General features: G+C 65.8%; 43 protein-coding genes and 1 pseudogene. 24 read left to right on the top strand and 20 right to left on the bottom strand.

Annotated elements, in window-relative coordinates; translation table 11 throughout:
* Nucleotides 1-116 precede the first annotated feature (116 nt).
* The 4 genes from ACFPU0_RS13595 to ACFPU0_RS13580 all read right to left on the bottom strand — a co-directional run bounded on the left by ACFPU0_RS13595 (nucleotide 117) and on the right by ACFPU0_RS13580 (nucleotide 4,693).
* Complete coding sequence (locus tag ACFPU0_RS13595) at nucleotides 117-1,022, bottom strand: NAD-dependent epimerase/dehydratase family protein (RefSeq protein ID WP_377693592.1); 906 nt, start codon at nucleotides 1,020-1,022, stop codon at nucleotides 117-119.
* A gap of 72 nt (nucleotides 1,023-1,094) precedes the next feature.
* Complete coding sequence (locus tag ACFPU0_RS13590) at nucleotides 1,095-1,973, bottom strand: SDR family NAD(P)-dependent oxidoreductase (RefSeq protein ID WP_377693591.1); 879 nt, start codon at nucleotides 1,971-1,973, stop codon at nucleotides 1,095-1,097.
* Nucleotides 1,974-2,010: 37 nt separating this feature from the next.
* Entirely contained in the window at nucleotides 2,011-2,847 is an 837-nt protein-coding gene (locus ACFPU0_RS13585; RefSeq protein ID WP_377693590.1) for an SDR family NAD(P)-dependent oxidoreductase, read from the bottom strand.
* A 103-nt stretch (nucleotides 2,848-2,950) separates the two neighbouring features.
* A complete protein-coding gene (locus tag ACFPU0_RS13580) occupies nucleotides 2,951-4,693 on the bottom strand; it encodes an FAD-binding protein (RefSeq protein ID WP_377693589.1) in 1,743 nt (580 codons plus the stop codon).
* A 258-nt stretch (nucleotides 4,694-4,951) separates the two neighbouring features.
* Here ACFPU0_RS13580 and ACFPU0_RS13575 point away from each other — a divergent pair, with 258 nt between their 5' ends.
* The 3 genes from ACFPU0_RS13575 to surE all read left to right on the top strand — a co-directional run bounded on the left by ACFPU0_RS13575 (nucleotide 4,952) and on the right by surE (nucleotide 9,121).
* The gene (locus tag ACFPU0_RS13575) at nucleotides 4,952-6,616 is read left to right on the top strand and encodes a DUF1302 domain-containing protein (RefSeq protein WP_377693588.1); all 1,665 of its coding nucleotides are present in this window, start codon (nucleotides 4,952-4,954) and stop codon (nucleotides 6,614-6,616) included.
* A 23-nt stretch (nucleotides 6,617-6,639) separates the two neighbouring features.
* Entirely contained in the window at nucleotides 6,640-8,016 is a 1,377-nt protein-coding gene (locus ACFPU0_RS13570; RefSeq protein ID WP_377693587.1) for a DUF1329 domain-containing protein, read from the top strand.
* A gap of 112 nt (nucleotides 8,017-8,128) precedes the next feature.
* Complete coding sequence (gene surE, locus ACFPU0_RS13565; protein ID WP_377693586.1) at nucleotides 8,129-9,121, top strand: 5'/3'-nucleotidase SurE; 993 nt, start codon at nucleotides 8,129-8,131, stop codon at nucleotides 9,119-9,121.
* Between the two features lie 588 nt (nucleotides 9,122-9,709).
* Here the strand turns inward: surE and ACFPU0_RS13560 are convergent.
* From ACFPU0_RS13560 to ACFPU0_RS13535, 6 genes are all read right to left on the bottom strand, one after another.
* Complete coding sequence (locus tag ACFPU0_RS13560; protein ID WP_377693585.1) at nucleotides 9,710-10,171, bottom strand: nuclear transport factor 2 family protein; 462 nt, start codon at nucleotides 10,169-10,171, stop codon at nucleotides 9,710-9,712.
* A 41-nt stretch (nucleotides 10,172-10,212) separates the two neighbouring features.
* Nucleotides 10,213-10,989 carry an SDR family NAD(P)-dependent oxidoreductase gene (locus tag ACFPU0_RS13555; RefSeq protein ID WP_377693584.1) on the bottom strand — a complete coding sequence of 259 codons (777 nt, stop codon included), beginning with the start codon at nucleotides 10,987-10,989 and terminating at the stop codon, nucleotides 10,213-10,215.
* A 91-nt stretch (nucleotides 10,990-11,080) separates the two neighbouring features.
* Nucleotides 11,081-12,292 (bottom strand): NADH:flavin oxidoreductase, encoded by a 1,212-nt coding sequence (locus ACFPU0_RS13550; RefSeq protein ID WP_377693583.1) that lies wholly within the window; start codon nucleotides 12,290-12,292, stop codon nucleotides 11,081-11,083.
* Complete coding sequence (ribB, locus tag ACFPU0_RS13545) at nucleotides 12,289-13,395, bottom strand: 3,4-dihydroxy-2-butanone-4-phosphate synthase (protein WP_377693582.1); 1,107 nt, start codon at nucleotides 13,393-13,395, stop codon at nucleotides 12,289-12,291. The genes ACFPU0_RS13550 and ribB overlap by 4 nt, the downstream gene beginning before the upstream one ends.
* Before the next feature lie 10 nt (nucleotides 13,396-13,405).
* Entirely contained in the window at nucleotides 13,406-14,332 is a 927-nt protein-coding gene (locus ACFPU0_RS13540) for an alpha/beta hydrolase (protein WP_377693581.1), read from the bottom strand.
* 11 nt (nucleotides 14,333-14,343) lie between these two features.
* Nucleotides 14,344-14,532: a hypothetical protein gene (locus tag ACFPU0_RS13535; protein WP_377693580.1), complete on the bottom strand. Its 189-nt coding sequence runs from the start codon at nucleotides 14,530-14,532 to the stop codon at nucleotides 14,344-14,346.
* 183 nt (nucleotides 14,533-14,715) lie between these two features.
* Here ACFPU0_RS13535 and ACFPU0_RS13530 point away from each other — a divergent pair, with 183 nt between their 5' ends.
* The 8 genes from ACFPU0_RS13530 (at nucleotide 14,716) to ACFPU0_RS13495 (ending at nucleotide 23,256) form a co-directional block, all read left to right on the top strand.
* Nucleotides 14,716-15,762, top strand: coding sequence for a Rieske 2Fe-2S domain-containing protein (locus tag ACFPU0_RS13530; protein WP_377693579.1), 1,047 nt, complete (start codon nucleotides 14,716-14,718; stop codon nucleotides 15,760-15,762).
* A 114-nt stretch (nucleotides 15,763-15,876) separates the two neighbouring features.
* Nucleotides 15,877-17,007: a helix-turn-helix transcriptional regulator gene (locus ACFPU0_RS13525; RefSeq protein ID WP_377693578.1), complete on the top strand. Its 1,131-nt coding sequence runs from the start codon at nucleotides 15,877-15,879 to the stop codon at nucleotides 17,005-17,007.
* Nucleotides 17,008-17,240: 233 nt separating this feature from the next.
* Nucleotides 17,241-17,786: an ADP compounds hydrolase NudE gene (gene nudE, locus ACFPU0_RS13520; RefSeq protein WP_377693577.1), complete on the top strand. Its 546-nt coding sequence runs from the start codon at nucleotides 17,241-17,243 to the stop codon at nucleotides 17,784-17,786.
* An 83-nt stretch (nucleotides 17,787-17,869) separates the two neighbouring features.
* Nucleotides 17,870-18,070 (top strand): hypothetical protein, encoded by a 201-nt coding sequence (locus tag ACFPU0_RS13515; RefSeq protein ID WP_377693576.1) that lies wholly within the window; start codon nucleotides 17,870-17,872, stop codon nucleotides 18,068-18,070.
* 139 nt (nucleotides 18,071-18,209) lie between these two features.
* Nucleotides 18,210-19,625, top strand: coding sequence for a cytochrome c oxidase accessory protein CcoG (ccoG, locus tag ACFPU0_RS13510; protein WP_377693575.1), 1,416 nt, complete (start codon nucleotides 18,210-18,212; stop codon nucleotides 19,623-19,625).
* An 81-nt stretch (nucleotides 19,626-19,706) separates the two neighbouring features.
* Nucleotides 19,707-21,128, top strand: coding sequence for a GntR family transcriptional regulator MpaR (gene mapR, locus ACFPU0_RS13505; RefSeq protein WP_377693617.1), 1,422 nt, complete (start codon nucleotides 19,707-19,709; stop codon nucleotides 21,126-21,128).
* A 303-nt stretch (nucleotides 21,129-21,431) separates the two neighbouring features.
* Nucleotides 21,432-21,629, top strand: coding sequence for a hypothetical protein (locus ACFPU0_RS13500; protein ID WP_069082487.1), 198 nt, complete (start codon nucleotides 21,432-21,434; stop codon nucleotides 21,627-21,629).
* A 154-nt stretch (nucleotides 21,630-21,783) separates the two neighbouring features.
* Nucleotides 21,784-23,256 (top strand): inorganic phosphate transporter, encoded by a 1,473-nt coding sequence (locus ACFPU0_RS13495; RefSeq protein ID WP_377693573.1) that lies wholly within the window; start codon nucleotides 21,784-21,786, stop codon nucleotides 23,254-23,256.
* 322 nt (nucleotides 23,257-23,578) lie between these two features.
* Here the strand turns inward: ACFPU0_RS13495 and ACFPU0_RS13490 are convergent, their stop codons facing one another.
* Complete coding sequence (locus ACFPU0_RS13490) at nucleotides 23,579-25,072, bottom strand: helicase HerA-like domain-containing protein (protein WP_377693572.1); 1,494 nt, start codon at nucleotides 25,070-25,072, stop codon at nucleotides 23,579-23,581.
* 126 nt (nucleotides 25,073-25,198) lie between these two features.
* On the opposite strand from ACFPU0_RS13490, the pseudogene ACFPU0_RS13485 reads away from it, so the two are divergent.
* Nucleotides 25,199-26,218 (top strand): annotated as a pseudogene (locus tag ACFPU0_RS13485) (cache domain-containing protein); the annotation flags it as partial.
* 93 nt (nucleotides 26,219-26,311) lie between these two features.
* A complete protein-coding gene (locus ACFPU0_RS13480; protein ID WP_377693615.1) occupies nucleotides 26,312-27,076 on the top strand; it encodes a methyl-accepting chemotaxis protein in 765 nt (254 codons plus the stop codon).
* A 168-nt stretch (nucleotides 27,077-27,244) separates the two neighbouring features.
* On the opposite strand, the gene ACFPU0_RS13475 is transcribed toward ACFPU0_RS13480, so the two are convergent.
* Genes ACFPU0_RS13475 through purU form a run of 3 tightly spaced genes read right to left on the bottom strand, consistent with a single transcriptional unit; the run spans nucleotide 27,245 to nucleotide 28,758 of the window.
* Complete coding sequence (locus ACFPU0_RS13475) at nucleotides 27,245-27,421, bottom strand: hypothetical protein (RefSeq protein WP_377693571.1); 177 nt, start codon at nucleotides 27,419-27,421, stop codon at nucleotides 27,245-27,247.
* Nucleotides 27,422-27,432: 11 nt separating this feature from the next.
* Nucleotides 27,433-27,858, bottom strand: coding sequence for a CBS domain-containing protein (locus tag ACFPU0_RS13470; RefSeq protein WP_377693570.1), 426 nt, complete (start codon nucleotides 27,856-27,858; stop codon nucleotides 27,433-27,435).
* Between the two features lie 48 nt (nucleotides 27,859-27,906).
* Complete coding sequence (gene purU / locus ACFPU0_RS13465; RefSeq protein ID WP_377693569.1) at nucleotides 27,907-28,758, bottom strand: formyltetrahydrofolate deformylase; 852 nt, start codon at nucleotides 28,756-28,758, stop codon at nucleotides 27,907-27,909.
* A gap of 325 nt (nucleotides 28,759-29,083) precedes the next feature.
* Between purU and mvaT the strand changes: the two genes are divergently transcribed.
* Nucleotides 29,084-29,464, top strand: a complete 381-nt coding sequence (mvaT, locus tag ACFPU0_RS13460) for a histone-like nucleoid-structuring protein MvaT (RefSeq protein WP_377693568.1) — start codon at nucleotides 29,084-29,086, stop codon at nucleotides 29,462-29,464.
* 85 nt (nucleotides 29,465-29,549) lie between these two features.
* Here mvaT and sbcB read toward each other — a convergent pair whose 3' ends face one another.
* Nucleotides 29,550-30,980, bottom strand: coding sequence for an exodeoxyribonuclease I (sbcB, locus tag ACFPU0_RS13455; RefSeq protein WP_377693567.1), 1,431 nt, complete (start codon nucleotides 30,978-30,980; stop codon nucleotides 29,550-29,552).
* 321 nt (nucleotides 30,981-31,301) lie between these two features.
* Between sbcB and ACFPU0_RS13450 the strand changes: the two genes are divergently transcribed.
* Genes ACFPU0_RS13450 through ACFPU0_RS13425 form a run of 6 tightly spaced genes read left to right on the top strand, consistent with a single transcriptional unit; the run spans nucleotide 31,302 to nucleotide 38,186 of the window.
* Nucleotides 31,302-32,036 (top strand): RDD family protein, encoded by a 735-nt coding sequence (locus ACFPU0_RS13450; protein WP_377693566.1) that lies wholly within the window; start codon nucleotides 31,302-31,304, stop codon nucleotides 32,034-32,036.
* Nucleotides 32,033-33,013: a stage II sporulation protein M gene (locus ACFPU0_RS13445; RefSeq protein WP_377693565.1), complete on the top strand. Its 981-nt coding sequence runs from the start codon at nucleotides 32,033-32,035 to the stop codon at nucleotides 33,011-33,013. Before ACFPU0_RS13450 ends, ACFPU0_RS13445 begins: the two co-directional genes overlap by 4 nt.
* Nucleotides 33,000-34,583: a DUF4129 domain-containing protein gene (locus ACFPU0_RS13440; protein WP_377693564.1), complete on the top strand. Its 1,584-nt coding sequence runs from the start codon at nucleotides 33,000-33,002 to the stop codon at nucleotides 34,581-34,583. The genes ACFPU0_RS13445 and ACFPU0_RS13440 overlap by 14 nt, the downstream gene beginning before the upstream one ends.
* Nucleotides 34,580-35,836, top strand: coding sequence for a DUF4350 domain-containing protein (locus ACFPU0_RS13435; RefSeq protein ID WP_377693563.1), 1,257 nt, complete (start codon nucleotides 34,580-34,582; stop codon nucleotides 35,834-35,836). Before ACFPU0_RS13440 ends, ACFPU0_RS13435 begins: the two co-directional genes overlap by 4 nt.
* On the top strand, nucleotides 35,833-36,858 hold the full coding sequence (locus ACFPU0_RS13430; RefSeq protein ID WP_377693561.1) for an AAA family ATPase: 1,026 nt from the start codon (nucleotides 35,833-35,835) through the stop codon (nucleotides 36,856-36,858). Before ACFPU0_RS13435 ends, ACFPU0_RS13430 begins: the two co-directional genes overlap by 4 nt.
* Nucleotides 36,855-38,186, top strand: a complete 1,332-nt coding sequence (locus ACFPU0_RS13425; RefSeq protein ID WP_377693560.1) for a DUF58 domain-containing protein — start codon at nucleotides 36,855-36,857, stop codon at nucleotides 38,184-38,186. Before ACFPU0_RS13430 ends, ACFPU0_RS13425 begins: the two co-directional genes overlap by 4 nt.
* Before the next feature lie 294 nt (nucleotides 38,187-38,480).
* Here the strand turns inward: ACFPU0_RS13425 and rhlB are convergent, their stop codons facing one another.
* The 4 genes from rhlB to ACFPU0_RS13405 form a co-directional block, all read right to left on the bottom strand.
* Entirely contained in the window at nucleotides 38,481-39,971 is a 1,491-nt protein-coding gene (gene rhlB / locus ACFPU0_RS13420; protein WP_377693559.1) for an ATP-dependent RNA helicase RhlB, read from the bottom strand.
* Between the two features lie 98 nt (nucleotides 39,972-40,069).
* Nucleotides 40,070-41,227, bottom strand: coding sequence for a dipeptidase (locus ACFPU0_RS13415; RefSeq protein WP_377693558.1), 1,158 nt, complete (start codon nucleotides 41,225-41,227; stop codon nucleotides 40,070-40,072).
* A gap of 783 nt (nucleotides 41,228-42,010) precedes the next feature.
* The gene (locus ACFPU0_RS13410) at nucleotides 42,011-42,949 is read right to left on the bottom strand and encodes a GGDEF domain-containing protein (RefSeq protein ID WP_377693557.1); all 939 of its coding nucleotides are present in this window, start codon (nucleotides 42,947-42,949) and stop codon (nucleotides 42,011-42,013) included.
* Between the two features lie 459 nt (nucleotides 42,950-43,408).
* Nucleotides 43,409-44,068 (bottom strand): alpha/beta hydrolase, encoded by a 660-nt coding sequence (locus ACFPU0_RS13405; protein ID WP_377693556.1) that lies wholly within the window; start codon nucleotides 44,066-44,068, stop codon nucleotides 43,409-43,411.
* A 478-nt stretch (nucleotides 44,069-44,546) separates the two neighbouring features.
* On the opposite strand from ACFPU0_RS13405, the gene ACFPU0_RS13400 reads away from it, so the two are divergent.
* The 4 genes from ACFPU0_RS13400 (at nucleotide 44,547) to ACFPU0_RS13385 (ending at nucleotide 48,751) form a co-directional block, all read left to right on the top strand.
* Entirely contained in the window at nucleotides 44,547-45,575 is a 1,029-nt protein-coding gene (locus ACFPU0_RS13400) for an amino acid ABC transporter substrate-binding protein (RefSeq protein ID WP_377693555.1), read from the top strand.
* A gap of 108 nt (nucleotides 45,576-45,683) precedes the next feature.
* Nucleotides 45,684-46,871, top strand: coding sequence for an amino acid ABC transporter permease (locus ACFPU0_RS13395; protein ID WP_377693554.1), 1,188 nt, complete (start codon nucleotides 45,684-45,686; stop codon nucleotides 46,869-46,871).
* A 10-nt stretch (nucleotides 46,872-46,881) separates the two neighbouring features.
* Nucleotides 46,882-47,979 carry an amino acid ABC transporter permease gene (locus ACFPU0_RS13390; RefSeq protein WP_377693553.1) on the top strand — a complete coding sequence of 366 codons (1,098 nt, stop codon included), beginning with the start codon at nucleotides 46,882-46,884 and terminating at the stop codon, nucleotides 47,977-47,979.
* Nucleotides 47,980-47,989: 10 nt separating this feature from the next.
* Entirely contained in the window at nucleotides 47,990-48,751 is a 762-nt protein-coding gene (locus ACFPU0_RS13385) for an amino acid ABC transporter ATP-binding protein (RefSeq protein WP_377693552.1), read from the top strand.
* 254 nt (nucleotides 48,752-49,005) lie between these two features.
* Here ACFPU0_RS13385 and ACFPU0_RS13380 read toward each other — a convergent pair whose 3' ends face one another.
* Entirely contained in the window at nucleotides 49,006-49,782 is a 777-nt protein-coding gene (locus ACFPU0_RS13380; RefSeq protein ID WP_377693551.1) for an ABC transporter substrate-binding protein, read from the bottom strand.
* Nucleotides 49,783-50,463 lie beyond the last annotated feature (681 nt).

Here is a 50,463-nt window from a genome sequence, read left to right as displayed (position 1 = left end):
CCCCGGCCCCTCTCCCGCAAGCGGGAGAGGGGTGACTAACGCCGGCACCTCCGCGCGACCCATGCGCCTCCCTGTAGGGGCGAATTCATTCGCCAAGCGGGCCGAAGGCCCGCCACTCAGCCGCGGTACTGCGCCACCACCTCGTTCACCGCACGCTGGATATCGTTGCGCACATAGCCCAGCAGCGCCGTCTCCACCGCATCCGGCTCGTAGCTCACGGTATTGCCACGCCCGGTGTAGAGGGCCATGTCCGGCAGCAGCGGGTGCTCCTGGTCCAGCGGCGGCACCTCGGCGTCGTTGCCGACGGCGCGCAGGAAGGCCTGGAAGTATTCCGCATAGCTGAGGTTCTCATCCCCCACCAGGTAGGCCGCGCCTGACTCACCATGCAGCAGCGCGCCGAGGATGGCCTGGGACAGCGAGCGGGTGGAGATGAAGTTGCTGCCACCGGCCGGACCAAAGAACGGCAACGGGGCGAACTTGCCCTCGGCGTAGCGGGTGTAGGCTTCGAACATCTCGACCTTGAGGCCGGGTACGGCGCCGACCACGAAGGGGGCGTTGACGCTGCACACGCGGAAATCCGGGCCGGAAAGCGCTCGTACCGCCTGGTCGGAGAGGTGCCGCGAACGCACGTAGGGAATGCTGTCGATCAGCTCCGGTGCCACCTGTGGATAAAAGCTGCCCACCAATACCGCCTGGCGGACACCCGCGCTGCGCGCCAGCTCGAAGAAGCGCGGAATCGCCTCGACGTTGGCGCGCTGCCAGTGGGCGTCCAGGTCGTCCCCCTGCGGGGCATGGCGGATATCGCTGCCGGCGGCGAACACCAGGGCATCGAAGCCGGCCAGGTCGTCACGGCTGAAGGTGCCGGCGACATAGTCGCCCTGCAGTTGCTTCAGCTGCGCCAGGGCGCTGCCGACGGCGGCCGGCTTGCGCCCGGCGATGGTCACGTCATGGCCGTGGTCCTTGAGGTAAAGCGCCGCGTGGCCGCCGATCAGGCCGGTCCCGCCGATCACGAGAATCTTCATCGCATCAATACTCCTGCTGGAGGCCGCGCCCGGCCCCCGGGTTCGAGTTTCCCGGCCAGGCCGGGGGTTCGGTCAGATGACCCGCGCGGGGTGCTGTGCGCGGGGCGCTCCGAGCATTTCGCGGTAGGACGGCGGCTGGCGGCCTTCGGCTTCGGTGATGCCGTAGCCCCGGGCCAGTTCGGCGGTGACCAGGGTCTGGCCGGACAGTGACTGGAGACTCGGGTCGTTCAGCAGTGCATGGATGACCCGGCCGTTGAACTCCGGGGTCTCCGCCATGGCGAGGAACTCCTCGTACTGGTCCGCACGCTCGGCGCCGGCGATGGCGGTGCGCTCGGTGCGCTGCGGGCCCAGCCACAGCGATACGGCGGCGACACCGGTGTTCTCCAGATCGATGGCCATATCGGCGGCGAACTTGTCCACGCCCGCCTTCTGCGCGCCGTAGGCCGGGCCGTGCATGTAGCAGCCCGCGCCGAAGGAGGAGACGAAGGTGATCAACCCGTGGCCGTTCTTCACCAGCAACGGCGCGGCGTGATAGCAGGCGACATAGGCCGAGCGCAGGCCGATGTCGAGTATGTCCACCATCTCCAGGGGCTTCTGCCAGAAGGGGCCTGGATCGATCAGGTTCTCGTGGATGAAGGTGGCGTTGTTCACCAGCAGGTCGAGACGCCCCTGCTCGCGCTCGACGCGGGCGAAGAGTTCGCGCACCTGCTCATCGTCGCGGTGGTCGCAGGGTACGGCGATGCCCTTGCCGCCGGCACGGGTCACCGCCTCGGCGGTTTCCGCGAGGCTGCCCGGCAGGGGTTGGCCGCGCAGCTGGCTGTTGCTCTGGGTGGCCGAGCGGCCGCTCAGGTAGACGGTCATGCCCGCCGCACCCAGGGCGATGGCGATGCCCTTGCCGACGCCACGGCTGGCGCCGGTCACCACGGCAACTGGAGAGTTGTTCGCGTTCATCTGGGATTCCTTGCTGCAGTCAGCGAATGCTGTGGGTTCAGAAGTTGAAACCGTTGCCGGTAATCACCGGGACATTGGTCCAGGTGCCTTTCGGATCGCGGTACCAGCCGGCCGCGGCCAGGGCACCGCCATCCACATGCAGGGTGGTGCCGGTGATCCAGCCGGACAGCGGGCTGGCGAGGAAGAGGGCTGCGCCGGCCATGTCTTCCGGCTGGCCGAAGCGGCCCAGGGGAATCCAGTTCGGCAGCTGCGCCCGGTGCTCGGGGGCGATCATCAGCGACATGGGCAGTTGTGGGGTTTCGGTGGATTCCGGGGCGATCTGGTTGACGCGGATGCCCACCGGCCCCAGTTCCAGCGCCAGGCTCTTGGTGAAACCGCTGATGGCGGCCTTGAACGCGGCATAGACGCTGCAGTTGGGGATGCCACGGAAGGCCTCGATGGACGACAGGCTGATGATGCTGCCGCCGGCGCCCTGGCGGCGCAGCAGCGGCAGCATCGCGCGGGTCACGCGGAAGATGTGCTGCAGGTTGACGGCGTAGAGCCGGTCGATGTCCTCGTCGCTGTAGCCATCGAAGGGCTTGGCGATCATCAGCGAGTCGCCGACGTTGTTGACCAGCACATCGAGGCCGCCGAAGCGTGCCTCGATCTGTTCGGCCAGCGAAGCCACCTGGGCCCCATCGGTGACATCGGCCTGGACCACCAGCGCCTCGGCACCCTGGCTGGCCAGCCGGTCGCACAGGGCGGCAGCACGCTCGCCATCCACCTCCGCGACCGCCAGCCGGGCGCCGGCGCGGGCGAAGGCTTCGACCACGGCGCGTCCGATGCCCACGCCACCACCGGTGACCAGGACGGTCTTGCCTGCGAAATCGATCATCTCGTCATCCTCTTGTTGTATGGCGCCCGATCCCTTCGTTGTAGGGGCGAATTCATTCGCCAAGGGCGGCGCAGCTGCCCCCTGTGGTCGTGCAGGGCAGGCCTTACGCCTGCTTGGCGAATGAATTCGCCCCTACAGTCTTTTCGCCCGCAGCATGGATGTGCTCCGCCGCGCGGAAGCCGAACACCATGGCCGGACCGATGGTGGAGCCGGCGCCGGGGTAGGTACGGCCCATCATCGAGGCGGCGCTGTTGCCGATGGCGTAGAGGCCGTCGATCGGCGTGCGGTCGTCCCGCAGTACGCAGGCATGCACGTCGGTGAGCAGGCCGCCCTTGGTGCCGATGTCGCCGGCATCGATCCTCACTGCGTAGAAAGGCGCTTTCAGCAGGGGCGCGAGGCAAGGGTTGGGCTGCACCGTCGGGTCGCCGTAGTAGCGGTCGAACAGCGAATCGCCCTTGTGGAAGTCCAGGTCCTTGCCTGCTTCGGCCATGGGGTTGAAACGCTCCAGGGTGCTCATCAGGCCGGCCGTGTCGACGCCGATCCTGCCGGCCAGTTCCTGCAGGCTGTCGGCCTTGTGGAAGTAGCTCAGCAGGTGCTTCGGCAGGCGGCTGTCGGGCATGGCATAGCCGGGGAGCAGCGCACCGCAGGGATACTTGCGGCGGAAATCGGCATCGAAGATCAGCCAGCACGGCACGCTGGTGGCGCCCTCGCGGTTGTTTTCGTACATGGCGTAGACGATGTCGGTATAGGGTGCCGCTTCGTTGACGAAGCGCTCACCGGCCGAGTTCACCATGATGCAGCCGGGCAAGGTGCGCTCGACGAACAGCGCGCGCTGCTTCTCCTCGCCCTCGACATGGGTGGTCGGCGCCCACCAGCTGTGCTCCATCAGCGCCGTGGCGGCGCCCAGCTGCTGGCCGGCGCGGATGGCGTCACCGGTGTTGTAAGGGGGGGTGGCACTCCAGTCGCTGCGCGAGGGTTGCGGGTGGTACTGCGCGCGCATCGTCTGGTTGCGCTCGAAGCCGCCAGCGCCCAGCACCACGCCACGGCGTGCCTGCAGGCGCCAGGGGCGGCCGTCGCGCACCAGTTCGGCGCCGACCACCCGGCCGTCTTCCTCGATCAGGCGCTCGAGCCGGCAGTTCAAAGTCAGCGGCACATTGCGGTCCTTCAGCGAGCAGCGCAGCGCCGCCACCAGGGCGTTGCCCAGGGTCAGGAAACGGTCGCGGCGAGAGCGCAGGCGCCAGCCCAGGTCGCGCCAGTAGCGCCAGAGCACCCGCATGGTCAGGCCGACCCAGCCGGGGCCGCGGCAGAGCAGCACCCTGGCCTCCTTCATGGTCATGGTCATGCGGCCCATCATCAGGGTGCCGGGGGACGGCTCGCGCAGGCGCTGGAAGTCCCCGCCCAGTTCGCGGGCATCGAAGGGCAACGGATCCATCGAGCGGAAACCGGGTTTGCCGCCGTCCACCTCCGGGTAGTAATCGGCATAGGCCGCCTGGGCCTCGAAGCGTACGCGGGAATGCTGTTCGAGATACTCGATCGCCCGGTGGCCATGTTCGACATAGGCCTCGATGCGGCCATCGTCGATTTCGCCGTGGGTGACGGCGCGGATGTAGCGGATGGCTTCTTCAGCCGAATCCTGGCCACCCACGGCAGCGATGCGGTGGTTGCAGGGAATCCAGATGCCGCCGCCGGATATGGCCGAGGTGCCGCCGAAGCGGTCGCTCTTCTCCACCACCCTGACCTGCAGTCCCAGGTCATGGGCACGCAGCGCGGCGGTCATCGCACCGGCTCCGGAACCCACCACCAGTACGTCGCAGCTGTCGTCCCACTGCGGGCTGTTCGCGCTCATCTGCCCTGCTCCTTTGTTGTTGTTCGAGGTACGGAATCAGCCCGGATTCTCAGCGCGCACCTGCCCAGCAACATCGTCCGATGGGACTACGCAACCCATGACCGAAAACCGCCTGCACGGCGAGCAGAAGACTCAACGATCCGCCTTCCCGGCACCCGACACCTCCCTTAGTCCTTTCAGACGATGCTCCCGCCTCGACTGCGACCACATAGTCACGTCGCCACACTCAACTCAACCCTGGGCCTGGCGGACCGAGCCATGCCCAGCAGTGCCGAGAGCAGCAACATGACAAAAACAACAAGACGCCCCACCCGCAGTCCCTTGCAGACCGCGATCCGCATTGCCGTGCTCGGCCTGGCGACCGGCTGCGCCGGCCAGAGCCAGGCACTGTCGTTCCAGCCCCAGGACGACCTCAAGATCGACTGGAACACCACCCTCACCTACGGCCTGGCCTGGCGAACCGAGTCCCGCGATCACGCGCTGTCCAACGGTTTCCCCAACCCGGCCATCGCCAACATCGACGATGGCAACAACGCCTTCGACAAGGGCAGCCTGATCAGCAACCGCGCGAGCTTCCTCACCGAAGCCAACTTCAACTGGAAGCAGGACTTCGGCCTGTTCGTGCGCGCCAGCGGCTTCTACGACGACGTCTACAACCGCAGCAACGACAACCGCACCGGCACCTCCAACTGCTTCGCCGGCGGCCAATGCTCGCAGGCCAACCACTTCCCCCACGACACCATCGACCAGCACGGCAAGGACCTGCGCCTGCTCGACCACTACGTCTATGGCGCCTGGGACCTGGGTGGCCACAACCTCAACCTGCGGGTGGGCGACCAGGTGGTGAGCTGGGGTGAGAGCCTGTTCATCGGCAACGGCATTTCCGGCGGCATGGCCCCGGTGGACGCCACCAAGGCCAATACTCCGGGCGTGGAACTCAAGGAGCTGTTCCTGCCGGTTGGCCAGGTGTTCGGCCAGATCGACCTGACCGATGCCCTGAGCCTGCAGGCCTACTACCAGTACGAGTGGAAGAAGACCGAGATCGACGGCGTCGGCAGTTTCTTCTCCGTCACCGACCAGATGGATGAAGGCGGTTTCACCGATGCCTTCGGCATCACCCGCCGCCTGCACGATGACAACCCCGGCGACAGCGGGCAGTACGGCCTGGCCCTGAACTACGTGGCCGAGTCGCTGAACAACACCGAGTTCGGCCTCTACTACCTGCGCTTCCACGACAAGGCACCGCAGCTGGACTTCCTGACCGACTGGAACACCGCCAACTACCGGGTGCGCTACTTCGACGACATCGACCTGTACGGCGCCAGCTTCTCCACCGTGCTCGGCGACACCAACGTCAGCGGCGAGATCAGCTATCGCGACGGCCAGCCGGTGCTGGTGGATACCGGCCTGGTGCCGCACCCGGTGCGCGCCGAAACCATGCAGGCGCAGGTGTCCTTCATCCACTCGTTCGGAACCCTGCCGATCGCCGACAACACCCTCCTGACCGGGGAAGTCGGCTACAACGAAGTGCTCGACAACGACCGCGCCGAGAGCTTCACCGCCTTCGTGCCAGACGGTGCTGGCGGCGTCTTCCCGCTGACAACCGCGAACACCGACGAGCTCTATTTCGACAAGAGCTCCTGGGGCTACACCCTCAACCTGTCGCTGGAATACCTGAACATCTTCAACGGCTGGGACCTCACCGTGCCGCTGATCTTCAGCCAGAACCTGGGCGGCGACTCCTCCCTGCCCGGCACCTTCGGCATGGGCGAAGGCGACCACCGCCTCGGCGTCGGCACCACCTGGCGCTACCTCAACAACCTGACCCTGGAGGCCCGCTACAACGCATTCCTCGGCGATGCCGGCGATACCCCCTTCGCTGACCGCGACAACGTCGGCATCAACGTCAAGTACAGCTTCTGATCCACTGCCGCAGGAGACTCAAGATGCAGCTTTACAACAAGACCCCGCTCCTGGCCGGCGTTCTCGCCGCCGCACTCGCCAGCACTCCGGCCCTGGCCAAGGTCAGTCCGGAAGAGGCAAAACGCCTGGGTAACGACCTCACCCCCATGGGGGCGGAAAAGGCCGGCAACGCCGACGGCAGCATTCCTGCCTGGAGCGGCAAATGGCTGGGGGCCCCGCCCCAGGTCAACTACGCGGGTTCGGGTACCGCCTATGGCGATCCCTATGCCGGCGAAAAGCCGCTGTTCGTCATCACCGCTGCCAACATGGCGCAGTACGCCGACAAGCTCTCGGAGGGCCAGAAGGCACTGTTCAAGCGCTATGGGAGCACCTTCAAGATCCCCGTCTATCCGACCCACCGTGACTTCCGCTACTCCGACCGGGTCCTGCAGCGCACCCTTGCCAACGCCACCAGCGCGGAGCTGGTCAGCGACGGCAATGGCGTGATCAATGCCATCGGCGCCTCGCCCTTCCCGATTCCGAAGAACGGCTATGAGCTGATGTGGAACCTCAACCTGCCGGCCCGTGCCTGGAAGGAAGACGCCATCTACACCATGGCCCTCACCCTGGCCAACGGGACCCGCTCGCTGGAGTCCATGGACTACAAGATCCTTTCGGTGTGGGACTCGCCCAAGGAGACCGTGGAAAGCTTCGGCGGGCAGCAGGCCTTCGCGCTGGTCCAGACCCTGGAACCGACCCGCAAGAAGGGCGAGATCATCCTCGCCCATACCTTCACCGACCCGATCAGCTCGCCGTCCCAGTCCTGGCAGTACCTGCCGGGCAACCGCCGCGTCCGTCGCGCGCCGACCGTGGCCTATGACACGCCCTTCGGCGCTGGCGGCTTCCGCGTGATGGACGAGGACCGCCTGTTCAACGGCGCACCGGACCGCTACGACTGGAAGCTGGTGGGCAAGCAGGAGATGTACATCCCCTACAACAACTACAAGCTCGACGACCCCAACCTGAAGCTCGACGACCTGCTGGCCACCAACGGCCACGTGAATCCCGAGCACATGCGCTACGAGCTGCATCGCGTGTGGGTACTGGAGGCCGATCTCAAGCCCGGCAAGCGCCACATCTACGGCAAGCGCGTGCTCTACATCGACGAGGACTCCTGGATCGCCGTGATGGCCGACAACTACGACGGCAAGGGCCAGCTCTGGCGCAGCAACATGCAGACCACGGCCTACGCCTACGACCTGCAAGGCTTCCAGGCCCGCGTGGCGGTCTTCCACGACCTGATCGCCGGTTCCTACCTGACCGACCGCCTGCTCAACGGCAAGCCGCCGGCCAAGCTCAACAGCAGCAGCTACGAGGCCGACTACTTCACCGTCGCCAACCTGCGCAAGTTGGGCAAGTAAGCCCCCGGATCGAGCGAGGCCCCCGGGCCTCGCTTTTTTGTGCCCCCGAAAACCGCCTTCGTTCAGCCAGCAGTCGACCCAAGGTTCCCTTCTCACCACAAAGGAAACGACCATGACGCACACGCTGTTGAAATCCGCCATAGGCCTGGCCGCCCTGTCCCTTTCGCTCCAGGCCAGCGCCCTGAACATCCTGCTCACCAACGATGACGGCTGCCGCGCGCCGGGCATCGATGCCGTCTACCAGGCCCTGGTCGCCGCCGGCCACCAGGTCACCCTGGTGGGCCCGCAGAACGACAGCAGCGGCATCGGCGCCGCCAGCGTGGTGGTGCCCGGCCAGGCCGTGGCCGTCACCCAGCTGGCCCAGGACAAGTACTGCGTCGGCGCGCCCGCCGGCTATACCCCGCCGGCGGGCAAGACCTCGGCCATCGGCACCCCGGTGGACGCGGTGAACGTCGGCCTGGACCTGCTGCTCAAGGACAACCGCCCGGACCTGGTGGTCTCCGGCACCAACTTCGGCGACAACGTCGGCCCGCTGACGCAGATGTCCGGCACCGTCAACGCCGCGGTGCGCGCCATGTTCAAGGGTGTGCCGGCGGTGGCCGTGTCCACCGCCATCGACCTGCAGCTGATCAGCCAGGATCCGCAGGCGGGCTACCTCAAGACCCTCAACGCCATGGACGACACCGCGCGCTTCGCCGCCCGGGTGATCGACCGCGCCGCCGCCATCGGTGCCGCGGCACGCCGTGTCTGCGAAAGGAGCGGCGGCAAGTCCAGGGCCCAGTGCGCCACCAACGTCATCGGCCTGCCCGGCACCACCGGGCTGAACATCAACTACCCGGCCCTGGAAGCCGGCCAGGTGACGGGCGTGGCCTTCGCCCCCATCGGCGACTGGGGCAACGTGGTCTTCGCCCCGCAGCAGGGTGCCGACGGTGTGGTGCGGGTGAACCTGGTGCCGCCGCCCGCCCCCACCGCGGAGCAGCAGGAGGGCGACGCCTACCAGCTGTCCCTCGGCAAGGCGGTGATCACCCCGATCGACGGCAACTTCACCGCCTCGCCGCTGGTGCAGGCCCAGGCGAAGCTGATGCTGGAGGGGGTAGAGCCCTGATTTCCGGGCATGAAGGAAAGCCCCCGTTGCCGTGAGGTGCGGGGGCTTTTTGGTTCTTGGCGGAATGTTGGGGAGCACATCGGAGACAAGATTGTGTGGGAGCCCTGATTTGGCACCGTGCGGCCGGAAGCTGCCCTCACCCCCGGCCCCTCTCCCTGAAGAGGAGAGGGGTGACTCGCGCCTGACAGGGCACAGCAATCCTGAAGCCGATACCGGTCTGAAACTGAACACCAAAGGTGGGGCAGCGACTGCGCCCCGTCAGGAGGCCGAGCGGAATCGTTGCGCAGGGGGACGAGCGGCATGGATGCCGCGAGAGGCGTGCGGGGCCATGGATGGCCCCTCACGCCGGGCCCCCGGAGCAACGATGGAGCGAGGGAAGTTTGGCGAAGCCAAACCCGGATGCAGGGGCAAGCGCTTTTGGTTACTTTTCTGGCGACTGAGAAAAGTGACTCGCCCGAGGGGGCGAAATAGAAAGCTGAAGCCGACACGACAATGAGCTGGAAGCTGGACAACAAGCCCACCCCCCGAATTGCCTATCCAGAGTGCCGCTATCAAAAGCCTTCCTTCCCTGAAGGAAACAGGACCAGCCTACTGCGCATCCCGAGAAACGATCCCCGCCGGCCCCTCCGTCAGGAACACATGGTAGACCCGCCGGGCGACACGCCAGCCTTCCGTGCCGCGTATCCATTGGTCCTCATACTCGCCCCACATCGAATAGATCTGCCCGGCGTATCGATGCAGCCCCTGGTGCACGGCGTAGAAATGGCATTTGCCAGTTGCGCGGTCGCCGTCGACAGCAATGCGGAAGTTGCTCACGTTGTGCTGGGTGGCCCCGCAGTTGGAGCCGGTGCCCAGGTTGTGCCGCATGGCGGCGATGAGCCGGTCGACACCGCTGACGACGGTGCCGTACTGCGCATACTCGCCATGGGTGTCGTGGGTGAACACCTCGCCCATGGCGTCGAACTCTTTGCCGTGGTCGATTAGCTCGCAATAACGCACATAACGCTGTTCGATTTCGTACCTGTCGATGAACGCCTGCATCGGGTCCATGGCAATCTCCTTGGCGGTGGGAAGTGTGTGCAAGGCGGCGTTCAGACGCCGTAGCCCCCATCCACCGCCAAGATCTGCCCGGTGGTGTAGCCAGCGCGGCTGGACGCGAGGAAGGCCACCGCTTCGGCCACCTCCTCCGCCATGCCCCAGCGTTTGATGCATAGTTTGGCCTGCACGGCGTCCTTCCACTTCTCGTCGAAGGTGCCGTCGGCCCACAGGCGGTGGAAGATGCCGGCATCGATGACGCCGATGGCCACGCTGTTGGCGCGGATGCCGTGGCGGCCTTCCTCCTTGGCGATGCCCTGGATCAGCGACTCGATGGCGGCCTTGGGCGCCACCGACAACACGTCGCCCTCCGGCCAGCGGAACAGCCCGGCGGAGCTGATATGCACGATGGAACCACCGCCTTGCTCACGCATGTGCGGCAGCACCTGCAGCACCAGGTTGAGGAAGCCGTTGAGGTCGGCATCGATCACCCGCTTCCATTGCGCGAGGCTCAGCTCGCCGATCCGTGGTTGGGAAATATCGGAACCGGAGGCGATGACCAGAGTGTGGATACGCTGGCCGGCGGCGAGTTCCTGCAGCGCCGCGTTGACGGCCGCCTCGTCGCCGAGGGTCAGCTGGATCGCCTCGGCGCGGCGACCACGTTCACGCACCGCGCCCGCCACGGCTTCGGCCCGTTCGGCATTGCGGTGGTAGGTGAGCACCACGTCGGCACCCGCCTCGGCCAGGCGCTCGCAGATCGCCTGGCCCATGCCACCGCTGCCGCCGATCACCAGGGCGATGCCTTCGGGGAAATCCTGTCGTTCGCGGGTCATGTGCTGTTCCTTTCCGGTTCAGAGGTCGATGGGGACAAGGTCTTGTAGGGGCGAATTCATTCGCCCCTACAGAAAAAATTCCGGCGCCAGCTCAGCCAAACGCATTCGGCTGATTCAGCGTGCAGCGGATGCCGCCCGGCAGGGCCATGCTGGCCACGCACTGGTTGCAGTGGGTGCAGGCGCTTTTCCAGGACTGGCCCTGTTCGCTCACCCGTTGCAGCAACTGCGGGTCGTTGAGCAGCGCGCGCCCCATGGCGATGAAGTCGAAGCCCTCGGCCATGGCCTGGCTCATGCTGTCGGCCGTGGCTACGCCCCCCAGGTAGACCAGTGGCATGCTCACGGCGCGGCGCATCTGGCGGGCCATTTCGAGGAAGTACATCTCCTCGTAGGGCATGGACGGGAAGGCCGCCCCGCCGAACCATTTCATCGCGGTGCGCTGCCAGGGGTTCTTCTCCAGCGGCACCATGTACTGCAGCGGGCTTTCGCCACGGAACAGGAACATCGAGGTGCGGCTGACCAGCCCGCCGCTCATGACGATGGCGTTCAGCCCGCCTTGTTCCAGCAGCTGCGCGGCGCGGCAGGAGTCCTCGATGCCGAGGCCGCCCGCCAGCCCGTCGCTGAGGTTGAGCTTGGCCAGCAGCGGGAAGTCCTTGCCGACCGCCGCGCGCACCGCCGCCAGTACCTGCAGCGGAAAGCGCATGCGGTTTTCCAGGCTGCCGCCATACGCATCACGACGCTTGTTCAGCAGCGGCGAGATGAACTGGCTGAGCAGGTAGCCATGGCCCATGTGGATCTCGATGGCATCGAACCCGGCATCCCGTACCAGGCTTGCCGCATTGGCGTATTCGGCGACGGTGCGGGTGATGTCGGCGTTGTCCATGGCACCGCCGAAGGGCACGCCGGAGAACACGCCGTACTGGTTGACGCAGGCGCTGGGCCCGCGCGGGCGCGGAATAGTGAGCGGCTTGTTGCGGCTGAAATGGCCACAGTGCGCCAGCTGCGCGGAAACCGCGCCGCCTTCGGCATGCACCGCCGCGGCCAGCTGCTGCAGTTGCGGGAAGACGCCGCTGTGCATCCACATCTGGTCGGGGAAGGTCAGGCCATCGGGGGACACGCCGCAATAGGCCACGGTGGTCAGGCCGACACCACCGCGGGCCATGCCGGCATGGTGGTTGATCAGGTCGCTGCCCGGGACGCCGCCGGGGCACATCCCCTCGAAGGTGGCCGTCTTGATCACGCGATTGCGCAGGGTCAGGCCGGCCAGCCTGGCGGGGCTCAGCAGCCTGTCCAGTTGATTGTTCATGCTCGCTCCTGCGGTTCGAAGGGGACGAACTCGGCGACTTCCAGCTCGAAGCCGGACACGGCCTTGTAGCTCACGGGGAAACTCAGCAGGCGCATCTTGCGCACGCCGACATCACGGAGGATCTGCGCGCCGATGCCCAATGTACGCTGCGGAAACACCGGCTGGCGTGGCTTCTGTCCGGCCCGCTGCTGAAGCTGTTCGATAACCGCCCCGGGGGTTTCCTGCTGGGCCAGGAGCACTACCACGCCGGCGCCCTCCTTCGCCACCCGCGCCAGGGAACGGTCGAGGTTCCACTGCTGGGCGCCTTCCGGCTGGCTGTCGAGCAGGTCGCGCAGGGTTTCCACGGTTTGCACCCGAACCAGGGTCGGGCGGTCGCGGCGCACCTCGCCACGCACCAGCGCCAGGTGCAGCTGGCCCTGGTAGTCATCCAGGTAGGTAACGACCTTGAACTCGCCGTGGCGGGTCGCGAGGGGGTATTCGCCGGAGCGGCGGATGGTGCCCTCATGGAGGATGCGGTAGTGGATCAGGTCGGCCACGCTGCCGATACGCAGGCCCTGCCGTTCGGCGAAATCACGCAGGGCGTCGCCCCGCGCCGGTTCGCCGTCCTCGTCGAGGATGCCGACCAGCACCGCCGCCGGCGTCAGGCCGGCCAGGCGCGCCAAGTCGCAACCGGCCTCGACATGCCCGGCGCGCTGCATCACGCCGCCGGGCTGGGCGCGCAGCGGAAACACATGGCCGGGCTGGACCAGGTCCGTCGCCGTGCTGGCCGGGTCCACGGCCACCGCGATGGTGCGCGCCCGGTCAGCCGCGGAGATGCCGGTGGAAACCCCGCTGCGCGCCTCGATGGACAGGGTGAAGCCCATGCCGTGGCGGGCCCGCGAGTTGGGCACCATCAGTTCCAGGCCCAGGGCCTTGCAGCGCTCCTCGGTCAGCGCCAGGCAGATCAGCCCGCGCGCTTCGCGGGCCATGAAGTTGATGGCGGTGGCGTCCGCTTGGCTAGCGGCGATCACCAGCGAACCTTCGCCATCGCCGTCGTCGTCGGTGACCACGACCATTTCGCCCCGGGCCATGGCCTCGATCAGGTACTGCGGGTTTTCCAGCATGGCCGGGTCCTCAGTTCAGCGCCGAGCGCAGGTCGGCGGCGGCGGATTCGAGGGCCTGCTGCGCCCGCTGGACGAACGCGGCCATGCTGACGAAGCCGTGGATCATGCCGCCGCAGCGCTGCAGGCGGGTCGGCACGCCGGCAGCCTGCAGACGCTCGGCGAAGGCCTCGCCTTCGTCCCGCAGGGGGTCGTATTCGGCGCTGAACAGGCTGGTGGGCGGCAGGCCGGCCAGATCTTCGGCGCGCAGGGGCGAGGCCAGGGCCTCGTCGCCCTGCTCCGGGCGCTGCAGGTACTGGTTCCAGAACCACTGCATCTGCACGCGGGTGAGGAAGTAGCCTTCGGCGAATTCACGCTGGGAAGCGCTGTCGCAACGGGCGTCCGTGGCCGGATAGAACAGGCACTGGTAGGCGATGCGCGGCCCCTTGCGGATCTGCGCCAGGCGGCTCACGGCAATGGCCAGGTTGGCGCCGGCGCTATCCCCGGCCAGGGCCAGGCGGCTGGCGTCGTAGCCCAGCTCACCGGCACGCTCCACCAGGTCGCAGGTGGCCCGGTAGCAGTCGTGGGGCGCGGCCGGGAAGCGGTTTTCCGGGGCCAGCCGGTAGGCCACCGAGACCACCACGGCGCCGCACAGGCGAGCCAGGCTGCGGCAGAGATTGTCGTGGGTGTCGAGGTTGCCAATGACAAAGCCGCCGCCATGGAAGAACACCAGCAACGGCAGGCTGTCGCTGTCTTGCGGACGGTAGAGGCGCGCGTCCAGCTCGCCCCCGGCGCCGGCCACCTTGAGATTGCGCACCTCGAACAGGCGCTCGCCGGGCATGGGCGGCATCAGGTTGTCGCTGAACTGGCGGTACTGCACGGGGTCGAGCTGGCTGTAGTCCGGTTGCGGCATGCCGCTGAACTGCTGGAGTACGGCGGCGATCTGGGCGTCGAGCGACATGTGGGCGTTCCTTATACGTCGGCCATCTGGAGGACCGGCTTGGTCCCGTCGAGGATGCTCGCCAGGCGCCGTTGCAGCGCCGGCTTGAAATTCTTGTGGGGCAGCAGCCAGCAATGCTCGGCCTCGATGCCGGCGAAGGCTTCCCGCGCCAGCTCCCGCGGCGTCATGTCCTGGCGGATCCGGGCTCGTCCGGTTCGCATGCTGCTTCCCCACCCGTGCTTGTCGTGATGGCGCCCAGTAGAACCGCGCCGGCGGGGCGAGCCATCGTCCGATCAGACGATGCCGGGAAATGCTGGCACCGCAGAATCCGAGAGGAACACAAGCCGCACTGGCCCGCCGGGACCGGTTGCCGCCCTCTAGGATCCTGATGGGAGAACAAGAAGATGAGTACCCTGCACCGAATCGAAGCCAGGCAACTGGAAGACCGCTACGCGCGCGGCTGGCACTGCCTGGGCCTGGCCTCGCAGTACCGCGATGGCAAGGCCCACCGCCTGGATGCGTTCGGCACCCGTCTGGTGGCTTTCGCCGGGGAGGACGGGCAGATCCGCATCCTCGACGGCCACTGCCCGCATATGGGCGCGGACCTCAGTGAAGGCTGCGTGGAGGGCAACGCCGTGCGCTGTCCCTTCCACGACTGGCGCTGGCGCGGTGACGGCGTCTGCGACGACATTCCCTACGCCAAGCGCATTCCGCCGCGGGCGAAGATCAAATCCTGGCCGGTGATGGAACAGAACAAGCTGCTGTTCGTCTGGAACGACCCGGAAGGCAACCCGCCCATCGCCGAGCAGGCCATCCCCCGAATCGACCACTGCTTCAGCGACGAATGGGCCGAGTGGGAAGTGGCCGAGCTGAAGATCGACACCAATTGCCGCGAGCTGATCGACAACGTGGCCGACATGGCGCACTTCGACTCGGTGCACGGCACCGAGCTGACGCACTTCAGCAACAGGTTCGAGCAGCACCTGGCGATCCAGTACATGCGCGGCAGCAGCGCACGCCTGTCCGGCGACAGCGAGCTGACCACGGTCGCCACCTACTACGGCCCGGCCTACCAGATCACCGAAATGACCGGGGCCATGGACGGCATGCCGATCCACTCCATCCTGCTCAACTGCCATGTGCCCATCGACCTGCACAGCTTCACCCTGCGCTACGGCGTGCTGGTGAAGAAGGTGCCGGGCCTGACCGACGAGCAGAACCGCGCCATGGCCCAGGCCTACGTGAGACAGGCCCAGGATGCGTTCTACGAGGACGTGGCGATCTGGCACAGCAAGACCCGCGTCGACAACCCGCTGCTCTGCGACGGCGATGGCCCGGTCTATCAGCTGCGCAAGTGGTACGAGCAGTTCTATACCGATGTCGCCGACCTCGCCGCCGCACCTGTCGAACCCCGGACCTTCGTGGTTCTGGACGTTACAGAGACCGCTTGAGGCCCTACCGGGGGCAATCGTCTGCCGCTCGGCGGGAGACGATTGCCCTTGTAGAAATGCCCTGTTCCTCTGTAAGAATTGTCCTATCCATAAAAATAAAAATTTGGTTCAGACATGGCACAGATACTCACGCTCGACGAGTTCAGCGGGATGCTTCGCAACCTCTATCAGGGGCCGCTGGAGAACATTCCCTGGACCACCTTCCTGGATCAACTGAAACACTGCCTTGCATCCAAGTACGCCACCTTCATCCTCCGCCCGCCCAGCCAGCACGTGGATGGCCTGAGCATTTCCACGGCCGGCTCGTCCGCGGAGGTGACGGATTCCTACAACCAGCATTTCTACAGCCTCGACCCCTTCGTCGGGCTGCCCAACCGCCAGGTGATCACCCTGGCCGAGTTCGTCTCGGACAGCGACTGGCAGAATTCGGAGTTCTACAAGAACTTCCTGGAGCCGGTGGACGTGTTCCACATCCTCGGCGCGGACATCAACACCAGCGACGGCGCCCAGTGCCGCATCCGCATTTCCCGCGGCAAGGACTCACCGCCCTTCAGCCAGCGGGAGAAGGACCTGCTCACCCTGCTGCTGCCCCATCTGGAGCAGGCGGTGATCCTGCACATGCACCTGAACCGGGTGGAAAGCGAACGCAACCTCTACGCCGGTGCGGTGGACCAGTTGGCGGTGGGCACCATCATCCTCGACCAGGACGGCAAGGTGCTGCAGAAGAATCGCCTGGCCGAGCGCCTGCTGGAAGAAAAGGACGGTATCAAGCTGGTCAACGAAGGCCTGCAGGTGGGCACCGCGCGCGACAGCCAGGTGTTCCGCCAACTGGTCAAGCAGGCGCTGCTCTCGCAGAAGAGCAGCAACCCGTCGGTGGTCGAGGCCATGCGCGTGCAACGCCCATCCGGGCGCGCGGACCTCGGCATCATCGTCCGCTCGGTGCCGCCCAGCGCCTGGAGCGAGGGCAAGCAGTCCCCGTCGGTGGTGATCTTCATCAGCGACCCGGAGCAGGAATCCAGCGCGCCGCAGGAGATCGTCAAGGCGCTCTTCGACCTGACCCCCGCCGAGGCCCAGTTGGCCATGCTGCTGGCCAACGGCCTGACCCTGGACGAGGCTTCCGATGCCCTCGGCATCAGCCGCAATACCGCGCGGGCGCACCTGCGCTCGACATTCTCCAAGACCGGGGTGACGCGGCAGACCATGCTGGTGCGGTTGATCCTGCGCAGCGTGGCGACGCTGGGATAAGCCCCTGGCCCTCTCCTTGAAGAGCAACGGGGTGACTCGCGCCTGACCGTCCGGGCCAACCGGTCAACACGGCGTGAAGCTTGGCGTAGCAGCAGTCCCGGCACGGTTGAACTCCCCTCTCCCTTCAGGGAGAGGGGCCGGGGGAGAGGGTAACGCCCAGCACTAGTCCATCCAGACGATGCCCGATTCCGCGATGCGCGCGACGCTCTGCCAATCCGCCACGGGAGCCCGCCATGCGCAGCCTGCCCACCATCCTCAAGACCGAACTGCTGGCCGAAAGCGGCTGGTTCCAGATCGAGGCCCTGCACCTGGAGTTCAGCAATGGCCAGAAGCGGGTCTACGAGCGCCTGCGCGGTTCCGGCTACCAGTCGGTGTTGGTGGTGGCCCTGCCCGACCCGCAGCACGTGCTGCTGGTGCGCGAATACGCCGTAGGGGTGGAGCAACGCGTGCTCGGCCTGCCCAAGGGCGGGGTGGATGCGGGCGAGACCACGCTGCAGGCGGCCAACCGCGAGCTGATGGAGGAAGTCGGCCTGCGCGCCGGCCGCCTGCGTGAACTGGGCACCCTGAGCCTCGCGCCCGGGCACCTGTGCCACAGCTGCCGGGTGGTGCTGGCCGAGGACCTGCAGCCTTGCACAGCCCCGGGCGACGAGCCCGAACCCCTGGAGATAGTCCCGGTGCCACTGGCGCAGATTCCCGCGCTGGTGGGCTCGGGCGAACTGCACGAAGCGCGGGCCATCGCGGCCCTGTTCATGGCGCTCAGCCGAAAGTGGCTCGTCTAGTCCGTTCGGACGAGGCGCCGCCCTGCAGGCCTTCCTAGGCTTGCCCCAAGAACAAGATGTCCCTCCGACGCAGAGGCAAGACAATGAATACAACAACCAAGCTGTGCCTGACCCTCATCGCCTGCGCCTTCGCCGCTGCCTATATCACGGTGGTCTCGCGCCCCCTTCCGCCCGCGCTGGCCGCCCAGCAGATGTGCCAGTCCAGCAGCTACCAGCCCGGCTACCCGCCCGGCTACCCGCCCTGCTACATGCCGGCGCCGACCATCGCCTCGCTGCTGCCCTGAGCCAGACCCTCGCCAGGACAGGGCCCGCTCGCTCCGCCCGGCCATCTGATATGGTTTTTGCCGACTGATCTGAATCTGTTTTGCAGATCACCGCCTTCCTATAGTCCGTCTCGCCGTAACAGCCTGATGGGCACAGATCATGAGCGAGAGAATCCCGGCGCAGGTCATAGAGGTCACCCCCTCCCTGCCGCCTGCTGCAAGCAAGCCCCTGTCCGCCACCAGCGGCCCCATCCACACCCGCCGCTTCACCGGCTTCTACCGTGACCTGCGCCGCCTCGGCGCGGGCCTGCTGTGCCTGCTGTTCTTCGGCACCCTCTGGCTCGACTGGGACGGCCGCCAGGCGGTGCTCTGGAGCCTGGAGGACAGCAAGTTCTACATCTTCGGCGCGACCTTCTGGCCCCAGGACTTCATCCTGCTGTCGGGCCTGCTGATCATCTGCGCCTTCGGCCTGTTCTTCATCACGGTGTTCGCCGGCCGCGTCTGGTGCGGCTACACCTGCCCGCAGAGCGTCTGGACCTGGATCTTCATGTGGTGCGAACAGGTCACCGAGGGCGACCGCAACCAGCGCATCAAGCTGTCCGCCGCGCCCTGGAATGCCAGCAAGCTGCTGCGCCGCAGTGCCAAGCACGGCTTGTGGCTGGCCATCAGCCTGGCCACGGCCATCACCTTCGTCGGCTACTTCACCCCGGTGCGCGAGCTGGTGGCGAACCTCGCCACCTGGGAGGTCGGTGGCACCGCGCTGTTCTGGGTGATCTTCTTCACCGCCGCCACCTATATGAATGCAGGCTGGATGCGCGAGCAGGTGTGCATCCACATGTGCCCCTACGCGCGCTTCCAGAGCGTGATGTTCGACAAGGACACCCTGATCGTCTCCTACGATGCCGCCCGCGGCGAATCCCGCGGCCCGCGCAAGAAGGGCAGCGACCCGCAGGCCCAGGGCCTGGGCGACTGCATCGACTGCCAGATGTGCGTGCAGGTCTGCCCCACCGGCATCGACATCCGCGACGGCCTGCAGATCGCCTGCATCGGCTGCGCCGCCTGCATCGATGCCTGCGACTCGATCATGGACCGCATGGGCTACGCCCGCGGCCTGGTGGGCTACAGCTCGGAACGCGCCCTGGAAGGCGGCAGGACCCGGCTGCTGCGCCCGCGCCTGGTGGGTTACGCCGCCGCCCTGCTGCTGATGATCATCGCCCTGATCTGGATGGGTGCCGCCCGCCCGCAGCTGTCGGTGGATGTGATCAAGGACCGTGGCATGTTCCGCGAGAACGCCGCCGGCGAGGTCGAGAACATCTACAACCTCAAGCTGATCAACAAGACCCAGCAGGACCAGCGCTATGTCGTGGAACTGGCGGACGCCCCCGGTTTCCGCCTGCAGGGCGGGCACGAGGTGAGCATCGGCGCCGGCGAGATCCTCTCGTTGCCGGTGTCGGTGGCACGGACCGATGACAGCGGACCGGCCGGCTCGCGTCCGCTGCGCTTCGTGGTGCGCAGCCTGGATGTCCCGGCGACCTCCGCCAGCGCCAGCAGCACCTTCGTCAGCCCGAGGCGCTGAGGCATGGCTCGCGATCATGGCGGCGCACGCGCCGAGCGCTTAGAGTTGGGCACCGCCTTGCCGCTGCCCAGCCAGGAAAAGATGAAGCGCTACGAGAAATTCGCCGACGAGATCGCCGAACTGATCCGCACCGGGGTGCTGGCGCCCGGAGAGAAGGTGCCCTCGGTGCGCCACGCCAGCCGGACCTACGGCGTGAGCGCATCCACGGTGTTCCAGGCCTACTACCTGCTGGAAAGCCGCGGACTGATCATGGCCCGCGCACGCTCCGGCTACTTCGTCTGCGAACACGTACGCCGGCCGCTGCCCGAGCCCCAGCCGGGGCCACGGGAAGCGGCGACCACCGAGGTGGACGTCAGCGAACTGGTGTTCTCGGTCCTCAGCTCCATCAAGGACCCGGACACCGTGCCCTTCGGTTCCGCGTTCCCCAGCCCGGAACTCTTTCCCCTGCCGCGCCTGGCCCGCTCCATGGCCCATGCGGTGCGGGAAATGGACCCGCGCTCCACGGTCGCCGACATGACCCCGGGCAACCATGCCCTGCGCCGCCAGATCGCCCTGCGCTACATGGTCGGCGGCCTGCCGCTGCCCATCGAGGAGCTGGTGATCTGCAACGGTGCACTCGAAGCGCTGAACCTCTGCCTGCAGGTGGTCGCCCGTCCCGGCGACCTGGTGGCCATCGAGGCGCCGGCCTTCTACGCCAGCCTGCAGGTACTGGAGCGGCTCAAACTGAAGGCGGTGGAAATCCCCGTGCACCCGCGCGACGGCATCGACCTGCAGGTGCTGGAAGACAGCCTGGAACGGCTGCCGATCAAGGCCTGCTGGTTCATGAGCAATTTCCAGAACCCGCTGGGCGCCAGCCTCACCGAGGACAAGAAGCGCCAGCTGGCGGCCCTGCTGGCCAAGCATCAGGTGCCGATGATCGAGGACGACGTCTACGCCGAGCTGTATTTCGGCCAGCACGCGCCCAAGCCGGTGAAGGCCTTCGACAGCGAAGGCCTGGTCATGCACTGCAGCTCCTTCTCCAAGAGCCTGGCGCCCGGCTATCGGGTGGGCTGGGTGGCCGGCGGCCGCTTCGCCGGACAGATCGAGCGGCTCAAGCTGATGACCAGCATTTCCGCTTCGGTGCCGGCACAGGCCGCCATCGCCGACTACCTGCAGCACGGTGGCTACGACCGCCATCTGCGCAAACTGCGCTACGCCCTGGAAAGCCAGCGCAATGCCATGCTCGCGGCGGTCGCCCGGCACTTTCCCGAGGAAACCCGCGTCAGCCGGCCAGAGGGGGGCTACTTCCTCTGGCTGGAATTCCCCGAGCAGGTGGATTCGCTACGCCTGTTCCAGCTGGCCCTGGCCCAGGGCATCAGCATCGCGCCAGGCCCGATTTTTTCCGCAACACGGCGTTTCAGCCATTGCGCCCGCCTCAACTTTGGTCATCCCTGGAGCAACTCCAGCGAACAGGCAATGGAAACTCTCGGCAGGATTATCCGGTCTCTTCTTGGTAATCCCTGACATAGGAAGAGTCGATATCCGTCCAGCTGACGGGATAATCCCGCAATGGAGCTTTTCCGTTGGCTTGTTATACTTTCGACGGTACTTTCCATGGCTTCAGCGAACTCGGCCTCAATTCCCGGATTGACTGAAAGGTCATGCCCCAGTGCGCTGGAAAGTGCCCGAAGTTGCGAAAATTGAACTTTTTCTTACAAGAAGGCCGCGCCGACGGCCTCGACCGGGTGAGCTGGATTTCCTGGTCAAGGGCCTCTAGATCGCCCATTTGCCATCAAGACCATTAATCGATAAAACGGAAAAAGACACGTGACGAAAGACGAACTGCGCGCCGAACTCGAGCGCCAGGCGCAACGTTACAAGGATGTTTACGGCGGCGAGGTCACCACCTATGCCGCGCAAAGGGACCCTGAGCGAAAGCCCTGGCGCAAGAAACCCAGCCTGCTTGACAAGAGCTTCGAAAAAGAGCTGGAAAAGATCGAAAAAGAGCTCGGCCAGGAACCCTGACAAATTGTCGCACCCGTCCAGACGGGGAATCTTTCGTATTGATTTGCGACAACTTCCGTGTGAGGTGCCGAAAACCGGTCGACGCTCGGGTCTGGGCGACGACCGGTTTTCTGGCATAATCGCGGCCCCTTCATGAGCCAGTCACACAACCTTCATGTTCGATCTCTTCAGCGGGCTAGATGCCTGGCTGGTGCTGAGCCTCTGTCTCGCCCTGGCATTCGTCCTGACCTTCGAATTCATCAACGGTTTCCATGACACCGCCAACGCGGTGGCCACGGTCATCTACACCAAGGCCATGTCGCCCTATCGGGCGGTGATCCTCTCGGGGATCTTCAATTTCCTTGGCGTGCTGCTCGGCGGCGTTGGCGTGGCCTATGCCATCGTCCACCTGCTGCCCGTGGAACTGCTGATCAACGTCAACACCGGCCACGGCCTGGCCATGGTGTTCAGCCTGCTCACCGCGGCGATCGCCTGGAACCTGGGCACCTGGTACTTCGGTATCCCGGCCTCCAGCTCCCACACCCTGATCGGTTCGATCCTCGGCGTCGGCCTGGCCAACGCGGTACTGACCGAACTGCCCCTGGCCGAAGGCGTGAACTGGGGCAAGGCCATCGACATCGGCCTGTCGCTGATCTTCTCCCCCGCCGCGGGCTTCATGGTCGCGGCCCTGGTGCTGCTGAGCCTGAAGTGGCTGTACCCGCTGTCGAAGATGCACAAGACCCCGGAAACCCGTAAGGAACTGGACGAGAAGAAGCACCCGCCCTTCTGGAACCGCCTGGTGCTGGTGCTCTCGGCCATGGCCGTGAGCTTCGTGCACGGCTCCAACGACGGCCAGAAAGGCATCGGCCTGATCATGCTGGTGCTGATCGGCATCGTTCCGGCCAAGTTCGTGCTCGATCTCAACAGCACCACCTACCAGATCGAGCGTACCCGCGACGCGGCCACTCACCTGAGCCAGTTCTACCAGCGCCACACCGATACCCTCGGCGAGATGCTGGCCCTCGGCAAGAGCAACGGCAGCGAGATGCCGCAGCTCTACCGCTGCGATCCGAAGCAGACCGAGCCGACCATCGCCGCCCTGCTCAAGGACCTGAACGGCGTCGCCAGCTACAACGACCTGAGCGATGAAACCCGCGTGCAGGTACGCCGTTACCTGCTCTGCCTGGACGACACCGCGAAGAAGGTGGGCAAGCTCGCCCAACTGCCGGTGCGTGAGAAGGCCGACCTGGACAAGCTGCGCAAGGACCTGACCGCCACCACCGAATACGCCCCGTTCTGGGTGATCCTGGCCGTGGCCCTGGCCCTGGGCATCGGTACCATGGTCGGCTGGAAACGCGTGGTACGCACCGTCGGCGAGAAGATCGGCAAGCAGGGCATGACCTACGCCCAGGGCATGAGCGCACAGATCACCGCCGCCTGCGCCATCGGCATGGCCAATATCTACAGCCTGCCGGTATCCACCACCCACGTGCTGTCCTCCGGCGTCGCCGGCACCATGGTCGCCAACAAGAGCGGCCTGCAAGGCGGCACCGTGCGCAACATCCTGATGGCCTGGGTCCTCACCCTGCCCACCTCGATGGCGCTCTCCGCCGGCCTGTTCTGGCTGGCCATCACCATTTTCGTCTGATCCGGACGAGCATGAAAAAGGGCGCCTCGCAGCGCCCTTTTTCGTTTCGCGGGATAAGCATCCTGTAGGGGCGAATTCATTCGCGAATGAGTTCGCTCCTACAGCCGGGTGGATAGCACTTTTCTATCCACCAGCGAGGCCATGCAAGGCACCGATGGTGGAAATCCCCGAAGGGATTTCCACCCTACGCGCTGGCTATGGCGAAGCCTGCTTTTCTGTGGGGGCGAATTCATTCGCCAAGGGCGGCGAAGCTGCCCCCCTGATGGCTCGGAGGGCAGCCCTTCGGGCTGCTTGGCGAATGAATTCGCCCCTACAAGCCCCCTCAGCGACGCTTGCTGCCCCCCAGCAGCGAGCCCATCAGCCCGCGCACCAGCTGCCGACCCAACTGGTTGGCGGCCTGGCGCACCGCCGTCTTCATCGCCTGGCTGGCGAAGGTGCCGAGCAGTTCGCCGGCCAGGTCGCCGATGCCGGGCTGGCTCGCCGCCGGCTTGGCGCCCCGCGGCTCGGGCTCCTCGACCGGCGCCTGGGCGGCACGGGCAGTGAGCATTTCATAGGCGGACTCGCGATCGATGGCCTTGTCGTAACGCCCGGCCTGGGGCGAACCGCGCACCAGAGCGACGCGCTCGGCTTCGCTCAGCGGGCCGATGCGCGATTGCGGCGGGGCGATGGCCACGCGCTGGACCATGGCCGGCGTGCCCTTTTCCTCCAGGCTGCCCACCAGGGCTTCGCCTATGCCCAGCTCGGTGAGCACGGCCAGGGTGTCGAAGGCCGGGTTCGGGCGGAAACCGTCGGCCACGGCGCGCAGGGCCTTCTGCTCCTTCGCGGTGAAGGCGCGCAAGCCGTGCTGGATGCGCAGGCCGAGTTGGGCCAGCACGTCGTCCGGCAAGTCGCTGGGGGACTGGGTGACGAAGTAGACGCCAACGCCCTTGGAACGGATCAGCCGCACCACCTGTTCCAGGCGTTCCTGCAGCGCCTTCGGGGTATCGGCGAACAACAGGTGGGCCTCGTCGAAGAACAGCGCCAGCACCGGCTTGTCGGCATCGCCGCGCTCGGGCAGTTGCTCGAAGAGTTCGGCCAGCAGCCAGAGCAGGAAGGTGGCGTAGACCTTGGGCGCTTCGTGGACCAGGCGGCTGGCATCCAGCAGGTGGATACGCCCGCGGCCGTCCCGGTCGGGCTGGAGGATGTCTTCCAGCTGCAATGCCGGCTCGCCGAAGAGCGCCTCGGCACCCTGCTGCTCCAGGGTTGCCAGGCGCCGCAGCAGGGCCTGGGCGGAAGCGCCGGCGAACAGGGCGCGGTTCTCGCCGAGGAGCTCCGGATTGTCCTTGAGGTGGTTGAGCAGGGCCTTGAGGTCCTTGAGATCGAGCAGCAGCAGGCCCTCATGGTCGGCCACCTGGAAGGCGGCATAGAGCGCGGCCTGCTGGCTGTCGGTGAGCTCCAGCAGGTTTCCCAGCAGCAGCGGCCCCATCTCGGAGAGGGTGGTACGCAGGGGATGGCCGGACTGGCCGGCGACGTCCCACAGGGTGACCGGGTAGGCCCGCGGCTGGTGGCCGAGCCAGGGCATGGCGGCAATGCGCTCGGCCACCTTGCCCTGGGGATTGCCCGCGGCTCCGAGACCACAGAGGTCGCCCTTGATATCCGCGGCGAACACGGCGACACCGGCGTCGCTGAAGACTTCCGCGAGGCGCTGCAGCGTCACCGTCTTGCCGGTGCCGGTGGCGCCGGCGATCAGGCCATGGCGGTTGGCCAGTTTCATGGCCTGGGAAACGGCATTGCCCTCAGGGTCAGCGCCAAGAATCAGGGAAAGTTGCTCGGGCATTTTGCCTTCCTCGGATTAAAGCTTTCACAGGGCCGCGCCGATAACTAAACCGACGTTTCCACTCAGTTTTTTCAGCACACGAGTGCCATAAAGACTGGTGCCTGACCCAACCGGACGCAAGCAAACATGATCAAAAACCTCAGGTTCAGCCACAAGATCCTGCTGGCCGCCTCGCTGGTGGTAATAGCGGCTTTCTCGCTGTTCGCCCTGTACAACGATTACCTGCAAAGGAATGCGCTCCGTGACGACCTGGAAAAGTATCTTCAGGAAATGGGCGATGTGACCGCCAGCAATATCCAGAACTGGCTGTCCGGCCGGATCCTGCTGGTGGAGAGCGTGGCCGAATCCCTCGCCGCCAACCCCTCGGGCGAGGCGGTGCCGACCCTGCTGCAACAGCGGGCGCTGACCTCCACCTTCGCCTTCACCTACTTCGGCACCCAGGACGGGCAGTTCACCATGCGCCCGGATAGCGCGATGCCGGATGGCTACGACCCGCGTACCCGCCCCTGGTACCAGGGCGCCAGGAACGCCGGCGGCACCACCCTCACCGAACCTTACGTGGACGCGGCCACCGGCCAACTGATCATGACCATCGCCACGCCGGTGCAATCCCTCGGCGTGGCCGGCGGCGACCTCGGCCTGGAAACCCTGGTGAAGATCATCAACGCCCTGGACTTCCGCGGCACGGGCCACGCCTTCCTGGTCAGCGCCGACGGCAAGGTCCTGGTGCATCCGAACCGGGACCTGGTGATGAAGACCCTGCGGGACCTGTACCCGCAGAACACCCCGGCCATCGGCAGCGGCTTCAGCGAAGTGGAGACGGACGGCGCCACCCGCATCGTCACCTTCACGCCGATCAAGGGCCTGCCCTCGGTGAACTGGTACATCGGCCTGTCGGTGGACAAGGCCAAGGCCTACGGGATGCTCGATGAGTTCCGCGCGTCGGCCATAGTCGCTACCCTGATCGCCGTGGCGATCATCATCGTCCTGCTGGGCATGCTGATCCGCGTGCTGATGCAACCGCTGCACACCATGGGCCGCGCCATGCAGGACATCGCCCAGGGCGAGGGCGACCTGACCCGCCGCCTGGCGATCCATGCCCAGGACGAGTTCGGCGAGCTGGCCGGCGCCTTCAACCGTTTCGTCGAGCGGATCCACGGCTCCATCCGCGAAGTGTCCTCGGCCACCAATCATGTGAACCAGGTGGCCAAGCTGGTGCTCAATGCTTCCAACTCCTCGATGAGCAATTCCGACGAGCAGGCCAACCGCACCAACAGCGTGGCCGCGGCCATCAACGAACTGGGCGCAGCCGCCCAGGAGATCGCCCGCAACGCCGCCGACGCCTCGCACCAGGCCTCCTCCGCCCGCACCCTGGCCGAGGACGGCCGCCAGGTGGTGGAGCGCACCATCCTCGCGATGAACGAGCTGTCCGGGAAGATCCGCGCTTCCTGCGGCAACATCGAGACCCTGAACAGCAAGACGGTGAACATCGGCCAGATCCTCGAAGTGATCAAGGGCATCTCCGAGCAGACCAATCTGCTGGCGCTCAACGCCGCCATCGAGGCCGCCCGCGCCGGTGAGGCCGGCCGCGGCTTCGCCGTGGTGGCCGACGAGGTGCGCAACCTGGCCCACCGCACCCAGGAGTCGGCCCAGGAAATCCAGCAGATGATCGAGGAGCTGCAGGTCGGCGCCCGCGAGGCGGTCAGCACCATGACCGAGAGCCAGCGCTACAGCGAAGAGAGCGTGGCCATCGCCAACCAGGCTGGCGAGCGCCTGGGCAGCGTGACCCAGCGCATCGGCGAGATCGACGGCATGAACCAGTCGGTGGCCACCGCCACCGAGGAACAGACGGCGGTGGTCGACTCGTTGAACATGGACATCACCGAGATCAACACCCTCAACCAGGAAGGCGTGGAGAACCTCCAGGCGACCCTGCGCGCCTGCGCCGACCTCGACCAGCAGGCCGCTCGCCTGCAGCAGCTGGTGGGGAGCTTCCGGATCTGATGCCGGGAAAAGGGGCGGGCCCCGCGTAGGGTGGACCACGCTTTTCCGCTCCACCGATCGTCGTTCGGCATGACGCCGATGGTGGATAAGAAGAGCGTTATCCTCCTACGAAGAGCCTGTAGGACGAATTCATTCGCCAAGCAGGCCACAGGCCAGAAGAAAGGCGCCCTAGGGCGCCTTTTTCTTGTCCTGATCCTGTTCCTGCACTTTGCGCCACAACTCGGCCGCGCCGGGAAACTCGGTGCCGTTGTCCTCGCTCAGCTCGTCCGGGTCATAGCGTCGTACGCAGCCCTCGCCCAGGGTGGGGGGCGGACTGGAGGCGGCGCGGTCGCGTGGATCGGCCATGGGCGAGTTCCTCAGACTTCAGGGGGCTGGCCGGCTTCGTGCCGGGCGAAGGCCTTGACCGCGCGCAGCACATCGCGGCGGCTGACCTGGCCGACCAGCCTGCCGTCTTCCACCACTGGGAAGCGCCGGCGCTTGTCGCGCAGGAAGCGCTGGCACAGGTCAATGATGTCGGCCTCCGGTGAAATGGATTCCACCTGGGTGGACATGTAGCCGCTGACGCTGCCGCCAACGCCTTCGCGGCAGGCGCCCGAGAGTACGCCGCGCAGGCAGTCGCCTTCGGAGATCATGCCGATCAGATGGCCCTGGGAGTCCACCACCGGCGCGCCGGATATGTGGTGCTCCAGCAGGCGGTCGATGGCATCGAGAAGGTCGGTGTCGGACCTGAAGGTCACCAGATGGTGACTCATGCAGTCGCGCACCCTGATGGACTTGAGCATGGGCGGGCTCCTCTGCCGAATGTCCGACGCGGGCGCCCGCCGACGGCATCAGTCGAATACGACGGTCTTGTTGTCGTGCACCAGCACCCGGTCTTCAAGGTGATAGCGTAGCCCACGGGACAGGACCATCTTCTCCACGTCCTTGCCGAAACGGACCATGTCCTCGACGCTGTCGCGATGGCTCACCCGCACCACGTCCTGCTCGATGATGGGGCCGGCATCCAGCTCCTCGGTGACGTAGTGGCAGGTGGCGCCGATCAGTTTCACGCCACGCAGCGAAGCCTGGTGATAAGGCTTGGCGCCGACGAAGGACGGCAGGAAGCTGTGGTGGATGTTGATCACCTGGTGGGCATAGCGCTGGCAGAGCTCGGGCGGAAGGATCTGCATGTAACGGGCGAGCACCACGGTATCGGCGTTGTGCTCCTCCACCAGGCGGGAGACCTGGTCGAAGGCCGGCTGCTTGTTCTTCGGATCGACCGGCACATGGAAGTAAGGGATGCCGTGCCATTCCACCATGCTGCGCAGATCGTCGTGGTTGGCTATCACGCAGGGAATCTCGCAGTCCAGTTCGCCGCTGTGCCAGCGGTGCAGCAGGTCGGCCAGGCAGTGGGATTCGCGGCTGGCCATGAGCACCACGCGCTTCTTCACTTCGGAGTCGGTCACCCGCCACTCCATGGAGAACTCACGGGCGATGGGGGCGAACGCCTGGCGGAAACCGTCCAGATCGAAAGGCAGGGAATCGGCCCGGATCTCATGGCGCATGAAGAACCAGCCGCTCTGATTATCCGAGTGATGGCTGGCTTCGGTGATCCAGCCGTTATAGGTAGCCAGGAAGTTGCTGACCTTGGCTACGATGCCGACGCCGTCCGGACAGGCAATCACCAGACGAAATGTGCGCATGGGGGAACACTCCAGAGACTTCGCAAAGGCGGCCATTCTAGCCAGTGCGCGAGAAAACTTCAGTAACCTCGTGGCCTGGAGGGAATCTCCGGCGCTCTCCCACAACTCGCCACGCACAACTAAAGGGCGCCAGGACCGCTGATATAGCGGCCCGCGCAGCACAATTATGCGCTGGCGCGGCAGCGGGACTAATATGAGATAAAAGAAGCCGCCATCAATGGGTACAAAAGTTTTCCTGCTTATTTACTTGCGGTTTATCGCTGTCTATTATTGCTGACACTTCGCAAACACAAGTCACCACCAGATTCCAACAAGGGACGCCGACATGTCGCTGATCAACGAATACCGGGCAACGGAAGAAGCCATCAAAGAGCTCCAAGAGCGCCTGAAGAACCTGTCCCAGGACGACAAGCTCAAGAAAGAACTGGAATTCGAAGGCAAACTGCGCACGCTGATGGGCGAATACCAGAAGTCCCTGCGTGACATCATTGCCCTGCTCGACCCCGATGCCCGCACCAGCAAGCTGCCGCGCGCCGCCAAGGCCGCCGGCACCGGCAGCAAGCGCGCGCGCAAGGTCAAGCAGTACAAGAACCCGGAGACCGGGGAAGTCATCGAAACCAAGGGCGGCAACCACAAGACGCTGAAAGAGTGGAAAGCCAAGTGGGGCGCCGACACCGTTGAAAGCTGGGCCACGATTCTGGGCTGAGCCTCCTGCATTAGAAAAAACGCCAGCATCCGCTGGCGTTTTTTATTGGCCCCGACTTAAGCCCGGAAAGTTTTCCGGGCCGCGTTCACAAGCCGAAGCGGCGGCCCAGTTCCGTGGCATATCCGCGCCACTCCTGCAAAATCGCCTGTTGTACCGGCTCAGTCTTTTCCTGCAATTCATCCAGTGCCTGGAAAAAACTCATCAGGGTATTAGGCGCGCCGAATTCCGGGCTCTTCAGCCGATTTTGAACAAATTCCAACCAGCGCGACCGCTCGGATTCCGACAAAGTTTCAGGGAAGTTTCTGGCGCGGTAGCGAAACAGCAACTCCGGCAGGCGCGGGTCATCGAACGGCCAGTTCTCCCGCCACAGCTGCTGCGGATCGGCACGCCGCACTAGTTCGCAGAGCCGGCGATCACGGTCACCGAGGAATCCGTCGTACAACTGCTGCTCGGGATCATCCAGCGAGGAGAATTCCTCTTGCGCATAAATGACCGGCAACTTGCCTTGCCAGATGGCGGCCTGTTCCCTGAGCAGGTCCGCACGATGCCGGCACTGCTCCAGATCGACGCCCAGGCGCTGGCGATCGGCCTCGCGCAGCACCGCCAGCGGCGCCACCACCGGGCAGCGATTGATATGCAGCAGCTTGAGCGGCACCGGCAGTTCGCCCTCCGCCAGTTCGTCGCGACGGGTATAGAGCCGCTGGCGCAGGGTATCGGCATCCAGGTCCAGGAGCGGCGCCGGGTCGGCCTGCAGATCGACAACAATCAGGGCGTTGCGATTGCGTGGGTGCCAGGCCAGCGGCAGCACCACCGCCAGGTAATGCCGCTCGGCGGAGAAACGCCCGGATACGTGCACCAGCGGCTGCAGCAACCGCACCTGCTCCTGCACCTTGTGCTTGCTGCGCAGCTGATAGAGGTAGTCGAACAGTTTCGGCTGGCGCTGGCGCAACAGGCGCGCCAGGCCGATGGTCGCACGCACGTCGGACAACGCGTCGTGGGCCTGGCCGTGGTCGATGCCGTTGGCGGCGGTGAGCAGTTCCAGGCGCAGGCTGACGCGGCCATCCTGCCGGGGCCATTCGATCCCCTCGGGACGCAATGCGTAGGCGGTGCGGACCAGGTCGATCAGGTCCCAGCGACTGTTGCCGCCCTGCCACTCGCGGGCGTAGGGATCGTAGAAATTGCGGTACAGGCCGTAACGCGTGACTTCATCGTCGAAGCGCAGGGTGTTGTAGCCGGCGCCGCAGGTGCCCGGCAATGCCAGTTCGGCGTGCACCCGATGCATGAATTCCGCTTCCCCAAGCCCCTTCGCTGCCAGGGTGGAGGGCAGGATGCCGGTAACCAGGCAGGCGGCCGGATGCGGCAGGATGTCGTCGCTGGGCTTGCAGTAGAGGTTGATCGGCTCGCCGATCTCGTTGAGCGCCTCGTCGGTACGGATGCCGGCGACCTGCAGCGGCCGGTCGCAGCGGGGGTTGATCCCGGTGGTTTCGTAGTCGTGCCAGAAAATGCTGGAGGTCACGGCGTTCCCCTTGTACGTGAGCCCGGCAGTCTAACACCGGGCAGGCCTTCTCGACGGCGCCGAATGCGTAGGGAAACTTCGCCTTCCGATCGGCTTGCCGGGTACTTTCCGGCGAGCCTAGAATCGCCGCCACAGGACGATCGACTTGCCAAGGACTGCCTGAGATGCCCGCGCCTTCCGTCCCATGCCTGCGCGCTCGCGCAACGGCTGCCCCGTCGAAACCCCCAAGCGTTTCACAGCATGGGGAATGACGCTGGCCTGTCCGGTTGCCTGGATACCGACCGCTCGCTAGCATCGGGCTTTCCCCTTGGCGCCCAGCCGATGCCCGCATCCCGAGCCCCTTCAGATCCCGCCGACGCCCTGGCCCACCCGCTGGACACCCGCTACCAGGTGGAGACGCCGGAAGGCATCGACCTGGTCCTGCGACCGGCCGGCCTGCTGCCCCGCGCCCTGGCCTATGCCATCGACCTGGGTATCCGCGGCGCCGTCATGCTGCTGCTGTTCATCGCCCTGGCCCTGCTCGGGCAATTCGGTTTCGGCCTCGGACTGATCCTGATGTTCCTGCTCAACTGGTGGTACATGGTGCTCTTCGAGGTGCTCAACCAGGGGCGCTCGCCGGGCAAGCAGGTGATGGGGCTGCGGGTGATCCACGACGACGGCACCCCCATCGGCTGGTCGGCCTCTCTGGTGCGCAACCTGCTGCGCTTCGTCGACCTGCTGCCCTTCGCCTATACCCTCGGCGTACTCAGCTGCCTCATGCACCCGACCTTCAAGCGCCTGGGCGACATCGCCGCCGGCAGCCTGGTGGTCTACCGCGACGAGAAACCCCAGCGCCCGGAACTGCCGGAGGCGGAGCCGGAACGCGCGCCCTTCCCCCTGGACCTCGCCGACCAGCGCGCCCTGCTCGGTTTCGCGGAACGCCAGGCCAGCCTGTCCGTGGCGCGCCGCGCCGAGCTTGCCGGCATCCTGGCCGAGCCGCTGGGCGTACCGCCCGAGCAGGCGCAAGCACGCATCAATGGCATCGCCCGCGGCCTGCTGGGAGCGAACGCGCCATGAAACAGAACCTCTTCGAAGGCCATCACCAGGCCCACTGGAAGGCCTTCGCCGAGCTGCTCGACCGTCTCGAACACGGCAAGGCCGACGCCCGTGCCTGCGAATCCTTCGCCGCCGACTATCGACAGATCTGCCAGCACCTGGCCCTGGCCCGGGAACGCGGTTACAGCAGTCACCTGGTGGACCAGCTGCAACAACTGGCCATGCGCGGTCACCAGCAGTTCTACCGTCACCGCAGCCACCTCGGCGCGCGCCTGCTGGGGTTCGTCCTCGGCGGCTTCCCGCGCCTGGTGCGCAGCCAGTGGCGCAGCATCGCCGCCGCCAGCCTGCTGTTCTACGGCAGCCTGCTGGTGATGGGTCTGCTGGTGCACAACTGGCCGGACCTGGTCTACAGCCTGCTGGACCCGGAGCAGGTGTCGTCGATGGAGTCCATGTACGATCCGGACGCCCGGCGCATCGGCCCCATGAGCGAACGGGACTCGGGGGACGACTGGATGATGTTCGGCCACTACATCATGAACAACATCGGCATCGCCTTTCAGACCTATGCCGGCGGCCTGCTCTTCGGCATCGGCAGCCTGTTCTTCCTGCTCTTCAACGGCCTGCACATAGGCGCCGTGGCCGGCCATCTGACCCAGATCGGCTTCGGCGAGACCTTCTGGTCCTTCGTCATCGGCCACGGCGCCTTCGAACTCACCGCCATCGCCTTCGCCGGCGGCGCCGGCCTGCAACTGGGCTGGGCCCTGCTCGCCCCCGGCCGCCAACCCCGTGGGGAGGCCCTGCGCCTGGCCGCCGGGCGCAGCGTGCAACTGGTGGCCGGGGTGATCCTGCTGCTGGTGATCGCAGCCTTCATCGAGGCCTACTGGTCGTCCATCCGGCTGGTGGAACCCCAGGTGAAGTACCTGGTGGGCGCCGGGCTCTGGCTACTGGTGGGGCTTTACTTCGGACTGGTCGGCAGGAGGGTCCATGCGCCTGACTGACGCCAGCGTCGCCATCCGCCCGCGCAGCGCCTGGGAGGCCATGGACCTGGGCATGCTGCTGGCACGCCGCCACGCCGGGCTGCTGATGGCCAGCTGGGCGCTGGTCACCCTGCCGGTGTTCGGCCTGCTCAGCCTGATCTGCTGGAACTACCCGGGCCTGGCGATCTTCATCTTCTGGCTGCTCAAGCCCGCCTATGAACGGCTGCCGCTGTACATCCTGTCCCGCGCCCTGTTCGGCGACACGCCAACCCTCAGGCAAGCCCTGCACGCCTATCCACGGCTGCTCAAGCCACAACTGGTCGCCAGCCTCACCTGGCGCCGCCTCAGCACCACCCGCAGCTTCGATCTGCCGGTGCTGCAGCTCGAAGGACTATCCGGGCAGGCCCGCAGCCAGCGCCTGGTGGTCCTGGGGCAGCGCGACGCGGGTGGCGCCACCTGGTTGACGGTGATCGGCGTGCACCTGGAATCGGCCCTCTGGTTCGGCCTGCTCACGCTGCTCTACCTGATGCTGCCCAAACAGGTCGCCGTCGACTGGGATTGGCAACGGCTTCTGGACATGGCCCCGGGCGAATGGCTCTGGCTGGAACACCTGTCCAACAGCCTCTACGTGCTGGTGCTGACCCTCTGGGGCCCGGTGTACGTCGCCTGCGGCTTCACCCTCTACCTCAACCGCCGCACCGCCCTGGAGGGCTGGGACATCGAGCTGCAGTTCCGCCGCCTGCGCCAGCGCCTGACCGGCACCGCCTACGCCCTGCTGCTGGGCCTGGCGCTGCTGCTCGGTCCGTTGCCGCAACCGGCCATGGCGGACGATGCCCCGGCCCTCTGCCCCGCCCCCCGGGAATTCCTGGAAGGCCCCGACGCCGAACGCCTGACCCACCACGCCCTGACCAGCAAGGCCGCCAAGGATGCCATCGACGCCCAGCTCGACGCACCGCCCTTCCAGAACCGCGAAACGGTCACCCGCTGGCGCCTGGGCGAGGAAAGCAGCGAGCAGCAGGCAAGGCCCGAGGATGTGGAAGGCTGGGCGGAGTTCATCCGCGACCTGTTCAAGCTGGCCGAGTACGCCAGGAGCCTGGATACCCTCGCGCTGGTGATCAAGGTGCTGCTCTGGGGCCTGGTGATCAGCCTCCTGGCCCTGCTGCTGTGGCGTTACCGCGACTGGCTGAATGCCTTCGCCGGCCGCCTCGGCCTGCCCCAGCGCCGCCCGCGCGAAGCGCCCTCGGTGCTCTTCGGCCTGGAATTGACCCCGGAGAGCCTGCCCGAGGACGTCGCCGGGGAGTCCGAGCGCCTCTGGGCGACCCAGCCCCGCGAATCCCTCGGCCTGCTCTATCGCGCCCTGCTAAGCCGCCTGCTGCACGACTTCCGCCTGCCGCTCAGGCAATCCCATACCGAGGGCGAGGTGCTGCGGCTGGTGCGGCGCCTGGAGAACACCGACCTGGAAGGGTTCAGCCAGGCCCTCACGAGCCACTGGCAGGACCTCGCCTACGGCCATCGCCTGCCCTCCGCGGAACGGCACCAGGCCCTCTGCGACGACTGGCGGCGGCTGTTCGCCACGGGAGTCGCGCCATGAGCCTGCGCCCGCGCTTCCTCATCGGCGCCGGCCTGCTCCTGCTGCTGGGGCTCCTGGCGATCTACCTCGCCGGGCACCTGCAGCCCTATCAGGACACCGTCGAACACGGTCCCTCCCCCGAGGCCATGGGCAACCCCTATCTCGCCGCCGAACACTTCCTGCGTCGGCAGGGATTGCAAGTGGCACGCGCCGACGGCCTTGAAGTACTGGGCAAACTGCCCAGCACCGGTCACAGCCTGTTGCTGCTCGGCAGCCGCCAGCGAATGACGCCGCGCCAGGCGGATCGCCTGCTGGAGTGGACGAGCAAGGGCGGGCACCTGCTGTTCATCGCCGAGGGCCTGTATGAGGAAAAGGAAGGCAAGAGCGGTGACCTGCTCGCCGACCGCCTGGGCATCCAGCAATACGAAACCAGGGACCTGGGCGACGAAGAAAGCCAGGAGCGGGAAGAGCAGGAGGACGCCGACCAGGCCGACGAGCCCGCCGACGAGCAGGCGGAAAACGCCGACAGCGACGAAGACGCACCGGCCCGGGTCGAAGAGGACCCCTATCCCGAACTGACCAAGCTCTACCTGGAGAACGAAAAGGCGCCCGCCTACGCCGGTTTCGATCCGGAATTCCATCTCTACGACAGCCAGAACCGCGCCCACGCCTGGGCCAACAGCGCCAAGGCCACCCACATGCTGCAACTGAACCACGGCGACGGCCTGGTCACCGTGCTCACCGACGCCTGGATCTGGCAGAACCGCGACATCGACAAGTACGACAACGCCTGGCTGCTCTGGTACCTCACCCAGGACAGCAGCGTCACCCTGCTTTACCGCGCCGAGCGCGACAGCCTCGCCACCTTGCTCGGGCAGCACTTCCCCGAGGCCCTGGTGGCCCTGGCGCTGCTGGTGACCCTGGCGCTCTGGCATGTCGGCCAGCGCCAGGGACCGCTACAGGCGCCGGCCAGCCGGGCACGCCGGCAGCTGGAAGAACACCTGCGCGGCAGCGCCGACTTCCTGCTTCGCCGCAGCGGCCAGGCCAGCCTGTTGCAAGGCCTGCAGCGCGACATCCAGCGCCGCGCGCGACACCGTCATCCCGGCTTCGAACGCCTGCCGGTAGCCGAGCAGTGGCAGGTGCTGGGTCGCCTGACCCGCCTGCCGCCCGGCGCCATCAGCCAGGCCATGCGCCCGCTGCCCAGGCAACGGCTCAACGCCGCCGACTTCACCCGCCAGGTCGCCCACCTGCAAACCCTCAGGAATGCCTTATGAGCGAACAGATTTCCGACCCGTCGCAACCCGAAGCCTCCAGCGCCGCCGCACCCTCGGCCGCCAGCCAGCGCCAGCGTGCCAGCCAGCTGGCCCAGGCCGTGCGCCTGGAACTGCAGAAGGCCGTGATCGGCCAGGCGGCGGTGATAGACGACGTTCTCACCGCCCTGCTGGCCGGCGGCCACGTGCTGGTGGAAGGCGTGCCGGGACTCGGCAAGACCCTGCTGGTGCGCGCCCTGGCGCGCTGCTTCGGCGGCGAGTTCTCGCGCATCCAGTTCACCCCCGACCTGATGCCCAGCGACGTCACCGGCCACGCCGTGTACGACATGCAGAGCGAACAGTTCAAGCTGCGCAAGGGGCCGGTGTTCACCAACCTGCTGCTGGCCGACGAGATCAACCGCGCCCCGGCCAAGACCCAGGCCGCCCTGCTGGAAGTGATGCAGGAGCGCCAGGTCACCCTCGAAGGCCGCGCCCTGCCGGTGCCCCAGCCGTTCCTGGTGCTGGCCACCCAGAACCCCATCGAGCAGGAGGGCACCTATCCCCTGCCGGAAGCCGAACTCGACCGTTTCATGCTCAAGCTGCGCATGAACTACCCGGCCGCCGACGAAGAACTCGACCTGGTGCGCCAGGTCACCCGCTCGGCCCGCGCCGACATGCTCGAAGTGGCGCCCCTGCGCACCCTGCTCCATGCCCGCGACGTGCTGGCCCTGCAGAAGATCGCCAGCGAGCTGCCGGTGGACGACCAGGTGCTGGACTACGCCGTGCGCCTGGCCCGCGCCACCCGCAGTTGGCCTGGCCTGGCCATGGGTGCCGGGCCACGCGCCTCCATCGCCCTGGTGCGCGGCGGCCGTGCCCGCGCCCTGCTGCGTGGCGGTGAATTCGTGCTCCCGGACGACATCAAGGGCTGCGCCCTGGCGGTGCTGCGCCACCGCGTGCGGCTGTCGCCGGAACTGGATATCGAAGGGCTGTCAGTGGACCAGGTGCTCCAGCAACTCCTCGACCAGGTGCCGGCGCCGCGCCTATGAGACCCTCCCGCGGATTGCTCGCGCTGGTGGCCGGGCTCTTCGCCCTGGCCGTGCTGCTCGGCGCCCTGCCGGCACTGGGCATCGGCCTGCCGGCGCAGTCGGCCACGCTCTGGTGGGGCCTGCTTTGCGCCCTGGCCCTGCTCGCGCTGCTCGACGGCTACTGGCTGCGGCGCATGCCGTCGCCGCGACTGGAGCGCCAGCTGCCGGGCAACCTCGCGCTGGGCCGCTGGAGTGACGTACGCCTGACCCTGCACCATGGCTATGGCCGGCCCCTGGAGGTCGAAGTGTTCGACCAGGTGCCGGCAAGCATGGAGTTCGAGCCGCTGCCGCAGCAGGTGGCGCTGCACCCTGGCGAGCTCACCGAGTTCGGCTACCGGGTGCGCCCGCTCAAGCGTGGCCACTTCGACTTCCCCGCCTGCGAGCTGCAGCTGCCCAGCCCCCTGGGGCTCTGGCGGCACAAGCGCATCCTCGCGCGTCCCGGCGAGGCACGCGTCTACCCCGACTTCGCCCACCTCTACGGCGCCCAGTTGAAGGCGGTGGACGACTGGCTCAGCCAGCTCGGCGTGCGCCAGCGGCCGCGTCGTGGCCTGGGCCTGGAGTTCCACCAGCTGCGCGAATTCCGCGACGGCGATACCCTGCGCCAGATCGACTGGAAGGCCACCGCGCGCAAGCGCACGCCCATCGCCCGCGAATACCAGGACGAGCGCGACCAGCAGATCGTCTTCCTCCTCGACTGTGGCCGGCGGATGCGCAGCCAGGACGGCGACCTGTCGCACTTCGACCACGCGCTCAACGCCAGCCTGCTGCTCAGCTACGTGGCCCTGCGCCAGGGGGACGCGGTAGGCCTGTCCACCTTCGCCGCCGAGCGCGATCGCCATCTGGCCCCGGTGAAGGGCCCCGCCCAGCTCAATGTGCTGCTCAATGGCGTCTACGACCTGGACAGCACCCTGCGCCCGGCCGACTATAGCGCCGCCGCCGACGCCCTGCTGGCGCGCCAGCACCGCCGGGCCCTGGTGGTGCTGGTGAGCAACCTGCGCGACGAAGACGACGCCGAGCTGTTCGCCGCGGTGAAACGCCTCGGCCGCCAGCACCGCCTGCTGGTGGTCAGCCTGCGCGAGGAAGTACTCGACAACCTGCGCCACCGTCCGGTGCAGTCCTTCGATGACGCCCTCGCCTACTGCGGCACGCTGGACTACCTGAATGCCCGCGGCAGCCTCCACGAACGCCTGGCCGCCCACGGGGTGCCGGTGCTGGATGCGCGGCCCAGCGAGCTGGGGCCGCAGCTGGTGAGCCGCTACCTGGCCTGGAAGAAGGCGGGGGCGTTGTAGCCCTACAGGCCGAGGCGGCCCATGCCCTGCGCCTTTCCTGTGGGAGCGAATTCATTCGCGAATGGGCCGCCCAGGCCATAGGGTGGACAGCGCTCTTCTGTCCACCGGCGTCGCCATGCCGAACCCCGATGGTGGATCGGTGAAGCGTGATCCACCCTACGACTGTTCATCGCCCAGCCTGGTCTGCTCCCTGCAGGGGCGAATTCATTCGCCAAGGAGACCACAGGTCGCCCCTTCTCCCGCCCAAAGAAAAAGGCGAAGCCTTCGCTTCGCCTTTCTTCGTTCCACCAAGCCTCAGTGGTGCTTGCGCGGCACCGGCTTGAGCAGTTCGGTCGGGGGCATTTCGCAGTTGATCTTGCGGCCCAGCAGTTCCTCGATCGGCGGCAGGGCGAAGGCATCGTCCTCGCCGGCGAAGCTGATGGAGGTGCCGCTGGCGCCGGCGCGGCCGGTACGGCCGATGCGGTGGACGTAATCGTCCGGGTCTTCCGGCAGGGTGAAGTTGATCACGTGGCTGATGCCGTCGATATGGATGCCACGGCCGGCCACGTCGGTGGCCACCAGCACGCGGATCTTGCCTTCACGGAAACCTTCCAGGGTACGGATGCGCTTGTGCTGGGGCACGTCGCCGGACATCTGGGCGGCACTGATGCCGTCCCTGGTCAGGCGTTCCTCGATGCGGCGCACTTCGTCCTTGCGGTTGGCGAAGACCATCACCCGCTCCCAGTTGTTCTGCGCCACCAGGTTGTACAGCAGTTTGTACTTGTCGCTGCTGGCCACGGCGTAGACATGCTGTTCGACGGTTTCGCTGGCGACGTTTTCCGGCTCGATCTCGACGATGGCGGGGTCGACGGTCCACTGCTTGGCCAGGTTCATCACGTCTTCGGTGAAGGTAGCGGAGAACAGCAGGGTCTGGCGCTCGCCCTTGTAGGGGGTCTGGCGGATGATCTGGCGCACCTGGGGGATGAAGCCCATATCGAGCATGCGGTCGGCTTCGTCGAGCACCATCACCTCGACCATGTCCAGGTGCACCTCGCCGCGCTGGTTGAAGTCCAGCAGACGGCCGGGGGTGGCGACCAGGATGTCGCAGAAACGCGATTCCAGCTGCCTGAGCTGCTTGTCGAAGTCCATGCCGCCGACGAAGCTCATGACGCTGAGGCCGCTGTACTTGGTCAGGGCCTGGGCGTCCTTGGCGATCTGTACCACCAGCTCGCGGGTCGGCGCGATGATCAGCGCGCGGGGCTCGCCCATGTAGCGCTCTTTCGGCGGCGGGGTCTGCAGCAGCTGGGTGATGATGGAAATCAGGAAGGCGGCGGTCTTGCCGGTGCCGGTCTGGGCGCGGCCGATGGCGTCCTGGCCTTTCAGGGTGAAGCCCAGGACCTGGGCCTGGATCGGCGTGCAATAGGGGAAGCCCAGATCGTGGATGGCGTGCATCAGCCGCGGATCGAGGTCGAAGTCATGGAAGCGGGTCTTGCCCTCCTGGGGCTCCACCACGAAATCCTCGAGCTTCCAGTTGTCCACCGGGGTGGCGGCCTTGGCCGGACGCTCGCGGCGCGGCTTGTCGGACTTGGGCTTGTCGGACCTGGGCTTGTCGCTGCGGGGTTTCTTTTCGCCACGGGGCGGGCGTTCGCTGGAGCCTTCGGCCTTTTCGCCTGCTTCGCGAGGCGCATGTTTTGGCTTGGCCGGACGCTCTTCCTTCTCGGCATGGGCAGGAGCTGAAGCTGTAGGGGTGCTGCCGGGCTGCGGCTCTTCACCCTTGCGGAATATCTTCTTGAGTGCTTTGAGCACGGTGATCTCGTCGATTGATTAAGGAATGAACGGCCGCCAGTGTAAAGCAAGATGCCCGCAGGGCGAAGAGCTGCCGGCATCCGAGGGCTTGACTTGGACTACGGAAGGGTCTCCAGCAGCAGCCTCCGCACATTTCCGCCCATGATCGCGGCGATATCCGCCTCGCTGAAGCCGGCTTCCTGCAAGCCCTGGGTCAACTGCGCCAGGCCGCTGGTATCGAAGGGTGTATGGACGGTGCCGTCGAAGTCCGAGCCCAGCGCGACATGCTCCACGCCCACCTTGTCGGCGGTGTAGCGGATGGCCCGGACTATGGCCTTCACCGAGGTTTCGCAGACGGCGGTATCCCAGTAGCCGATGCCGATCACCCCGCCGGTGGCCGCGATGCGCTGGATATGGGCATCGCTCAGGTTGCGAGTACCGGGGCAAGTGCCTTCCACCCCGGTATGGGATACCAGCACCGGCCGCTCGGTCATGTCCAGCACGTCGTCGATCAACGCGCGGGAGGCGTGGGCCAGGTCCACCAGCATCCTCTTTTCTTCCAGGCGGGCGATCACCCGGCGGCCGAAGGGGGTCAGGCCGCCCTTCTCCAGCCCGTGGGCGGAGCCGCCCACTTCGTTGTCGAAGAAGTGGGTCAGGCCGGCGATGCGAAAGCCCGCGTCATACAGGCGGTCGACGTTCTCCAGCTTGCGTTCGAGCGGATGCAGGCCTTCGGTGGCGAGGATGGCGGCGACGCGGTTCGGGTCCTTTTCCCAGGCCGCGAGGTAGTCGGCGAACTCCTTGCGACTGCGCACCAGGGTCAGCCTGCCCTGGCTACCGGCCGCCGCCTCTTCCAACTTGTGCCCCTGGTAAAGGGCGCGCTCAAGCAGGCTGCTCCAGGTCGCGCGGGGCCAGCGCTGGGCCATGACCAGCAGGGTGACATTGTCGGTGTCGGCGCCATTGCGCTCGTAGTTGAGGCCACGCGGGGTCTTGGTCACGGTGGAGAACACCTGCAGGCCGACGTGACCTTCCAGCAGGCGCGGCAGATCACTGTGGCCGAAGTCATGGCGTTCCAGCAGGTTGCGATTCCACAACAGGGCGTCGTCGTGCAGATCGGCGACGAACAGGGTCTCGTGCAGCTTCTCGGCCTCGCCCGAGGCGTCATAGGGCGGTGGCGCGGCCACCGTATTCATCAGGCGGTCGAGAAGTCCCGGCAGGGAGAAGAAAACCCCCAGGCCGACGACCACCAGCACCAGCAAAGCGATCCACAATTTGCGCATATCCAGCATCCCGGCTGTCCTGTCGTGAACGGACTTTAGCAAACAGGCGTTTGAGCGGATTGGGAAACTTTGGATATCTGAGGCGTCACGTCTGTAGGGGCGAATTCATTGGCTATGTCTACGTTGGCTGTTGCAGGACCGAATAGAAGTCTCTAGTACAGGGCTTTCAGGTCTCCGTACCCGCCTGACACCTCCCTCACCCCCGGCCCCCGCCCTGCGCCCCTGCCTGATCGCTTCGCGCTCAGGCGTTCATCGGCACCGGAAGCGGTGCTTCCGAAAGCGTGCCTCTTCACCCCTGAAGAGGAGAGGGGTAACTCGCGCCGGCGAGGCACAAACAATCCTGAAACCACCAGCAGCCTGGAACTGTGCAGAAGAGGTGGGGCAGCGACTGCGCCCCGTCAGGAGGCCGAGCGGAATCGTTGCAGAGGGGGACGAGCGGCATGGATGCCGCGAGAGGCGTGCGGGGCCATGGATGGCCCCTCACGCCGGGCCCCCGGCGCAACGATGGAGCGAGGGGACCCGGCGAAGCCGGGCCGGATGCAGGGGCAAGCGCTTTGGTTCCTTTCTGGCGTTTGAGAAAGGGACTCGCCCGGGAGGGCGAAACAGCGACTCATCGCCCGCTCGATAAGCAGCTGGGCTCAAGGCGTTCTAGCAACACTTAATGCAGACATAGCCAATTCATTCGCCATGGGCGGCGCAGCTGCCCCCTGCTATCCCCCTGGGCAGACCTTCGGCCTGCTTGGCGAATGAATTCGCCCCTACAAGCACAGGTCCTGCAAGCAGTCAGCCGTTCAGCCGATTACGCCCATCCTGCTTGGCCTGGTACAGCGCACTGTCGGCGCGAGCGATCAGGCCTTGCAGGCTGTCCGGCTGGCGCATCTCGGCCAGGCCGATGGAGACGGTCACCCCGGGCAGCACCCCCAGTGGCGAGTAGAAGGAGGGGATCTGTTCCAGGCTGCTGCGCAGGCGTTCGCCGATATTGCGCGCCTCGTTGCCGCCCATTTCCGGCAGGAGGATGACGAACTCTTCGCCGCCGTAGCGCGCCATGCTGTCCTTGGGCCGCAACTGGTTGCGCAAGGTATGGGCCACCAGGCACAGGGCATAGTCGCCGGCCAGGTGGCCGTGGCTGTCGTTGTAGGCCTTGAAGTGATCGACATCCAGCATGAGCATCGACAGCGGCTGCGCGTTGAAGGCGCAACGGGTACTTTCCCGCTGGTAGACATGCTCGAGCCAACGGCGGTTGAACAGCCCGGTGAGGGTATCGATCTTCGCGTTCTGCTCGGTATCGAGGATGATCCGGTTGCCCTGGCGCACGCGATCGCAGAGCAGCTCAAGGAGGTTCTGCATCAGCTGCGGCGACTGCTGGAACAGGCTGACCAGGGATTGCCGGTGCAGGCGCAGGGCGCTGGTGGGCTCGCTGGCCACCACATAGGCCGAAGGATGGTCGTTGTCGATGAAGCTGATCTCGCCGGCGCATTCGCCCGCCTCGATGCAACTCACCGGGTTGTTGTCCAGGGAGCCCAGGTACACCTTCAGCCGCCCGCTCAGCACCAGGTAGAGGTACTGGTTGCGATTGAAGGGTGACAGCACCACTTCGCCCGCCTCCAGGTCGCAGGCGCGGAATTCCTTGAGCAACTGTTCGAGACAGTTCGCGGTGACGTTCTGGAACAGACGCAGTCGGCTCAACAGAGCCAAGTCTTCTTGCCAGTGGACATGCTTCATGGCTGCAACGGCCTCGGATGGCAGTCGAAGCGGACGGCACCGCTAACGATCCCTGTCTGAGCTGTTAACCCGGTGGTGAAAATATTCCCCCACTTTTTGTCTGGCAATGCTCGCCAAAAGTTGCGCCGACCAACGGCCAGATCTCGGTAGGGAACGCGACAACTCCTGATATTCGCCACAATTTCGCAACATTGTTCCGGGCGAGCGAAAACACCGGGAGCCCCCGACCCGGCCAGCCATGTGCTGCATCGATGCGGCAAAGACCAGAAGGCCGCCCCATAGGCGGCCTTTTGCCACTGAGTATAGATGGCCTCAGGCTATCAAGCGGAATTTCAGCGAATAGCCCGCCATACGCGCTTGCAGGGAAAGGCGTTCGATCGCTTCGATGCCCCGCAGGTTGGCAATGGGCGGAGCGGAGGTCTGGGCCATGCCCGGTGCTTGTTCTGAAGAGGTGGGGGATCAGCTGTGCAGCCGTTCCACCAGCCAGGTGCCGATGTCACGGATCTGCTGCGGCAATACCTCGTGGGCCATCGGATAGTCGCGCCACTCCACGGGAACCCCGGCGGCGGCCAGGCGATCGTGGGCAGCGCGGCCCATCGCGGGCAGCACCACATCATCGAAGGTGCCATGCAAGCAAAGGACCGGCAGTTGTCGTTTTGTATCGGACAGTTTCATTTCGTCGCTGAAGGTCGGCGCGTAGGTCGACAGCGCCAGCACGCCACCCAGTTCTTCCGGCCAGCGCAGGAAGGCGGTGTGCAGGACCACGGCGCCGCCCTGGGAAAACCCGGCAAGGAAGATCCGGCGCGGTTCGATGCCGGCGTCGACCTGCGCCTGCACCAGGGCCAGCACCTGCTGCGCCGACTCTTCCAGCTGCGCTTCATCGATGGCCCGCTCCGGGCTCATGGCGAGGATGTCGTACCAGGACGGCATGGCCCAGCCGCCATTGATGGTCACGGCGCGGGTCGGCGCCTGGGGCAGCACGAAGCGCGTGGTGCCGAGGACGTCCTGCAGGGCCTCGGCCACCGGCAGGAAGTCATAGCGATCCGCGCCCAGGCCATGGAGCCAGATGACGCAGGCATCGGCGCGGTGTGTGGGCTCGAGGATCAGTGTGTCGCTCATGTGTGGCTCCGTTGTGGTGCTTTTGCACAGTTGTGGGGCGATCAACTAAAAAGGGGTGGTTTGATAACTGAAAAATATGTCGCACGGTTAAAACTTTACCTATTGACCTATCGGAATAGGCCTACTGGCACCTGGCTGGTACGGCCTTTGCTACTCGGCACCTGACTGATTCACGGCCCGGGGCGCGGTAACACAAGCCCCGGCGTGCAACGGGTTGGGCGGCGATTCCGGTCGCAGCCTTGCAAGCGATCATCCGGCGCCATTCATGGTGCAGGGGTGGACGCAATCCGTCTCCAGCCCATTCGACCAATGGGCGAGGAAGCGTCTGGTGGCGAGCGGAGCAGCGCCAACTAGACTCCTTCCTTAGATCCGACACCCCGGTTGACCTTTTCCAGTGCATGAAAGGTTGAACCTGCCTCACGAGGGTACGGCGGTGGGATCGAGACTCCAACACCAATAAAAGCAACTGGAGGTTTTGATGAAGATGGTGAAATCCACCCTGGCCGTGCTGACCGCGGCAACCGTTCTCGGTGTCAGCGGTTTCGCTCAGGCGGGCGCCACCCTGGACGCGGTGAAGAAGAAAGGCTTCGTGCAATGCGGCATCAGTGACGGCCTCCCGGGCTTCTCCTATGCCGATGGCAAGGGCAACTACAAAGGCATCGACGTCGACGTCTGCCGCGCTGTTGCCGCTGCCGTGTTCGGCGATGCCAGCAAGGTCAAGTTCAGCCCGCTTACCGCCAAGGAACGTTTCACCGCGCTGCAGTCCGGCGAAGTCGACGTCCTTTCGCGCAACAGCACCTGGACCAGCTCCCGCGACGCCGCCATGGGCCTGAACTTCACCGGCGTGACCTACTACGACGGTCAAGGCTTCCTGGTGAACAAGAAGCTCGGCGTCTCCAGCGCCAAGGAACTCGATGGCGCCACCGTCTGCATCCAGGCCGGCACCACCACCGAGCTGAACCTGTCCGACTACTTCCGCGCCAACAACCTGAAGTACACCCCCATCACCTACGACACCTCCGACGAGAGCGCCAAGTCGCTGGAGTCCGGTCGTTGCGACGTGCTGACCTCCGACCAGTCCCAGCTCTATGCCCAGCGCATCAAGCTGGCCGCGCCGGACGAGTACGTGGTGCTGCCGGAAGTGATATCCAAGGAGCCCCTCGGCCCGGCCGTGCGCCAGGGTGACGAGGAGTGGTTCGACATCGTGCGCTGGTCCCTGTTCGCCATGCTCAACGCAGAGGAACTGGGCCTGAACTCGAAGAACGTCGAAGAAACGGCCAAGACCACCAAGAACCCCGACATCGCCCGCCTGCTGGGCACTGAAGGCGAGTTCGGCAAGGACCTGAAGCTGCCGAAGGACTGGGCGGTGCAGATCGTCAAGCAAGTCGGCAACTACGGTGAAATCTTCGATCGCAATATCGGTGCCGGTAGCGAGCTGAAGATCGAACGTGGTCTCAACGCCCTGTGGAACAAGGGCGGTCTGCAGTACGCACCGCCGGTGCGCTGACCGTCTCCCGGCGGCCGCATTAGGCGGCCGCCGGGTTCGAGTTCCGTACAACGCGAACCCTGGCCGCCGTCCCCCATCCGGCCGGCCAGCGGTTCCCAGAGGGCTGTCATGCAAAACAATGCCAACGCCCCGCGTGCCCCGAAAGGTTCGGTCTGGACCGATCCCAAGGCACGCGCGTGGCTATTCCAGATAATCGCGGTCATCGCCGTCGTCGCGCTGGGCTGGTACTTGTTCCAGAATACCCAGCACAACCTGCAGCAACGCGGCATCCTGTCCGGCTTCGACTTCCTCGAGCAGAGCGCCGGCTTCGGGATTTCCCAGCACCTGATCGACTACAACGAAAGCAACAGCTACGGGCGGGTCTTCGTCATCGGTCTGCTCAATACCCTGCTGGTTTCGGGTATCGGCATCTTCTTCGCCACCATCCTCGGGTTCATCCTGGGTGTGGCGCGGTTGTCGCCGAACTGGCTGATCCGCAAACTGGCGACCGTCTACATCGAGACCTTCCGCAACATCCCGCCGCTGCTGCAGATCTTCTTCTGGTACTTCGCGGTGATGCTGCCCATGCCGGGGCCACGCCAGAGCCTGTCCATCGGCGAGAACTTCTTCCTCAACAACCGCGGCCTGTACATGCCGGCGCCGACCATCGCGGACGGCTTCTGGCCCTTCCTGGTCAGCCTGGGGCTGGTGCTGCTGGCGATCATCGCCCTGGCCCGCTGGGCCAAGGCCAAGCGTGAGGCCACCGGCCAGCGCTTCCCGGTGCTGGTCTCCTCACTGGTGATGCTGGTGGTGATTCCCGGCCTGGTCGCCCTGGTATTCGGCCGGCCCTTCGAGTGGAGCATCCCGGTATTGCAGGGTTTCAACTTCCGCGGCGGCTGGGTGGTGATTCCCGAACTGATCGCCCTGACCCTGGCGCTGACGGTGTACACGGCGGCCTTCATCGCCGAGAACGTGCGTTCCGGCATCCAGGCGGTCAGCCACGGGCAGACCGAAGCCGCCCGCTCCCTGGGCCTGCCGGCGCCGAAGATCCTGCGCCTGGTGATCATCCCGCAGGCCCTGCGCGTGATCATCCCGCCGCTCACCAGCCAGTACCTGAACCTGACCAAGAACTCGTCCCTGGCGGCCGGCATCGGCTACCCGGACATGGTCTCGCTGTTCGCCGGTACGGTGCTGAACCAGACCGGCCAGGCGATCGAGGTGATCTCCATCACCATGAGCGTCTACCTGGCCATCAGTATCAGCATTTCGATCCTGATGAACTGGTACAACAAGCGCATCGCGCTAGTCGAGCGGTGAGGGCCGAGCCATGACGACACATGTATTCAAGCCCGACCAGCCGCCACCCCGGTTGAGCGTCGGCACCCTGGGCTGGCTGCGCGCCAACCTGTTCTCCAGCTGGTTCAACACCCTGCTGACCCTGTTCGCCATCTACCTGGTGTGGCTGATCGTGCCGCCGCTGATCAAGTGGGCCTTCCTCGAGGCCGACTGGACCGGCAGCACCCGCGCCGACTGCACCAGCGAAGGCGCCTGCTGGGTGTTCATCAAGGTGCGCTTTTCCCAGTTCATGTACGGCTTCTACCCCGAGGACCTGCGCTGGCGGGTGGACCTGGCGGTGTGGATCGCGATCATCGGCGCCGCGCCCTTGTTCGTGCCGCGCTTCCAGCACAAGGCGGTGTATGGCCTGTCCTTCCTGGTGATCTACCCGCTGGTCGCCTACTGGCTGCTGCACGGCGGCTTCCTCGGCATGTCCACCGTCTCCACCAGCCAGTGGGGCGGCCTGATGCTGACCCTGGTGATCGCCGCGGTGGGCATAGTCGGCGCGTTGCCGCTGGGCATCCTGCTGGCCCTGGGCCGACGCTCGAACATGCCGGCGATCAAGGTCATCTGCGTGACCTTCATCGAGTTCTGGCGGGGCGTGCCGCTGATCACCGTGCTGTTCATGTCCTCGGTGATGCTGCCGCTGTTCCTGCCGGAGGGCCTGTCCTTCGACAAGCTGCTGCGGGCACTGATCGGCGTGATCATGTTCCAGTCGGCCTACATCGCCGAGGTGGTGCGCGGCGGCCTGCAGGCCATCCCCAAGGGACAATACGAAGCCGCGGCCGCGATGGGCCTGGGCTACTGGCGGATGATGGGCCTGGTGATCCTGCCGCAAGCCCTGAAGCTGGTGATCCCCGGCATCGTCAACACCTTCATCGCGCTGTTCAAGGACACCAGCCTGGTGATCATCATCGGCCTGTTCGACCTGCTCAACAGCATCAAGCAAGCCACCACCGACCCGGCCTGGCTGGGCATGGCCACCGAAGGCTATGTCTTCGCCGCCCTGGTGTTCTGGATCTTCTGTTTCGGCATGTCCCGCTACTCCATGAACCTGGAGCGCAAGCTGGACACCGGCCACAAGCGTTAGGAGTCATCCCATGACTGAAGCAAGCAAGAAAGTCGCCGGCGAGCCGATCATCCGCCTGCAGGGCGTGAACAAGTGGTACGGCCAGTTCCATGTGCTGAAGGACATCAACCTCGACGTGCAGCAGGGCGAGCGCATCGTCCTCTGCGGCCCGTCCGGTTCCGGCAAGTCCACCACCATCCGCTGCATCAACCGCCTGGAAGAGCACCAGCAGGGCCGCATCATCGTCGACGGCACCGAGCTGACCAACGACCTCAAGCACATCGAGGCGATCCGCAGCGAAGTGGGCATGGTGTTCCAGCACTTCAACCTGTTCCCCCACCTCACCGTGCTGCAGAACTGCACCCTGGCGCCCATGTGGGTCCGCAAGATGCCCAAGCGCCAGGCCGAGGAGGTCGCCATGCACTACCTCGAGCGCGTGCGCATTCCGGAGCAGGCCGCCAAGTATCCGGGGCAGCTCTCCGGCGGCCAGCAGCAGCGCGTGGCCATCGCCCGCGCCCTGTGCATGAAGCCGAAGATCATGCTGTTCGACGAACCCACCTCGGCGCTGGACCCGGAGATGGTCAAGGAAGTGCTGGACACCATGATCGGCCTGGCCCACGACGGCATGACCATGCTCTGCGTGACCCACGAGATGGGCTTCGCCCGTACCGTGGCCGACCGGGTGATCTTCATGGACAAAGGCGAGATCGTGGAGCAGAACGAGCCCCACGCCTTCTTCGACAACCCGCAGAACGAGCGGACCAAGCTGTTCCTCGGGCAGATCCTGCATTGACGGTTGCCCGTTGAATCAAAAAAGGAGCCTTCGGGCTCCTTTTTTGTTTGTGGGAGCGAGTTCATTCGCGAACGCACGCTCGCAGCCCTTCCCTTGATGGGTTTCGCTCCGCTCCAGCGGAGCGCCGCCCGCACCATCCTGCGAAGAGCCTGTGCGTAGCCTGTAGGGGCGAATTCATTCGCCAAGCAGCCCGCAGGGCTGCCACCTCGAACGAAAAAGCCGCGCAGATGCGCGGCCCTTCCCAACGGCAGGACTCACTCGCCGTAGATATCGAAGTCGAAGTACTTGGCCTGGATCGCCTGGTACTTGCCGTTCTCGCGCAGGGTCTTGATGGCGTTGTTGAACTTGTCGCGCAGCTCGGTATCGCCTTTGCGCACGGCGATGCCGGCGCCTTCGCCGAAGTACTTCGGATCGTTCAGCACCGGGCCGACGAATTCGTAGTCCTTGCCGTTCCCGGTCTTCAGGAAGCCTTCGTTGAGCGGGAAGACGTCGGCCAGCACACCGTCCAGGCGGCCCGAGAGCACGTCCAGGTAGATCTCGTTCTGGGTGCTGTAGCGCACCACCTTCACGCCCTTGGGCTCCAGCACCTCGGCGGCGAAGCGGTCGGTGGTGGTGGAGCGCTGGGTGCCGATGGTCTTGCCCACCAGGCTCTGGAACTGGTCATCGACCACCGTGCCCTTCTTCATCACCAGGCGCGCCGGGCTGTAGTAGTACTTGCCGGTGAAATCCACCGATTTCTTGCGCTCGTCGGTGATGGTCATGGACGACAGCACGGCGTCCACCTTCTTCACCTTGAGGGAGGGGATCAGGCCATCGAACTCCTGCTCGATCCACTGGCACTTGACCTTCATCTCCTCGCACATGGCATTGCCGATGTCGTAGTCGAAGCCGGCGATCTGTCCCTCCGGAGTCTTGTAGGCGAAGGGCGGATAGGCGGCTTCGATGCCGATGCGCAGGGGCTTGTCGGCGGCGAAAACGCTGGAGGCCAGCAGGCCGAGGGCAAGGCTGCCCAGCAGAACGAGTTTCTTCATGGTGCGACTCCCGCAGTACGGATGGATGCCCGCCGGCGTGTCTGGCGAGCAGGTTCGAAAAAGGATTGCGAGGCAGAAGAAGACGCCGCCAGGGCTGGCCGGCATGGGATCGAATGGGGGGATAGCTGGCTGTGGATCATGGAGGACTGCCGCTAATTTTGTACTTGTGAGTCCATACTGGACTCAAATGTACAGATCGTCAATCACCCATGAAAAAACCCGGCGGGGCCGGGCTTCCTGTGCGATGCGAAACCTTGTAGGGGCGAATTCATTGGCTATGTCTGCATTAGCTGTTGCAGGACCGAATAGAAGTTTCTAGCACGGGGCTTTCAGGTCTCCGCACCAGTCTGACACCTCCCTCTCCCCCTGCCCCCGCCCTGCGCCCCTGCCTGATCGCTTCGCGCTCAGGCGTTCATCGGCACCGGAAGCGGTGCTTCCGAAAGCGTGCCTCTTCACCCCGGAGGGAGAGGGGTGACTCGCGCCGGCGAGGCACAAACAATCCTGAAGCCACCAGCAGCCTGGAACTGGGCAGCAGAGGTGGGCCGGCGCCTCCGCCCCGTCAGGAGGCCGAGCGGAATCGTTGCAGAGGGGGACGAGCGGCATGGATGCCGCGGAGAGGCGTGCGGGGCCATGGATGGCCCCTCACGCCGGGCCCCCGGCGCAACGATGGAGCGAGGGGAC

The sequence above is a fragment of the Pseudomonas sp. GCM10022186 genome (assembly GCF_042656385.1).
Taxonomy (GTDB): domain Bacteria; phylum Pseudomonadota; class Gammaproteobacteria; order Pseudomonadales; family Pseudomonadaceae; genus Metapseudomonas.
Note: the sequence above shows the minus strand (reverse complement) of the source record. Positions and strands in the feature narration are given on the sequence as shown.

Bases quoted from the DNA above. Each gene is read 5' to 3' on its own strand.
- ribB (WP_377693582.1), bottom strand. From the start codon at position 13,395: ATGCTGGAAAACCCGCAGTACCTGATCGAGGCCATGGCCCGGGGCGAA.
- surE (WP_377693586.1), top strand. From the start codon at position 8,129: ATGACGCACACGCTGTTGAAATCCGCCATAGGCCTGGCCGCCCTGTCC.
- ACFPU0_RS13470 (WP_377693570.1), bottom strand. From the start codon at position 27,858: ATGCTCAAGTCCATCAGGGTGCGCGACTGCATGAGTCACCATCTGGTG.
- ACFPU0_RS13515 (WP_377693576.1), top strand. From the start codon at position 17,870: ATGAATACAACAACCAAGCTGTGCCTGACCCTCATCGCCTGCGCCTTC.
- ACFPU0_RS13475 (WP_377693571.1), bottom strand. From the start codon at position 27,421: ATGGCCGATCCACGCGACCGCGCCGCCTCCAGTCCGCCCCCCACCCTG.
- ACFPU0_RS13550 (WP_377693583.1), bottom strand. From the start codon at position 12,292: ATGAACAATCAACTGGACAGGCTGCTGAGCCCCGCCAGGCTGGCCGGC.
- ACFPU0_RS13435 (WP_377693563.1), top strand. From the start codon at position 34,580: ATGAGCCTGCGCCCGCGCTTCCTCATCGGCGCCGGCCTGCTCCTGCTG.
- ACFPU0_RS13450 (WP_377693566.1), top strand. From the start codon at position 31,302: ATGCCCGCATCCCGAGCCCCTTCAGATCCCGCCGACGCCCTGGCCCAC.
- ACFPU0_RS13580 (WP_377693589.1), bottom strand. From the start codon at position 4,693: ATGAGCGCGAACAGCCCGCAGTGGGACGACAGCTGCGACGTACTGGTG.
- ACFPU0_RS13480 (WP_377693615.1), top strand. From the start codon at position 26,312: ATGAGCAATTCCGACGAGCAGGCCAACCGCACCAACAGCGTGGCCGCG.
- ACFPU0_RS13410 (WP_377693557.1), bottom strand. From the start codon at position 42,949: ATGAAGCATGTCCACTGGCAAGAAGACTTGGCTCTGTTGAGCCGACTG.
- ACFPU0_RS13415 (WP_377693558.1), bottom strand. From the start codon at position 41,227: ATGCGCAAATTGTGGATCGCTTTGCTGGTGCTGGTGGTCGTCGGCCTG.
- ACFPU0_RS13525 (WP_377693578.1), top strand. From the start codon at position 15,877: ATGGCACAGATACTCACGCTCGACGAGTTCAGCGGGATGCTTCGCAAC.
- ACFPU0_RS13430 (WP_377693561.1), top strand. From the start codon at position 35,833: ATGAGCGAACAGATTTCCGACCCGTCGCAACCCGAAGCCTCCAGCGCC.
- ccoG (WP_377693575.1), top strand. From the start codon at position 18,210: ATGAGCGAGAGAATCCCGGCGCAGGTCATAGAGGTCACCCCCTCCCTG.
- ACFPU0_RS13385 (WP_377693552.1), top strand. From the start codon at position 47,990: ATGACTGAAGCAAGCAAGAAAGTCGCCGGCGAGCCGATCATCCGCCTG.
- ACFPU0_RS13575 (WP_377693588.1), top strand. From the start codon at position 4,952: ATGCCCAGCAGTGCCGAGAGCAGCAACATGACAAAAACAACAAGACGC.
- ACFPU0_RS13570 (WP_377693587.1), top strand. From the start codon at position 6,640: ATGCAGCTTTACAACAAGACCCCGCTCCTGGCCGGCGTTCTCGCCGCC.
- ACFPU0_RS13595 (WP_377693592.1), bottom strand. From the start codon at position 1,022: ATGAAGATTCTCGTGATCGGCGGGACCGGCCTGATCGGCGGCCACGCG.
- ACFPU0_RS13440 (WP_377693564.1), top strand. From the start codon at position 33,000: ATGCGCCTGACTGACGCCAGCGTCGCCATCCGCCCGCGCAGCGCCTGG.
- ACFPU0_RS13425 (WP_377693560.1), top strand. From the start codon at position 36,855: ATGAGACCCTCCCGCGGATTGCTCGCGCTGGTGGCCGGGCTCTTCGCC.
- ACFPU0_RS13395 (WP_377693554.1), top strand. From the start codon at position 45,684: ATGCAAAACAATGCCAACGCCCCGCGTGCCCCGAAAGGTTCGGTCTGG.
- ACFPU0_RS13540 (WP_377693581.1), bottom strand. From the start codon at position 14,332: ATGTCGCTCGACGCCCAGATCGCCGCCGTACTCCAGCAGTTCAGCGGC.
- ACFPU0_RS13400 (WP_377693555.1), top strand. From the start codon at position 44,547: ATGAAGATGGTGAAATCCACCCTGGCCGTGCTGACCGCGGCAACCGTT.
- ACFPU0_RS13590 (WP_377693591.1), bottom strand. From the start codon at position 1,973: ATGAACGCGAACAACTCTCCAGTTGCCGTGGTGACCGGCGCCAGCCGT.
- ACFPU0_RS13490 (WP_377693572.1), bottom strand. From the start codon at position 25,072: ATGCCCGAGCAACTTTCCCTGATTCTTGGCGCTGACCCTGAGGGCAAT.
- ACFPU0_RS13445 (WP_377693565.1), top strand. From the start codon at position 32,033: ATGAAACAGAACCTCTTCGAAGGCCATCACCAGGCCCACTGGAAGGCC.
- ACFPU0_RS13530 (WP_377693579.1), top strand. From the start codon at position 14,716: ATGAGTACCCTGCACCGAATCGAAGCCAGGCAACTGGAAGACCGCTAC.
- ACFPU0_RS13585 (WP_377693590.1), bottom strand. From the start codon at position 2,847: ATGATCGATTTCGCAGGCAAGACCGTCCTGGTCACCGGTGGTGGCGTG.
- purU (WP_377693569.1), bottom strand. From the start codon at position 28,758: ATGCGCACATTTCGTCTGGTGATTGCCTGTCCGGACGGCGTCGGCATC.
- ACFPU0_RS13390 (WP_377693553.1), top strand. From the start codon at position 46,882: ATGACGACACATGTATTCAAGCCCGACCAGCCGCCACCCCGGTTGAGC.
- ACFPU0_RS13535 (WP_377693580.1), bottom strand. From the start codon at position 14,532: ATGCGAACCGGACGAGCCCGGATCCGCCAGGACATGACGCCGCGGGAG.
- ACFPU0_RS13405 (WP_377693556.1), bottom strand. From the start codon at position 44,068: ATGAGCGACACACTGATCCTCGAGCCCACACACCGCGCCGATGCCTGC.
- ACFPU0_RS13495 (WP_377693573.1), top strand. From the start codon at position 21,784: ATGTTCGATCTCTTCAGCGGGCTAGATGCCTGGCTGGTGCTGAGCCTC.
- ACFPU0_RS13560 (WP_377693585.1), bottom strand. From the start codon at position 10,171: ATGGACCCGATGCAGGCGTTCATCGACAGGTACGAAATCGAACAGCGT.
- mapR (WP_377693617.1), top strand. From the start codon at position 19,707: ATGAAGCGCTACGAGAAATTCGCCGACGAGATCGCCGAACTGATCCGC.
- mvaT (WP_377693568.1), top strand. From the start codon at position 29,084: ATGTCGCTGATCAACGAATACCGGGCAACGGAAGAAGCCATCAAAGAG.
- nudE (WP_377693577.1), top strand. From the start codon at position 17,241: ATGCGCAGCCTGCCCACCATCCTCAAGACCGAACTGCTGGCCGAAAGC.
- ACFPU0_RS13555 (WP_377693584.1), bottom strand. From the start codon at position 10,989: ATGACCCGCGAACGACAGGATTTCCCCGAAGGCATCGCCCTGGTGATC.
- ACFPU0_RS13380 (WP_377693551.1), bottom strand. From the start codon at position 49,782: ATGAAGAAACTCGTTCTGCTGGGCAGCCTTGCCCTCGGCCTGCTGGCC.